Origin of the sequence: Paenibacillus sp. FSL W8-0439 (genome assembly GCF_038008995.1) — a bacterium.
GTDB lineage: Bacteria > Bacillota > Bacilli > Paenibacillales > Paenibacillaceae > Paenibacillus > Paenibacillus polymyxa.
In genome coordinates, this window is sequence record NZ_JBBPAK010000001.1 from 2,968,528 (window position 1) to 3,026,198 (window position 57,671).

Genomic DNA, 57,671 nt, shown 5'->3' on the forward strand with positions numbered 1-57,671 from the left:
CTTTTATGGATAAAAACAATGGAGTCCAGCTGGGGTCAGTAAAGGAGGTGACTAGTATGTCGCCATCTTCCAGATCAGCCCCTTCTATATTCAGGATCACACGAGCTCGCCCCTCTACAACGCCCGAAGAAACAGCCAGGCCTACAATAGCTTCAGCGGGGATATTTTCTCGTTTGTATTGACCTGTAATGATTTCGCCATCAGATGTGATAACACGTGGGGGAGTTAATTTTTCATATAATCTGTACTCATTTTTTCGTTTGTCGATGACCTGGTAATCCAGTTTATTGGTGCGTATAGTTTCCTGCAATTCTTCAAAAGAGAGATAGTAAATATCTTCTTTTTCATGAAGAATGTTGGCTTGTACGAGTCGTTCCGCTTCCTTTAGTAAAGCCTGTTTATAAATGAAGTAGCGACTAACAATGTCGTATTTCGGATATTCACGATAACCGATGAAATTCCGGATCTGGTCGATAATTTGTTTTGTCTCTTCGGCTTTTTGTTCACCACCTGGTAATTGTTTCAATCGGGCTAATAAGTCCTGTTCTTTTTTCAAAGCCTCCTGTTGCCCTTGCTCAAATTTTCGTTTACTGGCGCCAGGCTCAAGGTTTTTGATGTTACTGAGGATCATAGGCACCAGTATACTTGGTTTTTCACTCCAGCGTGTTCTTGTAATATCGATCTCCCCGGCACATCGCATGCCATATTTGTCGAGATAAGTAGCGATAGCATCACGCACCTGCTGCCCACCTTCAAATTGAACCAGTTCATCTAAAAAATTATCATCCTTTACCTGTTGTAAATACTCAACTATTTTCGGATAGGGACGAATCACATCTGCAACATCCAGTAGCTCCATGCCCATTTCAGAAGTGACGTTATTAGGTACAGATAGGGAAAGTGTGTCTGCTACATTTTTTTCACCTAACCATTCATTCATTTTTTCATTGATCCATGCTGAAGCATGGATGGCGGACATAATTACACTCAAATTTTTCAGATCTGATGCACGCTGCCTCCGTTGCTGCATATCTTCCAGAATACAATCAAATACATCCAATCCTGATTTCGTTTGGATGTTACGTTTTAACGCTGATAACGATGTCTCACTACTCTTAATCAAATCAGCAACAATTGCCGGGTCATTTCCTGCCTCTTCCAGAATATCCGCAGACGACATACCCTTATGGCTTTTAACAGGCCCCGGTTCGCTTTTGTCAGATGGGTCCAATTTTATAAAATCTCCCCGCTCTATGATGGTAATAAGCGCGTCTTTTATGAGCGGATCGGAGTGTCCTAAAACATCCAATAAATTCTGCCTCCCATCCAGTGAAGATAGGCCCATCGTGATATCCACAAACAGCCTTCCACCACCAGTTTTAAACATGGGTGTAGCACCTGTTAACATCCAAACAGATATCCCCAGTGGTTTAATAGGATCAGTCATCATTTGCTGATGGCCGACAGATACATACACGTGATTCTCCTGGTCATTTGCTTCAGGAATGGGATATAAAGTGGTGATCGGCCGACTCTGAACAATATAAAATGTATCATCAGCCAAACACCATTCAATGTCTTGTGGGCAGCCGAAATGTTCTTCGATCTGTCTTCCAATGCGTGCCAGTTGTAAAATTTGTTGATCCGTAAGGGTTTGCGTCTTTTGCTGATCAGGACTGAGCTGCTTGGTCTCTGTTCCGCCTTCTTTTCGTCCATAAATAGCCATTTTCTTGGTTTCCACCCTCTTGTTGACGATTACCCCATCCTGTACTTGATAATAATCGGCAGATACCAAGCCGGAGACCAGCGCTTCTCCAAGTCCGAAACTAGCATCGATAGAGAGCAGCTTTCGGTTGCAATTGATGGGATCAGCGGTAAATAAAATCCCTGAAGCCTGTGGAAACACCATCCTTTGAACGATAACAGATAAATAAACTTGTCTGTGATCAAATCCATTCTGCATTCGGTAAATTACCGCGCGTTCTGTAAATAAAGAAGCCCAACATTTGCGGATATGCTCCAAGATGGATTCTTTGCCGATAATATTTAAATAGGTGTCTTGTTGACCAGCAAAAGAAGCATGCGGCAAATCCTCAGCAGTCGCACTAGAACGCACGGCATAAGCATATTCATTTCCAAACTGGGAGAGATAGTGGGCAACTGCTTTCACAACATCGGAAGGAATGGCTACTTCCATAATGGCCTGTCGAATCTTTTTGCTGACTTCATCAATTTGTTCTCGATCTTCTACTTTAAGCGTAGTTAGCTGATCCAACAAAGCATGAACCATTTCGTTTTGTTCGAGGGCTTTTTGATATCCCACTGTTGTAACACAAAACCCTTCTGGCACTTGCATTCCTTCCATTTTGGCTAATGTCCCTAAGTGCAACCCTTTTCCACCAACAAGCAAAAGCTGAGTGTTATCCATTTCTTGAAAATCAAGAACCAGTGAATTCATTCAACATCTCTCCTAACCATTAATATAGAGAAAAAAGCGAACAATCATGATCATGCCTAGTCACCACTGAAGTAAGTCGTCGTGTACTTCTTCTCAAAACCGCTTGAGGATGTACCCAGCCTGATCGCACATTCCACCATCCTTTTCTATTTTTTTGGGGGCAAAAAAAGCATTGACAAATCAAAGTTCTAGATGTATTATGAAAATAGGGATAATAAAATTATTGGCATTTATATGATTTGTCAGTAGCGTTATCGATTATATCATAGCGTTTATTCGTGTTCAATTGTTTTATATAAAAAGAGATGATCCTTGAATTTATTAGGGTTATCTCTTTTTGTGTTCAGTTGAACCATCATGTTAGTTTAGTTAGTCATTCTTGATGATTTATCGTCCCGCTGCCTCTTAGATCTATTATTGGCTTGTTAGTGATGATGCTTCCTTCTTGGGAACTGTTTCATTTCCTCTATTGACATGGAAGTTATAAGTTCGTTCTCAATCTCTTGTGTCAATCCGCTTGTCTGTTGACCATCTCATTCTCTATATCTGTTAAATAAATTCCTTATTAGACTGAGCCTAGAAATTGAAACAGCGACAATCAAGGACGAGAAAATAAAGTCCTAGACTGTCGCTGTTCCATATCTGTAAACAACCGATTTCCACTCACCCGCCGCTTCCAAGCACCAAGATGTTTCTTCCGGGTTGCTCTTTTTTGATTCAAGGGATACCCAATCTATTCACGTATGGTTCTTACCTGTGACAAAAACGTCGGATGCTATTAGCTAGTTATAATGGGTGAATTCTTGCGAATATGCAAATCCCGTTAATGAAAGGGCAATCACCACTAGCCGCTTAAACATAAATGGATATGATAACGCAAACTCAGTCACCACTTGCCCACCGATGGAATGTCCGACAATATACTTTTGTGGGATATTCATTTTCATTTATTGAGTGTATCGATAAGGTACATTCTCGCTTCATAAGGGCGCATTTCTACATCAGACATGTTATTTGGATAATTGGATATTAGCAGCTGTTTAGTCTCTGCCAGCTCTTTCTGAAGTGGGAGATCGGTTGTGTATTTTTGAAAATTACATACTACAAGTAGTTTAGCTCCTTTCAGCATTCGAGTGTACGCGAACAAATCTTTATTCTCGGGATACATCAGCTCATAATCCCCATATATGATCACTTCATGATCTTTCCTTAATCGGATTAGTTTCCGATAATAATGGAATATGGACTCAGGGTTATTTAAACTTTCTTGTGCATGGATATCCTTATAATTCGGGTTTACTTTAATCCAAGGATTCCCTAATGTAAAACCAGCGTTGTCTGAAGCGTCCCACTGCATTGGTATTCGAGCGTTATCACGCCCCTTTGCAAAGATTGACTCCATAACTTTGTCTTCGGGGTATCCTTTCTCAATTCTATCTTTATAGAAATTTAGTAACTCAATATCCCGATAGTCTTCAATTGGATATTGAACATTCGTCATTCCTAATTCTTCCCCCTGATAAATGTATGGTGTGCCTCGCATGCCATGAAGAAGGGTTGCCAACATTTTAGCCGATTCTATCCTGTATTCTCCGTCATTTCCCCAACGAGAAACGATTCGGGGTAAGTCGTGATTATTCCAAAACAAACTGTTCCAGGCATCCCCCTTCAGCTCTGTCTGCCATTTGGACAACACTTTTTTTAATTCTAGAAAATCTAGAGGCTTAAGATCCCACTTCCCTTTTCCCTCTTGTTCATCCAAACTAATATGTTCAAATTGAAATACCATTGAAAACTCACTGCCGTCCGGGTTGCTATACAGTTTGGCGATCTCTGGCGTAGCGCCCCATGTTTCTCCAACCGTCAGCAGGTCTCCAGCTTTTTGAAACGTCTCCTTGCTGAGTTCCCTGATATACTTATGCAGATTTGGCCCGTTGCTGGTAATTTTCAAATCTGGTTCTTTTCCGATTAAGTCAATTACGTCAAGCCGAAAACCGCCTACACCCTTGCTTATCCACCAATTGATCATTTCGTAAATCTCTTGTCGGACTTTTGGGTTTTCCCAGTTGAGATCCGGCTGTTTTACAGAAAAAAGATGTAAATAATATTGTCCTATCTCGGGTACCCATTCCCAAGCTGAACCACCAAAGGTGGAACCCAAGTCGTTTGGTGGCATTCCTTCAACGCCATCTTTCCAGACATAATAGTCATGGTACGGATTTTCTTTACTTTTTTTTGCTTCTTGAAACCAGGGATGCTCATCGGAAGTATGGTTCAATACCAAATCCATTATGATCCGAATGTCACGTTTCCCAGCTTCATGAATTAACATCTCCATATCATCCAAAGACCCGAACATCGGATCAATATCCCGATAGTCCGAAATATCATAACCATAATCATCCTGAGGGGATTTACAAACTGGTGATAGCCAAATTGCACCGACACCGAGTTGCTGCAAATAGTCCAGACGGGAAACAATTCCTTTCAAATCGCCGATTCCATCACCATTACTATCTTGAAAGCTCCGTGGATATATCTGGTATACAACAATTTCTTTCCACCAATTTTTATTTTCCATTGTTCATTACAACCTTTCCAATAGACGAATAGTGTTTTTATCTTAATCAAGTCACATCATACAATTACTCTTTTACCGATCCTACAACAATTCCAGTCACAAAATATTTTTGAAGCAGCGGATAAATCAGCAGCAGCGGGATGACAGCGACTACGATTTTGGCCGCATTTAGATTTTTGTTTGAAATTTCAGTCAAGTTGCTGAGTTGTGCTGAGTTGGTCCCGGATTGAAGAAGTTCCGCAATATTCACGTTAAGGGACTGAATATAAGTCATTAGTGGATAATTGCTGACTTGAGTCATATAGATCAAACCGCTGAAGAAATCATTCCACGTTCCCACGATACTGAATAGTGCTACCGTCGCCAGCGCAGGGATGGACACGGGAACATACACTTTGAACAAGACCTGCAGCGGACTCGCCCCATCGATGAATGCTGCTTCTTCTAGGGCCTTAGGTACAGCAGAGAAGAAGTTCATGACAAGGATGACACTGAATATAGGGACAGCTCCTGGTAGAACAAGCGACCAAATTGTATTGAGCATATTGAGGTTTTTGATCAATAGATAACTTGGAATCATCCCACCGCTGAACAGCATGGCAAAAATCATGACGTTCATATAAATGTTTCTGCCCCTGAATTCTCTTTTCGACTTGGAGAGCGGGTATGCCATTAGAACAATAAGAATCATGTTGAGAAGAAGTGTGAGCACAACACGTAGAACAGATATGCCAAAGGAACGCCAGAACTGAGCATCATCGATAATTTTCGTATACGCTGCGGTTGTAAAATTGACCGGTACGAGACCTACAGCATTAGCTGACACGGCCTCACTGCTGCTAAATGAAATCGCAACGATATTCCATAATGGAAGAAGGCAAATCAATGCCAGCAAAATGACGATGGCATAGATGATTAACCCGCCAATTCGACCTTTTTGGTTTACAAAATAGGACACAGGCTTGACCTCCTTAAAATATTTTTCGGTCAGTGTATTTTTTGGCCAATTGGTTGGCGGACAATAACAAAACAATACCGATCACTGACTTGAACAGACCAACAGCCGTACCAAAGCTATACTGTCGCCCGACAAGTCCAATCCGATATACATAAGTATCCAGAATATCTCCCGACTCATAGACAACGGGGTTATACAGATTATAAATTTGATCGAAGCCGGCACTCAAAATATTGGTCAGACTCATCACTCCCATGAGCAGGATAATAGGCAGCATGCCTGGCAACGTAATATGCCATACTTTTCTCCACCAGCTGGCTCCATCCATTCCTGCCGCTTCATACAGGCCCGGATCAATCGAAGTAATTGCAGCCAAATAGACGATGGAACTGTAGCCGAACTCCTTCCACACGTCTGTCCCAATAATCAGCGGCTGGAACCAGGTGTTGCTGCCGAGAAAATTAATATTCTGCAGACCGAAAAAAGCCAAAATTTGATTCACAATTCCATCCAAACTGAACATGTTAACAACCACGGACGCTAGAACTACCCAGGATAGAAAGTGTGGCAGATAAACAATTGTCTGTACGGATTTTTTAACGAATTTGATGCGGATCTCATTTAACAAAATGGAAAAAATGATAGCCATGATTGTTCCCAATAGAATCTTGGCAATGGCAATCACCAACGTATTACTAAAAACCTGTGCGATGTCCGGCAGCTTAAACATATAAATAAAGTGCTTCAGCCCTACAAATTTGGAGCCTAACATTCCTTTGGCTGGTATATAATCCTGAAACGCCGTAATGACACCGACCATCGGAACATAGCTGAATACCAGCAAAAATAAAATACCCGGAAGCATCATCAGATGATATATGGCACCCGTACCGAACGGGCTCTTTGCTTTATCATTTCCCTGTTTCATGGATGGACCCCTTTCCTAAAAGCAGGGCTGCGTATCGCAGCCCTATAAACAGTTCAAGATTGTTTATTTTTTGGATGCAACCTCGTCTTTAATTTCCTGAATTACCTGATCACCGCCTTGCTTCTTCCAATTGCTAACGAATGTATCGAAGTAATTCAGAGGTTCAGCACCAGTCACAATTTTGATGAAAGATTCCTGCTCCATCTTGGTCAGATTAGCCCAGGTCTGTTTCATGCTTGGTGTAGTTCCAGAGTAAGCAGGTGTCATCCAAACGAATTTGTTTTCCTTTGTCAGTTTGTCAATAAGCCCCACTCCGTTGATACGCGAGTGATATTTCGACCAGGCTGTTACGTTATCTGTATCCATATCACTCAAGTAAGTTTGGATACTCTTAATATTGTTTTTTGATTCTGTTGTCCGGACCTGATCCAGACTAATCTCTCCTTTAATCCCGCGAACGATGTCAGAGTAGTCATCCAGTAACGAGGTCGCCGAGTTGACTTCAATATTAAACGGTCTGGTAGAACCGTCTACGCCGTTCTCTTGATACTTGGCAGCTTCTGGCATAGATGTTCCCACATTTTTATCATTTGCTAGTTTATCGTAGAATAGGTTTACTATTTTAACAGCGAGTTCCGGGTGTTCGTATCCTTTTCTTACAACGATAAACTGATTAGCTGGATTGGCGTGTGCCACGTTTACCTTTCCATCTGCATCCTCCAAAGTGTAAGCCGTGAATTTCGCATTCTTATCCTTCTGCTTCACGTTGCCCAGACCCCAGTCGGGAATATGCCATGGTCCAAAAGCAATGCCGCATTGGCCGTTGGTGTACAGTGCCGTGATGTCATCAAATGTGCGTGTTCCAAATTGCGGATCGATGATGCCTTTCTTGAACCAATCTGCCATGACGCCTAGCATCTGCTTGGTTTCCTTTGTTGTCGAGCCATAAACAATGCTACCGTCTTTACCCTTCATCCAGTACTGAGGGAATGAACCCTTTGTTGAGGCAACTCCGAGCATGGTATAGGCAGAACCATTATAGTCAGTTGTATTCAGGGTGTTCACAAAGGGTATGCCTACCGGTTTCCCGGTTTGACCCGGATCTCTTTTCAAGAATTCCTCGGCCGTTTTCTCCACATCGTCCAGCTTGATGGCACCATCTCCGTCTGCGTCAAGATGGATTCCCAGTAGATCCAGCCAATCCTGACGAACCCAGACCATGGTTGGTGCGGAATCTAGGGAAGTAGCCGGAAGCCCCATTAAACGTCCATCTATCGTCGCATTGTCTAATGCACGGCCTTCATAAGAGTCGTAAATATTCTTGATATTCTCCGTGGCATACTGTTTGTAAATTTCCGTCATATCTTCAATCAGATCATTATCAACCAGTTCTTTGAGTTCATCCTTGGAATCGACACGCATCATGTCAGGCAGTTCTCCAGAGGCGATGGCGAGAGAAACCTGACGGCTGTAATCTTCTCCGTTGGCTTCAAATTGGTCTTTAATCTGAGCGTTAAACGCTTTTTTGACCAGTCGAGTATACGCATTGTTCTCATACGAATCTCCAGCCGGCAGTTTTGGGTTGGCTGTAGTCACACGCCCCATCGTGACCGTTATTTCGTCTTTATAGGCACTGAATGGGTCTCCCGGTGTTACCTCATATTTCCCCGCTTCCTTCGCAGTGGGAGGGTTGGATGAACCCCCACAGGCTGCAAGGGTTGAAATCATCAGGGCAGATATCGACAGTACAGCCAGACGTCTCGTTAACAGTTTGCTTTTTATGGACCATTTAGTTCTCATCACATTTCGATTCCCCTTTGTTGTGAATATTTCTTAATCATTGTTGTTTACGCTTTCATTATAAAACTTGCTGAAGACAAATCGAGATAGGGATTTAACGTCTGTTTGGATAGAAAAATGTATGCGGTTTCATGTCAGACCATGAGGTCATAGTTAGCTTGTAATCATTTATCCTACCTATCGACATACATCTGTCTATCCAAACTTACTAATCAAAGTGAAGAACAAAAAACCGGCAGATCCTGAAACAGAAATCTGTCGGCTTGATTAATGGAATTATAAAAGTGTCTTATAGAATTTATCGTATCACATTCATGATGGTCTTCAGCGATGATTATGGGGTACAGTCACCTCCACAGTCATTTGGTCGCCCCCTTGTTCCTTCCATTCCTCGACAAATTGATCAAATGAATCTATCGGTTCAGCGCCTAAAATAATTTTTAAAAATGTATCATGTTCCAGTTTTGATAGTTTACTCCACGCCTTCTCCATCGCTGGAGTTCGTATATAGGTAAGGCTTCGAACTTTATGAATGTTTGGATCAAAAAAATTTCTTCCACCTACAAGAAGCGAGTAACCCCGCATAAAGCTGTCGCTGTGTTTATTCCAATAGGAAATACCATATTGATCATAAGGCTTCAATTTGGTTTGTTTTATTGTCGAAACCAAGTGTTCCAGCAATTTGTATTCAGACTTGTCCTTGAAATCGGCGGGTGTTTTGGTTCCCATCAGAATGTCCTGCGCGGCCTTCGATTCATATCGTGCTTCATCTGCCGGAGCAAAGAAATTGCGGCCCAGCATAAAACGCGTACCGTACTTGAACTCATCACGAAGGTACAGATTGTTAATTTTAATAATCGCTTCGGGATGAGCATATCCTTTTCGTACCACCAAGAATGAACTTGACGGATTATCCACCTTCACATGGTATGCTCCGTTTGCATCCAGCGGGAGTGCGTATGCTTGCCAGTTCGCCTCCGGCTCGTTCTGCCAAGCGCTCGGAAGGGGCCAGTACCCAGCATAGAAACCTTGAAAGAACATCCCCGCCTGACCGTTAATAACTGTTTCTTCCGCTTCTTTACGGATACCCAGTTCTGGATCGAGAAGGCCTTTGGCGTACATTTCACGCAGTTTGACCAAGGCGTCCTTCGTTTCCGGTAGTATCGAACCGTATACAGGTTTTCCATCTTTGCTCAGCCAATATCCCGGGAAAGATCCATATGCTGCGAAGATTGGCGTTAGATCAAAAGAAAAAGCACTGTTGTTGAAATCGTTATACAGTCCAGTGCTTGAAGCAAGGCCAATCGTATCCCGCTTACTGTTTCCATCTGGGTCATTCTCCACAAAGGCCTTGGCGATAGCTTCCAGATCATCTACCGTTTTCGGCGGCTTCAGTCCAAGACGGTCCAGCCAATCCTGTCGAATCCAGAGCATGCTGAAGTCTTCCGCTGTCACAGAAGGAACAGCCATTATCTTACCAGCGAAGGTCACTTGTTCCATAGCCAATCCGTTTGTGCTATCGATAATTTTTTTTATTTCTGGTGATGCGCTATTATTGTATGCCTCGGTTAGATCTTCAATTTCTCCAGCCTTGACCATCTCGTTCAGCTGCAGCTGATTTACAATCATGGCATCCGGCAGATCATTGCTGGCGATAGCCAGATCGATTTTCTGACTCAGATTTTCCTTCGATACCTGCCATAATACCTGGATATCAATGTTAAGGTTTTGTTTAATCATCGTTTTCCATATATTCTTCTCAAGCGTTTCTCCTTCGGAGAGATCCGCGCCTGTTGGGTCTACCACATATCCCAGTCGGATGGAAACGGGATGTTCATATTTCCCCAATGGATCAGCAGCGGCAGTGTCCGAGATTGTTTTCGTTGGTCCCATTGGCGATTCACGGAAGTATGGCCTGCTGAAATATACGGTCACTGCAATTAAGCTGACGACAAGAACACATGCAGCCATCTTCTTAATCATCGCTTTCCCTTCTTTCGCCTGGTTTATTGGTCATCTGGGAAAGTACGCTATTTATCCCCTCTGCCAAGCTGTCGATATTCACTTGGCAACAGACCTGTCAATTCGCGAAAAATTCGGCTGAAATATTTTTCATCCGTATAACCCACTCGCTCCGCAATCCAGAAAATCGTGTTGTTTGTATTCAATAAATACTCTTTAGACTTCTCTATTCGTATAAATCGGGAGTACTCATTAAAGGTTTTCCCCATCAGATCCTTGAAGCATTGACTGAAATAGCTTCGGCTGATGTTCAGTTGCTGGGACAGACCAGAGGCTGTAAAAGCTTGGCTCAAATCATTTTGCATGATTATAATCGCTTTTTTCACGGCGTCTACAATTTCCTGTGAATACGAAGTCTGTTCATCTGACTTACGAATGCCCCCAGAGGTCTGCTTGATCCAATCTTCTACCTCGTACCAGGATTGAAAAGAATGGATCATTGAGATTCTACCCAGCGTAGTCTGGGCAAAAAGGTGATTCCATTCCATAACTATCGAGTATAGCAATCCCATCAGCTGGCCTTTATTCAGTCTTAGTGATTTGAGCTGTTCAATCATTTGGTTGTAATAACTGTCGTTGTGGGTCCATGGTGATAGGAACCAACTTTGCTTAATACGATCCATGTCTTCATCCTTCGGTTCTATTGGAAATGAGTCCTCCACATTCATCGAAACGGTAATAACAGGATCATAAGGGTTGTATGCATAGAATAACGACGTTTCTGTATAATTCATAATCCAGTTTTGGATTTGCGACCATGTTCGGCCTTGTACATCGGACATAACCAGCAAGGCGCCTTGGGGAACTTGATCTAGGGATTCCTTCAGTTTATGGAACAGCTGATCCTCTACGTCCATGGGTGCCGCCCACATCCAGCAGTTCCGTTCAACCTCCCATCGGATCTCGTCTACATTGAATGTCAGTTCAATCGGCCAGCTCTGTCCTGACTTGCGATCCAGTGATACAAGTGCATACACATGGCGATAATGGACATTGGTCTCACTTAGCAGTGGCAGCTTTGGTCTTGTATTCGCCAGTTCGTCAATCCGGGTATGTATTCGATGCAGCACATGTTCGAATTGCTCCTTCTCGAGCTGAACTTTGGCTATATAGTCGATGGCCCCAAGCCTGAGCGCTTCCTGGATATAATCGAAATCTTGATGCAGTGTTAATACGACAATATGTAGTTCTGGATAGAGCAGCCTTGCAGCTCGCATCAGTTCAATACCTGACATCACCGGCATCGCGAGATCCGTCAACATCAGATCGACCGGTTGGGATTTTAGAAAATCCAGTGCTTTCAACCCGTTACTTGCTTCTCCTACAACCTCCATATTGAACTCGTTCCACGGCATCGCGGAGCTTATTCCTTTTCGTACTAATTTATCGTCATCCACTATCAATACCTTAATCATCCTCAGACATCTTCTCCTTTGATCGGAAGTATGAGCAGTATACTTGTCCCTGTACCCAATTCACTTTCGATCACCAGTTGTGCTTGATCTCCGTACTGTGCCCTCAACATGCGGTGGACATAATTGAGTCCGATGCCCATCCCTACTTTTTTATGTTCAGTTATACGATTGTTCAGAAGTCTTTGAATCGCTTCCTCGGTCATGCCTGCTCCATTATCCTGTATTAAAATATTCAGCGTTTTGGCAAGTGTAACTTCAATTTGAATAAAACCTTCGTCACTCAGTCCATGATAAAGTGAATTTTCAACCAACGGTTGCAAAATAAAACGAGGCACAGGTATTTTAAGCACTTGATCATCCGCTGAAATACGTACGTCAAATTCAAAGTCATATCGAATTTGCTGCAGGATTAGATACTGTCTTAGCGCATCAATTTCCTCTTCCATTGTGGATACTTGCCCTAATTTACCCAAGTTGTAATACAACAGCTTGTTCAAGGATTGCACCAACTTGTCAATCTCCCCTTGTCCGTTCATGACGGCCAGCCAGTGTACAGTATCCAGCGTATTCATCAGAAAGTGAGGATTGATCTGATATAACAATTTTTCCACTTCCAAATCTGCACGAATCTTCTCTTTCTGCTGCACTTCCTTGAACAGGTCGCCGATTTGATGCTGCATATTTGAGAATTCCCCCAACAGAAAGTCAAACTCAGGAATTTGAGTGCGGGTCTGGCTGCCTGCCTTTTGTGGATTCTGAGACATTCCGTTAATTTCCGAATGGAAAAGACCGAGTGGTTTGTAGACCATCTTCCACAGAAGCCAAGCAAGGAATACGGTAAAGCCGAGAAAAAATAAAGCGACCAGTAATATTTGAAGCAACCACTGGTTTTTCTCCTGTTGATACTTAGCCTGCGAAATTACCGATATGACGCTCCAATTCTGAGCGGAGTCCTCCTTAAACCAATGGTAATCACGGGCTATTCCATCTTTTGCAGCACTTTTTGATAAGCTGGAGAAATTCTCCCCGACTTTCATCACTTCTGGAATTTCACTGTACACAATTTTGCCCTCACCATTCAGGATCAAATGCGATAAAGCTCCTTGGTATTGATTGTAACCCAGTATATCCTGTGTAAGACGAAAGCCGGATTCGACGTAAATATATACATCGTCCCTTTGAGGCAGCTGTACCTTTCGCATAGCAGATAAAACAAGCTGATCATCAAATCGGTTCATACTCATATGGGGACCATAGTACGCAATGCCATATGATTTGGTAAGCACAGGCAAAGACTCAGGAGAAAAACGATCTTTGATGGGAAAGTTAGCGAACTGTGTAGTGCCTTCTTTCTGGAAATAGTACAAGGTTAGACCTATATTCGGATTAGTAAACGTTACGACATTTAACTCATTCTTTAATTCATCTCTAGCCTCAACCAATTCAAATATATTGGAGGAAGGCTTCAAAACTTCATCCAGTTTTTTTCCTAATGTACCACTATATGATAATTGCTGAGTAACATGATTCAGGTTGGTAATTGAATTTTCCAGTGATGAAGTTACCTGCTGTAGATTGCTCCTAATTCCATCATTGATTTTATTCGCAAAAATGGAATCAATGGTATAATAAGAAATTGTAAATATACTGATAAAGGGAATAAACGCGCTGAGAAAAAACAATAAAAAGATTCTTTTTTTTAGTGTCATTTCGACCATTCTCCTTAGGTAAATAAAACAGCAAGCCCCTGATTATGGAGCTTGCTGTTTATTGAACAACAGCTCTATCGATTATCGTATTCCTACCTATTTAAAAAAACAGGCAATATCTTCATCCGATTCAGACTGAGAAAAGTCAGGATTCTTCCCTCTCGGTGAGGTCCAAGTCTGTTCATAATTATAGATTGATATTCCAATATGTCAAACGCTTACATGGAATTTATTTTCCCTTCCTCTTTACATATATCGACTTGCCGTTTTTTAATTGCTGATTGTAGTCATTCCGTTCATCACGTACCCCAAAAAAGCGACATCGTTCAAAATTCTAACCAAGGTTTTTTCTTGTCTTTACGTGTTTTCTTCTGTTTCCGCTACCAAGCAAAGTCTTCAGCCAGTCCTAATGCCAACCACTTTTAACAGCACATCCACAAACCTCACCACTCTACCTGTTCACGTTTTGCGTCACAAACTCTTTGAATGGGTGAAACGCTGCGTCACTGTACATTTGTGTCCCATCCTCATATTATCCATTAGTTCAGAGGCCCTTGACTTCGTCTCTTCACATGTTAAAATTCTATTCATCAATTGATGTAGTGCCCTATTATGAGGAGAATGCTGGACTCAAAGGGTTTTTCAGTGTATAAATAAGTATTTTTGATTTGCCATATTGGTCAAAATATAAAGTGTAGAATCCTTAACATATGTCACCAAGTTGAAATGAGGTTATAAATGAATGGAAGATATGCTAAAGTGCGCAAAGCTTTTCAAAGAAGATCTATATAAGCAACTGGCTAGAATAGGTAAATGTCTATCAAGTGACAAACGTCTTGAAATCTTGAATGTACTATCACAAAGTCCCAGAACAGTGGAGAAATTAGCCGCATGTACGGATATGAATATAGCTAATGTTTCTCGTCATCTACAGGTGTTACTGGACGCTAAGCTTGTTAAGTTTACAAAGAAAGGAACTTACGCCATATACTCGCTAGCAGACCCGGAGATCATTGACTTTCTCTCTTCACTGTGGAAGATTAGTGAGAAACAAATTCCTGATATCGGGAAAATGAAAGATGACTTCTTAAACAACTTGAATGACATTCATACCCTATCCATGGATGAAGTAAAGAAAAAACTAGATGAAAACTCCATTATCTTAGTTGACTTGCGTCCCAAAGAAGAGTTTGAAACAGGACATATTCAAGGAGCCATTTCAATGCCTATGGAAGACCTAGACATATTAATGGGAGATTTACCAGAGGAAGCTGAAGTGGTCGCTTATTGTAGAGGGCCATTTTGCGTTTATTCGGCACTTGCTACGCAAAAATTGCAAGTTGAGGGATTTAAGGCGTATCGTATGGAAGACGGATTGAATGAGTGGCAGGAACATTTTCACTAACAGTAACAAATAAAAAAGACTTCGAAGCCCACATATTTGTGACTTTGAAGTCTTTTTGGTGATGCACATTAGGCCACTTCATTAGATTGAAAAATACTACTAAAAATTGGTGCTTAAACTTACCATTCCAATCCGTGTTCTGCAATATAGCTACTTGTAAGATCCTCTCCAGAATCAATGGTTACTTTTCCTTGAGTTCCTACGGAGACGCCGGCCTTTATTAGTAATTGACCAATATGGCAATTTTCTTCTGCTTTTTGTATAAAATCTTCTGTCATGCTTACGTCTTCATGGGTTGCTCCTGGATTCAGAACAACATGCGGGCGGTGGGTAATACTTAACTGATCACCTTGAGTTATGTTACCTTCTGTATCCATAAAGAATCCAGTCACAGGAAGTTTATTTTTATCTAACATATATGCTAAGGTCATCGTGTAACAAGCCACCGCAGAAGAGATAAGAAGTTGTTGTGGTTCAGCCCCTTTACCACTTCCCCCTTTGGGGATTGGAATTGCAATTTGAGTTTGGAGATTGTCACTTTTAATGCGTCCATCGCCCTTTGCATCTTTGTACCAAACCGTATTCATGTTAATTATCCTTTCTGCCATATTAACATCCCCTTTTAGGTATTGTAAGTCCAAAACTTATAGTTTGCTCTATTTAACGAAAGAAACCGACATTACAGCTGTGCTCTGTCGGTTTCTTTCCTGATTTTAAACCTAATTGAAATAGTCAGAGTGTGCTAAATCAATTTCTAGAATGTGCTATAAATCCGGATTTCTGGCTCAGCTTGAAGCAGGTCTTTGAGTCCAACAACAACATCATTATTAAATAGATCACTTTCGAGATAAGCCTTGGCATCGCTTTCACTGTTAAAGCCATGCAAAACTTGGACATCCTCATCACGTACAAGCAATTCTTTAGAAACCGCACCGGGAATACCAGAGAGGAAAGGCTCTTTATAAGTTGTATAAACCTTTGCAGCTGCCTCACGTTCTGGTGCATTAATTTTCAATGTAATTTGAAGATATGCTTTTGCATCGTTTGTTTTTCATCGAAAAATTAAACTTCATCGGACAATAACTGTAATTGTTTTTTTAATTGTTCAAATTGAACAAAACGCCCTTCGCGTAGATATTCTCTCCCATCAAGAAAAACCAAGATTGTCGGTACAGAAAAAATCAAAAATCTTCCTGTGATTTCCTCCACTTGACTAGCATTAACACGAGCAAGAGCCAATTTAGGATATAGTTTAAGCATTGTTTTGAGCTTGGGGTAAATGGCATGGCATACGTTACAATCTTCTTGGGTTACATATAACATACTCAAAGGATTAATTTCGATAAAGGAATCTATTTCTTCTATTGATGTCAGTTCCACTACACTCATAATAAAACTGCTCCTCTCTTAAAGATACTTATGATCCTCACACACATTCCAATCATGAACTCCTTCTTCAATTCGATAAGCCATATACCCTTGCTTCAGCATATAATCAACCGCTTGAGATGCCAGCGAACAGTATGGGCCTCTACAGTATGCGGCAAGTTCTATAGTACTTTTATTAACTGTCTTCAGGTAATTCTCAAGTTGGTCTAATGGTATTGAAATGGCATCTGGAATATGAGAAGCATCATATTCATCTGTGGGACGAATATCTAGAAGAATAACAGTCTTTTTTTTCATTTTTTCTAACAAATCATGTTTGGTGATGGTTTGAACCTCTGGATATTGTAATTCCAACTCAGTTTTAATCTGCTTTATATCAGATAGTCGATCTTCACATATTCTCCACAAAGAAGATAGAAATTCAATTACTAAAGGGTCACCGATACTGTATATGACGTATGTCCCTTTTTTGCAGCACTTGACCAATTTAGCATCCAGTAAGATTTGTAGATGACGAGAGACATTTGCAACGTTCATACCCGTTTGTGTTGCTAAACCTTCAACTGATTTTGGACCATTGGACAAAATGTCCATGATCTCTAAGCGCTTGTCACTCGATAAACATTTCCCGATTCGAGAAAATTGTTGATATAATCGATCTTTGATATCTGTTTCTTTCATTTTGAAGCCCCCAAACTTTATCTGAAACACTTCATATTCAATAGCATGTTAAGTTAGCGAAGCATGACCGTTTTTTTACAACTATCTGTACTATGCTTCATCATATCGTTCTAAAAATCTTGCTACGATTCGATCAGCTGATTGAATCGCCCCTTCCAAATGTCCTCCCTGTTGATCAGCCGTCTCAGTGCCCGTAAAAAATATGCCCTCTCCCCAAGGATCTCCGTAAACAGGGCCATAATTTGGATAGTCACGAAGTGGTTCGGCGTCTTCCTCAACAGCTGTATCGGTGTCGCTTGACCAATCTTTAAATAGTAGTGTATTTACATTCTCGGCAGCAGGCCCATAAAGTCTAGCCAATTGTTCCAACACAAGCTGCATGAGTTTATCTTCGCCCAAAATCTTCCGCTTTTTTGCCTGTAAACCAAAAAATCCAAATAGCGCACCTGTTCCTGTACCTGGTGAAGCATCATGAATTTCTTGTAAAGGGCCCACCCAACTTGATGCAAAACCGGAGAGTCCAGCTTCACGCCAAAATGGTCGGTCGTAAATGGCAATCACTTTAGCTTGACCAGCCATCCATGTTGGTTTATCAATTAAAAAAGACTTCAGTTCATAAGGAAGTTCTGGCTCGAATTTAATATTTTTTTCAACCAGCCGTGGTGGAATAGCGATAATCACTGCAGTTGTGTAAAATTGTTTTCCATTGGCTTCTAAGGAGATTGTACCGTCTTCTTCTTGATGAATCGAAGTTACACGTGTATTGAGCTGGATTGCTCCTGACGGCAAAGTAGCACTAAGCGCCTCAATCAGAGACTGTACTCCACCAACAAATCTTAGCGAGGGCTCCATTGCCCCCTCTGGCAAAAGATGCTGTTGTGGTGTTTCATGTTGGGAGCGTTCTAGGAGCATTCGTCCTTCGTTAAATTGATTAAAAGTCTCCAAACCCAGTTCTTTCGTGAGCTGAGTAATAATTTTCTCAGAGCGTGGCCAGAACCATGTGGGTCCAAGATCGAATTTTCCGAGTTCAGGATTGTCTAAAACCTCTAAAGTCAAAACTCTACCACCAATACGATCTCTCGATTCTAAAACAATGCATTCTATACCGTGAGCGGTGAGTAACGATGCTGCGCGAAGTCCACTCAAACCTGCACCAACGATGATTACCGGAGCATTTTTTTTAACTTGGTTTCTCATTGTTTCTCTCCTTCTCCATGTTTCAGCAGGGAGTCACATATGTTAAAAGATTATCTTCTTTATATGATGATATTGAGTCACTCTCAAATTGTATCCGCTACGTTGAAAGGGGCGCTCTAAGAGCAAAAAATCGACAACATTATTTCATTATAATGTTGTCGATTTTCATATCAATTAGCCAATTTAAGAATTTTGTCCTTAAGAACATTTTTTTGATTCACATCAACCATGGTATCAACGAGCTTACCATCTTTAAACAGCAACAAAGTTGGAATACTTCGAATGCCAAATTGTGAAGCTAATTCGGTTTCTTCGTCGACATTAACTTTTGCCAACGTCGCCTGTCCTTTCAGTTCATCAGCTAATTCTTCCACAATAGGAAGCTGAATTTTACAAGGCCCACACCATGGAGCCCAAAAGTCTACCAAGGTCACACCGGACTGGATTTGATTTGAAAACGTATTTTTTGTCAATGCAGTTGCTCCCATTAGAAATACCTCCAATAAATATAATTCAATCAATCATATATTATTCAATTGATTGATTGAATTATAAAACTGAAGTCTATATCTGTCAAGAATGAAGAGATTTGCGAAGGATTTATCATTTGGTCATGCTCAACACGGCACGGAATCGTGTCTTAGCCGACATCATTTTTTCATATGCTTCACTAGCTTGTTCCAACGGGAAAACTTCGATCATAGGTCGTACATCGGTCAGTACACTAAATCGAACTGCCGCATCAATTTCCTTCGATCGTCCTGTAAACGAACCCCGAACAGTATGGGGGCCCTTCAGAAAGTCCATGGCAGACAGTTCTAAACGTTCACCAGAACCGGCTACAATAATGAGCTCTCCATCTTTTCCTAACCCATCAATTAATGTGGAAATGACTTTTGCATTTGGTGCTGTAGCAAGAATAACTTTTGCTCCCCCTAGCGCTTGTAAAGCTTTAGCAGGATCTTCTTTTTCGGAATCAATATAATAATGTGCCCCAAGTTCCCGAGCAAGCTTCTCTTTATCACTACCACGAGATACTGCTATGGTCTGATACCCAGCTTTTTTTGCGTATTGTACAGCCAAGTGACCAAGTCCACCAATTCCGGAAATCGCAACGAGGTCCCCTGGTCGGGCTGAGCTATTTCGCAGTGCACTAAATGTAGTTTCTCCTGCGCACATCAAAGGAGCTGCTTCTTCAGAAGACACTTCATTAGGTATGTGGGTCAGACTATCTTCAAATGCTACCATGTATTCAGCATAGCCTCCATCCATAGTCAGGCCGGTAACATGATCATGTCCTCCATGCCATCCAATACCTACTCGTTGTCCGATTTCCCATCTGGTAGATCCAGATCCTAACTCCGTCACGATTCCGATCACTTCATGGCCTGGTATCCGCGGATATTCTGGGGAAGCACCACCAATGGCCATGGAATCACCATTACATACGCCGCACGCTTCTATACGGAGAAGTACTTGCCCTTCTTCAGGTACAGGAATAGGAATTTCAACTAATTTCATGGATTCGCCTTTAGCAGGAACTTGTATCGCTCTCATCATAGTCATAAGATTGACCTCCTTAGATTCTGTTATAGAACTTTCTTAGTATATGATAGAGTTTGATATTACTCAATTGTTTAATTGAATAATAAAATTATTTTGGTTGCATTCCGCTTATTTTTTGGGCAAAGCTGGTATAATATAAGGAACAAGATCCTGTCCTCAATATGGTTTAATAACTTTTTCCGTTGAAACAAAAAAGACGCTAAATAGCGCCTTTTCCTTGCAATAATATATGTGTAATTATTAATATATTATGAAAATAACAAAGTAAAAGGCTACAGTGCTGAAAAAATACGTACTGTTAGACCACCCGAATATCCCTCTAATGTTGCAGTCAAATCTGCATGATTAAGAAAAGCAAGTGCCTTACTATCTGTATTCACTGTTGGCTTCCATTCCCCCTTCACACTCTGGTTAACAATATGTATATGGCACTTCTCACCTCCTGATGATTTGTGGTGTGAACACGCCTATCAAACGAATAACTCTAAAATGATGACTCCATAAGGCGGCATACTAACCTCGCCTTCTATCCATGTACCAGTCAAAAGATCTTTACTCGACTTCTTCATCGTGATGATGACCGATTCACCCGAGTAATTCAGCAAAAAGAGATAAGAGGTTCCGTTTGAAGCTCGAATCCCCACTTCAACTTCACTCGGTACATCTAACCAGTCAGTAACCGGGGAAGTTAAGCCCAATTCATCTATAAGGGAATCAACTATCGGTTCGCTATAGGCAGCACCATAATACCATGCTTTTCCAAGACCGACTATGCGTCTTGTTAATGCAGGCTCACCTTTATAATATTCAGTTGAGTACGTTGCTACAATGTCCACTTCGGTTTTCTTTACGCTGAGAATTTCATTAAAACCAACGGCCTTTGTACCTAAAGGTAACCGGCTGCCCTCCCAATGCAACTCTGCTGGAAGAACGCTACTCTTGATTAAAGTGAAATCTTCAACATTTATTCCGCAAAGCTCAGCCACAGGTCCTGGGAACGGTCGCATATAGCATTGTCCGCTCGTGTTCTTATAGCCGGTACGCGCGCCAAAGAATATGGTCCCGCCTTGTTCAACATATTTTGTGAGAAGGTCAGCTGTTTCATCAGTCATGATTGCTGGATGCGGATACACAATTACCTTATACTTGGTCAAATGCTCCATGATGGTCTCCTTGCGGAGTGTAATAAGATCCGCTGGAATATGACGGTATTGAAGCTGTTTATACCAAGATCGCTGACTCTGCCACTGAAGAGGTCCATGCCATTTGTCAAACTCTCCATCCCAGATATTATCATAATCCTGCATGATGGCGATTTCGGCTTGGTATGTTGTACCCGCGATCAAGGAGCCGATCTTGGCAAATTCCTCACCGACTTGAGCTACTTCACGCACTCTGCGATTTGGTTGATTGTGATAGTCGTTAATACCATGCCAATAAATTTCGGTGCCCATTGTCGCTGTCCGCCAACGAAAGTAGACTAGTAAATCGGTTCCGTGCAATACCGACTGATACGACCACAGCCGAATTTGTCCCGGTCTAGGCGAACCCATCTCAATCCGATCAACCCATCCCCCCGGGCCAGCCTGCTGCTCCATGATGCAGAAATTCGGCGAAATAGATCGGACGTTAGATAAGTTCATACTCCATGCACGGTCTGCAAGCGGGTCTTCGTCACCCCCAGGAAATATCGTCGAAAATTGGGGATAGGAATCGTATGAAAAGAAATCTAGAAGCTTATCCGTTAACTCGTGACTATCCAGATGTCCAAAAGTTCCGTTAGTAGTGATCCAATGGTGTGGCGCAAGTTTCCGAATGATTTCCGCTTGAATCTTAGCAAAAGAAATCGCATTTGCAGATATAAAACGTTTTTCGTCCAACGCAAGATGTGGATTAGGTGAACTGTTGACCATCGTCCGTGTTAGATATATCTGTTCCCAATCGGTATAAGTCTGGCTCCAAAATATTGTCCCCCAAGCCTTATTCAAATTGTCGAGTGAGCCATACCGTCCCTTTAACCACTCCCTGAACGCAATATGGTCTGCTTTGGAATAAAACACATTCATCTCGCAGTTCAGTTCATTATCAATCTGCCAACCAATGACTGCGGGGTGATCTTTGTAAGCTTCAACCATATTCCTCACGATGATTGAGCAGAAATCTCTGTACTTCTCACTACTGTAGTTGTAGTGCCGCCGCATACCGTGCCTATATAACACGCCATCCATGTTTGCGTTCAATACCTCAGGATACTTGTGTGTTAACCAAGCTGGCGGCGTGGCAGTCGGTGTCCCTAAAATAACCTTTAATCCATATTTATGTGCCAAGTCCATTACCCTGTGAAAAAAACTGAAATCAAATCGGCCTTCTTCAGGCTCAAGCATCGCCCAGGAGAATTCTGCCATGCGAATAACCGATATGTTCATCTCCCGCATTCGACGGAAGTCATCTGCCCATAACTTCTCCGGCCAATGCTCTGGATAATAACAAACGCCTAGTGTCAATTCATCCATTTGGATTGATTTCCTCATTTAATCTACCTCCTCTTATTTCTTCATTTAACTAACAATTGTTTTTTTTGGATTGCTCTTGAATGCGCATATCTTTAGTCTGCACTGAAACTTGGTATTGGTCCTCCTTTTTTTCGATAGGCTATATTCTCTTCAAAAACTAGTTTAACAGCCTCTAATTTTAATTTCTCCAAATAGTTTTGATCGATTCCCAGTTTTCTCTACAAAAAAAACCTCTCCGGCAATAGACACAAATTTTGACCTCGATTTGATCAAGAGTTTGTACCGTTAAAACAAAAAAAGCCACAAAATAGCGACTTTTAATGTTCTCGTTCCTCGATAGTATTAGAGGTTAAATAGCTAAATGTGCCCTCAGTGTAGAACCTGCGTATTCGCTTCTGAACAAACCTCTTTCAACCAACTGCGGCATCAGTTTTTCAAAGAATATTTTCATAGATTCTTCTGAACCGCCCGGAAGAGCTATAAATCCGTCAATAGCCCCAGCCTCAAACCGCTGAATAATCTCGTTTAATACGTCATCAACCGTTCCAACGGAGACCCAATGTGCAGAACCAACGACCTCAGGTCTTGCCAATACCTCTTCCACTGTAGGCTCATACTTCGTAATATACCGGCGCAAAAGCTCAGCATGTGTCCGGCTGCGGACTGGCTGATTTGGATCGGGAAGCATATCGGCAGTTACGCAATGATCCAACTCAAAGCTGCTTAAATCAAGGCCAAGTACTGACTTGAGCGATGCATGTCTGCACTCCACACTCAAATGAGCATGTGCAGACTTATGCAATTCATGCGCTTCCTCGCGAGTTTCAGCCAAGAAAAAATACAATCCTGGCAAAACTTTGATGGCGTTCGGATCGCGTCCATATTCCTTGGCTCTTCTTCTCAGATCGGTTCGTAATTCCACGCCGGACTCAAGATCCGGCATCGCCGCAAAGATAGCATCCGCTATTGAAGAGGCAAAATTTCGCCCTGTATCTGACGCGCCTGCTTGAAATAAAGGAATGGACCCCGATGTATGGGCAGGCAAAGTAAGCGGCCCCCGGACACTGAAAAAATCACCTGAATGATGGATTGAAGTAACCTTATCCTTATCAGAAAAAATGCCTGACTCCCGATCAATCACAATTGCTTCGTTCGGGAAACTTTCCCAGAGCTTGCGTACGACGTCAGTAAATTCCATGGCTTTCGCATATCTTTCTTGCGGTGAAGGCATAGGCAAATCACCGAAATTTTCTGCCCCTTCAATCGAAGTCACGATATTCCAGCCAGCACGTCCGTTGCTGAGCCAGTGTAACGACTGAAGCTGCCTTGCGACAACATACGGCGGATTGAACGTAGTGGAAATTGTTGTCACTAATCCAATTCGCTCGGTTTCACGAGCAATCGCCGCAAACATCATTGTAGGGTCAGGACTACCAAAAATACTATCAACCTTTCTCTATAGAAAAATAATGTTGCGCCTAGGAAATGTTCCGATCAGTGTATGCTCAAGTAGGCAAAGCCAACCGAGTTAACATCCAGGACGAATGCCTCTCCATAGCAACAAGCGCTCGGTGATCATAAAGTGACCTTTCAATTAATCAATAATGATTCTCATTATCAATTATAGTGTATCAAGAACTACAAAAATTGCAAATACACAAATTATGAATGTTATATGTATAAAGACAAAAGCCCTCGAATCTAGAGGGCTTTTGGGATAAATCAGCTATTCATTTGAGTCTAGTTTTGTTTCACTCATCTGCACCGATATTCACGGCCTTCCCTTTCACGCGGGGCTCCCCGTCGATATCCTCGGTTCCGATGATGGTGTTATCCGTTGATCCTGAATCGATCGCTGGTGACGAGGGCTGCAAATGGAAGTCGCCATTCGTGGCATTCACGAATTTAGGATCGACAAACAGAGAATGCGCATCGTTACCCGTTCCCGATTTGTACGTGGCGAATCCCGTATATTCTTTATCTTTCCAGGTCCAGTTGGCTCCCGAACTGCCACCAGGTGCAAAATATAAATTATAATCAACAACATTGCCGGAATTTTGGGTATATCCATTGTAGATCAACACATCAGTCGAACTCGCTACGAAAATATTGTTCTTAATCACGTTGTTTCGTGTATCATACTGAACTAAAAGCTGGCCGCTTCCATCGTCCAATGTATCGTTCTTGTACAGCGTATTGTTCACGATCTTGCTGTTTACCGTTGAGCCACGTTCGTCATCATAGCCGCCCATAGCAATGCCGGTCAATCGGTTGTTATATATCACGTTACTGCGGACCGTAATATTGCTGGTGGCTTTGCCGGCATGCTCGGAGGCTATTTCGACACCGATGTCATTGTTATAGCTGTAGTTCTGCTCAATAATGTTGTCCTTGCCCCCATCTACATAAATGCCGCCGGCCGAGTTGTCATCGCTCTTGTAGGATGGGTTATTTCGAACCGAATTATTGTACACTCGGTTGCCCTTTACCAACCCGTTTCGCACTTGATCGTAAGCAGTATTCGGTGCGGTTCCTTCAAAGCCGATCAGATCGATTCCTATGTTGTCGTTATCGTGAATGAGGTTGCTGGTCACTGCAAAGCCGTTCACATTACCGTTTAAAACAAGCGATTCGCTGGAGCCGAGCACGAGATTGTATAGTTCATTGCCGCTGATTGTAAGGTTGTGAATCGATGCAGGAGCTTTCGTGCCATAAACAGCGATGCCGTGAGCGTCCCGTCCCAGCCGGTCCTTTCCGGTTGGGGTGGCCGTGTTTTTGATGTCGTGGATTTTGTTATCGGACAGATTGATGAAGCTCCCTGCACCGTGAACGTAAATGCCTGTAGGCACTGCGTTCTTGGAAGCTGTGGTAAAATTGCGGATTTCAAACCCCTGGATGGTAACGTAATCGACATCGGCCAATTCGATTAACCCCTCGTTCCCGCTGACCGATAGGCCTGTTCCGTCAACAATGGCGGTTTCGTTGCCATAGCTTGCGAACACGATGGGGCCTTGCGAGGCGGAGCCAGAGCGGGTGATTTTCAGTTTCTCCTTGTAAACACCGCCTCGGACATAGACCTTGCTGCCTGGAGAGACTGTGTCAGCCGCATGCTGGAGCGTTTTCCACGGCGCGTCGCTTGTTCCCGCGTTGGAATCGCTACCAATTGTCGACACATAATATTCGGTACCAGCGGCAGAGGCGGCAGGAGTCTGTAGATTACCGATTGCAAGGCCCAACCCCAAGCTTAAACCTACAAGCAAAAATTTACCGAGTTTCTTCAAGAATTTTCAACTCCCATCCTAATTTAGCTTTCGTCAAATTAACGTTATCATCAGTTTACGGCTTCTTGCAAGCGAAGAACGTCCTCTACCGTCCGTCGGTAAGCTTTCCGTAAAAGGGCCGACAGTACCCCACACGCATTGGTGAATTGCAGTGATTTTTCGCTTTGACAAAGAAAACCTAATAAAAACACCCCTGAAAATATTATGTATATTTTCAGGGGTGAATAGCTAACTTAATGCCTCCAATAACACTGACCACTGAAATAAAATATATTGGATGCCGCCTGTATGAAGGGCCTTTATGATCACACACCATGAGAAGACTGCCGATAAATTTCATCGACAGCCCTTCTTTTCCAAGTAGTATACTCCTCAATCCTGTTCGCTGGACAATTCCTTGAGCGATTTGATTTTACCATGGGGATGCTGTTCTTGCTTTCGTGACTTCCATGCAGCTTCTTTCCTTCTCTTCTGGTGAGCCATAACAGATATCCTCCTTTGGAAATTGTGAATGTATACTACTTCCTTAAGTTGTCATTTCTCGTCTCTATTCATTCATAAAATTAAATTCGTTGGGTTTTGTTTTTAGTTAGCGGGCATCTCGTTAAAGAATGTGATGTCGTCTATCGGCAGCCGAGTTGTCTGATGACCCGGTTGTGCCGCTTTACCGAGTGCAATCATCATGATTGGAATGTAGCGGTCTTTAATACCGAACGCTTGCTTAAGCTCGGCCGCATTATAGCCACCCATCGCGACCGTATCGTAGCCGTGAGCACGTGCAACCAGCATGAGCTGCTGGGATACAATACCACCATCGATATAAATGACTTTGTGAAGGCTTTCCTCTGGTAACGAAGCATACGTATGAATCGATCTTTCTACGAACGATTTAGCGGTATCTTCCGCTATATAGCCATGTTTTACTGCTTCGCCGAAGACTTCATCGAGCTTCTTATATCCTTCCGTATCACCAAGCACAACGATCATCGCTGCAGCCTCAGTAACCTGGGATTGATTATAGGCGATGGGCTGCAGTTTAGCTTTCAATTCCTCTGTTTCAATAACCAAGAAGCGCCAGGGCTGAACATTACTCGAAGAAGGTGCAAGCGACGCTTCTTTCAGAATATCCTTAATTTCCTCGTGAGATAGACGAACCGATTTGTCGTAATGACGCACAGAGCGGCGCTCGCGGATGACATCGGCGAACAAGGCGGAGCTCTGGCCAGTATGAGTTGAAGTTGACATTATGAATCCTCCTTTTAAATAAATACTGTTTTTTATTCAGCACAGTTAAATTCAGACTTTGCGGCTAGTCAGAGCTTGAATTCCTACTAAAACGAAGTACCTTGAAAAATCCAAAATATTTCCGCTTCTGCGCACAGACATAACTGTGTTCATTATCACACAGATAACCTTAAAAATTAACGCTGCGCGCGGCTTGCATTTAACTGTGGTTTATATTGCACAGTATAAAATCTAAGCAAGCCGCTGTCAACCGTCTTTTTCCAGGTCCATCTAAAGCTTGGCTTCCAGTTGGTTGGCGAGATCTGCAATTGTGTACTTGCTTAATACTCCGCGTATGCTGTCGTCCATTTCTTGAGTAATATCCTCAAGCGTAGATTTCATACATTTACCGAGCGGATGCGTGCCAGCTGTCTCGGTAATACCGAAGGAAAGCCTGCTGCCTGAACGAAATACATCATATACATCAACCAGTTGTATAGATTCTGCCGGTTTCCTAAGGTGGTACCCACCGTCACGGCCTTCCCGGGTCCCGATAAACCCTTCCTTTGCGAGAACGGAAAGTATGCGGCGCAGCAAAGAAGGCTCCGACTGAAGATATTTGGCGAGTTCAATACTTGGACAAGCTATGCTTTTGTCTTCCTGCGACAATATAACAAGCGCTTGAACAGCCAGTCCAAACCACTTTGGGTGCTGAGTCGGCGTACAATACTCCTGCTTCAACCTTTACTCTCTCCTTCCAGCTTACTCATAAGTAGTATGAGTAAATTCTACCGAATTCCCTAATATGCTGCAATAGACGAGCTTACATCCAATAGATATTTAAATATGATATTGACCTTTAAATGCAAAAATCTCATTAACAGCTTGGTGATATCCACCAGTTTTTTGAAAAGATTCTCTAATATGTGCAACAGCTTTTTTGAATGGGAGGCTTAACACATGATCTGCGGCTTCACGCAATTGATTTGCAGTCAAGCTTTCCATTTGTAACTTAATACCTGCTCCCATATTGGCGACTTGTCCTGCGATGATCGGTTGATCCGCGCTTTGCGGGATTATAATCAGCGGAAGCCCGTAATATAGACCTTCGTGGGTACTGTTCATTCCACCATGTGTAATAAATAATTTAGTGTGTTGCAAGATATCCGTTTGTGGTACATCATTTTTTACGATGAAGTTTTCAGGAACTTCCCCTAAATCGGAAACTTGGGTTCTATTCCCAATCGACATGACAATCGTATGATCCGTGTTCCCAAATGCCTCAATACAAAGCTTATAGAAGTCAATTGCTCGGTTAGACTGTACCCAATGAGATGTAAATTGGTTTTTTTCCTTGATTGCAGTAAAATCGAAGCTTTTTGCGTTAATCGTGAAGAGATGGATGGACCTACAAATTTATAAGTTTGGTCGAATGCTTCTCCATAAGGTTGAAACTCTCTTGTTGTATATACGATTGTAAGTGGTGCAGGATTACAAAACACTTCGTAAGGTGAATGGATCTCCACTCCATATTTCTCCTTTACCATTGCCGTCAGGTTTTGAAATTTATCATTTATAGGTTTAACTATATCTTTAGGAACATTAATGGAGCATTGTTCCATAATATGATTGAATGATTCTTTTGTCTGGGCGAAAGAAGTACAAGAATTGATTGCAGGAAGCTTAAGAATTTGAGCAAGTATACGTCCACAGCCAAACATGGAATCATGGATGATATAATCAAAATGCTCTCCTTTGATTTGTTCGAGAACGCTTGGAATGATGATATCTGCCGTAAGTAAAAGACCGTTAATTCTTTCCAGCAAATAATCTCTTCCACCTGAGATAAAAGCTTTTATAAATTTTTGATCGTCAAATGTTCGTACTGAAGCTCCCGTCCTCTCGATACGCTCCCGAAAGGCTTCTATAGAAAAGTACACTACCTCTTCTCCGCGCGAAATAAGCTCCTGTACAACTCCAATGGTTGGATTGATATGTCCCTCTGATCCACCATTAATAAATAAAACACGCGCCATTTCAACCGCTCCTTAGTTCATTTTCTTCAATAAAATTATCCGTTTCTGATTCTAACATGTTCTCTGAATTTCAGGGTGCTGCTTCTCCAATGAACATTGTAGCTGCTTTCTCAAGTTAATATACTTTCAATCGTCTCCGTCTCCATAACTTGTTTATTATTCTTTTAAGTTAGTAGGTTGTAAGACGACATTTGAATTGATTCGATGTATATTCTTACTCTGCAACAAAAAAAGCCGCCAAGTTGGCGGCTTTGCATACAGCAAAGACTTGTTTTCATGCTGGACACTGTTGGATAACGTTAAATACTCATGGTTTACTGGATGACTATTTGTTGGCTGAATCGCTATAAACCGTGCTTAATCTTGATGTCGCCCTAATACCATTAGGGCCTTCAATGATAATACGACCTTGTTCCGTAAGGCTGGATCCTTGCCAGTCAGTGGCCATATCCAGATAATCAAGACCCGGGCTGTTTCCTTTCCAAGACCATGCAAGATAACCTACGCCCTTTTGCTCAGCGTAACTCATAATGGTAGCCTCATCCACATCACCGCTTGTATGCTTAATACCAAATTCTCCAATCAGCAGAGCCAGGTTTTTATTCAGTACATTATCCATATTGCTCTTTACTGTGGCGGCATTTCCGCCGGCATATTCGTACATATGAATGGAGAACATCGTATTTTTAAGTGGATCTGCATTAAAGACTTCTGTTCCGTAGTCAAAAATAGATTGCGGGTACTGCCCCCATCCTGCACCGTCAACAATAATTGTATTTTTGATGCCAGCATTTCTGAGCTTAGGAATAACAGACTTATAACCTTGCGCCCAGCCTCCTCCATCCCAGGTTCCATACCATTCGTTCGCGATATTGAGGATGACGGTGCTTTCTTTCCCAATGAGTGCGCTTTTCATTTCAATCCAGTAATTAGCGATATTATCCAATACAGCAGCGCTGTCAGACCCTGTGCCATCATGGACTTCAAGAACAACGACTAATTTGTTTTGCTCTGATAATGTGATTAAATTTTGTATCGCTGACAGATCATCTTTCGTCCATTGCTGACCATCTGACAGTACGATTCTAATAGTATTCGCTCCCGTTTTCGCAATGGCAGGGATCGCTACAGACTCTTGTCCCTTATACCAGGTATAAGCGTGATTGATTCCCCTCATAACAAACGGATTTCCCTTGGCATCGTAGAGCGTTGTTCCGTTAATATAAAAACCCGTATTCTCAGTTGTAGAATTCGTCGTAACTTTTATGATATTACTTGCTGCTGAAATATTTCCTGCTGCATCCCTGGCTTTTACAGTGAAGCTGTATGCTGTATTAGCGGTAAGTCCCGTCACCGTATAACTTGTCGTGGTTGTTGAATCGACTAAAGTTGTTCCATTATACACATCGTAGCTGGTAACATCTACATCGTCTGTTGATGCGGTCCATACAAAACTTACCGAAGTATTTGTTTTGGAGTAGCTTTTCAGATTTGTTGGTGCTGTTGGTGCCGTCGTATCAGGGGTTGAGTCAACAAGCGTAAACTTCCACTTCTGCTGATCATTTCCGTTATCCGTCCATTGCTGCACATTTGCCCCGTCATTAGTATAACCCCCGATTACATCCAGCGCTTTACCGCTAGATTGTACAAGCAGCTTATAATATCCATCGCCGACGTCAATCATTTTCCATTTTTGATTAGTTAAATCGCTGTCTGTCCATTGCTGTACACTAGCACCATCTTCTGAGGAGCCTCCGGCTACTGTTAATGCTTTACCGCTGGATTGTACAAGCAATTTATAATATCCGTTGCCAACGTCAATGACTTTCCATCTCTGCCGAGCGCTGCCGCTGTCCGTCCACTGCTGCACCTTCGTTCCATCGGTAGTTGAGTCTCCTGCTTCCAGATTTTTGCCGCTATGCTGTGCCGTTAGTTTATATGTTTCACCTGAAACAATATTTGTGTTAGCTGTGGTGGTGGTAACATCAATCACATTGCTTGTATCTGACACGTTACCTGCGGCATCTCTAGCTTTCACGTAAAAGCTGTACGCCATGTTGGCTGTTAAGCCGGTAACGATGAAGGATGTCGACGCACTGGAACCTACGAGGTCTGATCCTTTGTAGATGTCGTAGCTTGAAACACCTACATTGTCTGTAGATTCCGTCCACTGCAAGCTTACTGTCGTATCCGATACAGAGGAACTGACCAGATTGGAGGGCGCTGTTGGAGGTGAGTTATCCTCCGGCTGGTCAGCTGAATGCACTTCAAATTCCCAAAGGGAATATCCATAGCTGGTAGCCCTTTCAATGCCGCTCATTTTTACATATCTAGCGTCTGTTGCTTCGAAAGATATCTTATCGACTCCTCCATCTCCAGTCGTGGTGGAATAGACGGTAGTCCAATGATCATCATCCGTCGATGTCTGAACTTGGTAAGACTTCGCGTAAGCGGCTTCCCAGTTAAGCGTAACGCCATTGATTTTGGTGGTGCTACCGAGATCTACACTTATCCACTGCGGATCTGAATATTGTGAGGACCATCTAGTTAGCGGGTCACCGTCAATCGCAAAAACAGCCGCTTTACTCGAATCTTCGACGGAGCTTGCGGTTGCCGATTGGGTAAGCCTAGCATTATCGGAAGCGCTCACATTTTTGATCGGCAACATACTCATAAGCAGTCCAAACAAAATCAAGCATGTTATGGTTTTTTTCATTCCCAAACCTCCTATTGAGCATAATATACAGCTAATTGGTTACCCCTGCTTCTCATAGATTTCAATTCCAATATCCATCCCTGAGGCATGGCAAAGTCTTCTCCTTTCCGTTCATAATTGGGACAAAAAAAAACAAACGTGGAACAACCCTTAAGTAACCGCTTTCTTTTACAACTAAAAATTTATTCGCTTTAATAGATTTTCTGTATCATTCCCAGCGATGAAATTTTATTAAAGCGACCTAAAGCATATATATTTTTGTTTTCCAGTACTATGCCTTGATGATCAAAAAGTTTTAAAATCTGTTTTCCTAACTCCATGGTATGGGTCCTAAAAGTGCAAAACAAGACAACTTTCTCTCAACAGTTGTCTTGTCTAGTTTTGTTATATTTATATAGTTGTCGATTAAACTCGATATTCTCAGGGTTGTAATCTTGTTTACCAGAAATATAAATCGCTCCCCTTGAGCTTGAACATAGCTTCTATGAAAAAATAATCGCCATAAATGATGGATTGATGATGAGTAGTGGCATGGTATGAGGCAGAGCCGTTCTTGAGGATGCAGTCACAGCCAGTCGTCCAGTCGACATGTAGCGCCTGCAGCAGTTTTATCGCTGCTCGCAAATACATATCCTTCTCATGCAACCCGACCACTTTGGCAATCTCGATCAGACCACAGGCGGCAATTGCTGCAGCCGTCGAATCCTCAAGCGCCGGTTCTTTGGGCTGTCTGAAATCGACTGGAGTAACCCCATTTTCAGGAATATTGGCGATAAAATAATGGGCAACCCTTTTGGCCGTATTCAAATACTCTTCCTTTTGCGTATGGTTATAGCTCATCATGAACCCATACAATGCCCAGCTTTGCCCCCGCGTCCATGAAGATCCTTCCTCGTACCCCTGTCCGCCATAGCTTTTTACCACTCCGCCTACAAATGGATCCAATTCGACAATATGGTTGACGGACCCATCTGCTCTCACAAAAGCATTCATGGTCATGTCTGCATGCTTCACAGCAATCTGCCGAAAACGAGGATCGCCGGTTTCTTCGGAAGCCCAGTACAAGAGCGGAATGTTCAACATGCAGTCAATGATGGCCCAGCCTCTGGTATCTTCGCCTTCTAGGTCGTTCCAGGCTCGGATGAATTCCCCTGCCAGATTGTAGCGACCTGCAAGTAGGTTTGCCGCGTGCATTGCCCGTTTGCGGGATACTGGATTCTGGGTGAGTTTAAAGTTAGCCACACTCGTGGGGAGCCACATGAAGCCTACATCATGATGCAGACCATAATAATTATGAAAGCAGGCATCCAGTTTCTGCTCAGAGATTTCAGCAACGTCCTTGTATTTCGGATTGCCCGTTGCATGATACATCTGCCACAGCATTCCCCCCCAGAATCCGTTGGTCCACCAATTTATTCCATCCGCTTCCGTACGGGTAGGATTACAGACCGATCGGTCATCATGTTCACCATCGATTGTTGTATACGGGATTTTGTTTCTTGATTTTTCGCTGAGCCAGTCCATCTTAGCGATGATTTGGTCTACGATCTCGTTAACCCAAACGGTTGTGCTATCTAAAGTAAGCATGAATTTCATCCCTTCTTTTTTCTCTAATATGAAGACAACCCCAGCCTGTCGCGAAAATAACCAAACATGGGCTTAACCATTAATGCAATTGGGCGTAACCCTCTATTTCTCTTTCTGCGGAGAAGTATGGTCTAAGAGACTTTCCAGAGGAAGATATTCAAAATAGTCAAACCAGGCCTCCTTGCTCTGCCTATCCAGATCTTGGACACAGATTCCGACAAAAGCTCCTGTAAATCCGAGTTTGCCTCCATATTCGTCTGACAGTGTGCCAAAGTCCTGTGGATTACATACGGCAGTCCACTCCTGCCCGTCAGGAGATGCATAGAATATCAAATCCCGTCCATGAATTACGGCTTTCAAATAGTATTGCTTCCAATCTACTACTGAAAGCTGCATTGTCGAAATCTCATCATATTTGCCTGCCTTAGATAGGATTACACCTAGCGTAACTCCACGGATTTCGTCGCCAGTCACTCGTAAATAGTAGTAATCTCCATCATCGTAGTAGCAAACCAAACCGGCCATTTCATAAAAGCTTTCCGGCTTAAATTCCATGCAGGTCTCCACCGAGCAATGGAAATGCTGGATTGGGCGGGCAACCATGCTTTGATCATGTAAAGACGCAAGCGATTCTCTTCCGCGTAAGCGCAAGAATCCGGGTCTGTCGGTCAGGCTAACCCATGAGGGATCGAATGGGACACGCAGACTTTGATACGCAAGGCCAATGTCCTCCCTGTCAAAGTGGTCTCTAGGTTCTTCTGCTGGAAAAGGATGGCTTGGCAGGTTCGGAGCTTCTGTCTCCAGAGCCGGTAATTTGCCGCCATGGCTCAGACGTAGCCAGCCATCTTCGGTCCATATACACTTCTGAATCGCTGTTTCCCTGCCGAGCGGATTCATTATAGAAGTGCCAGAAAAAGGCCTGGTACACAGATGGGCCATATACCATTCCCCGAGCTGCGTTTCGACCAGCGTCCCATGACCCGCCTGCTGCAATGGGTATGTTGGATCGTGCGCCGTGGTCATGAGCGGAAAATGGGGGTCAGTTTCATAAGGTCCGGTCAGATTGCGGCTGCGCGCAAGAGTTACCATGTGCTGGACCCCTGTTCCGCCCTCTGCGGTTAATAAATAGTAGAACTCTCCCCGTTTATACAGCTGGGGTCCTTCTGTAACGCCTACTGGCGTGCCCTTATAAATTTCGTGTATTGGTCCAATCAGGGATTGAGACTTTGCATCATATTCCTGCATGATAATACCTGAAAAGTTGTTGTGATTTTTTCTGAAGTCCCAACGCATATTGAGCAGCCACTTGCGTCCGTCATCGTCATGGAACAGAAATGGATCAAAACCGCTGCCATTCAGTCTTACCGGTTGGCTCCAAGGACCCTCAATGCTTTTCGAACAAATGATATAGTTATGCAGGTCCTTATACACTCTGCTGCGCGATTTTACATCCGTAAATAACAAATAAAATAAACCATCATCATAGGAAATTGCAGGCGCCCAGATTGATCCGGATGCGACATTGCCTCTTAAATTAACTTGAGAGGATTCTGTAAGAGCTCTGGCTGTCAGCCTCCAATGAATCAAGTCCCGAGAATGGTGGATTTCCACACCAGGAAACCACTCAAAAGTAGACGTAGCCATATAGTAGTCATCCCCGACTCGGATCAGAGAGGGGTCAGGATGAAAGCCAACCAGAACAGGGTTAACAATTTTGTTCATGTCTAAGGAAACCTCCTGTAGAGTAATTTGTTAAATGGAAGGAAGAAGGATTTTTCATCCTTTTGTGGCCCCTGACGAAATTCCTTTAATGAAGAACTTTTGCATAAAAACGAATGCAATAAGCACAGGAACAACGGACAAGGCGGTTCCGGCGAAAATCATATCCCATCTTGACGAAAACTCCCCGATATATCGATAAATTTCTACAACCATCGTTTTGGGTTCACCGGATGGAAGTACTAGCATTGGCAAGAGAAAATCGTTCCAGATGCCAAGCCCGTTCAATACGACCATACTAGCCGTAACCGGACCTAACAACGGAAATACAATTCTCCAGAAAATAGTGTACCTGCTACAGCCGTCAATCTCTGCTGCTTCTTCAATTTCCTTAGGAATCCCTTTTACAAAGCTTGTGTAGAGCAAACATCCGAAGCCCACAGCGCCTGCGATATAAATAAAAATGGGTCCTGCTAGACTTCCGTAAAGGCCAAGGATTTTAAGCTCTTTGAATAACGGAATCATGTAAGCCTGAAAAGGAATCATCATCCCGGCAAGAAAATAAAGGAACACGAAATGGGTCCATTTGGCGTTTCTTCTTTCAATCGCATACCCTGCCATCGGAATAATCAAGATTTGCATAACGATTGAAACAACGGTCAAGATGAAACTATTGACAATTGCTTTTGGGAACTCAGTCTCAGTCAACAAATATTTGAAATTGCCTAGATACAGTGAGGTCGGAAATGACAGAGCATCGCGCATAATTTCACCATTGCTTTTGAAGGCAGACATTAGGTTAAATAGAATCGGAAAAAAGAATACGACCGCTACTAGCAGAGTAACCACGAACAGGATCACTTCGCCTATTTTTTGGCGTGCTTGCATGCTCATATCAATACTGCACCTCCCTTTTTCGGAGAATTTTCACTTGAATAACGGTAATGATCAATATAATGACAAACAATACCATAGCAAGCGCAGTGCCGAAGCCCTGTCTCAATTCGCCAAAGCCTACCTTGTAAATAATGTAGGTCAACGTTTCAGTCGCAAAGCCGGGTCCCCCATCCGTCATAACAGCAATTTGATCGAATATTTTTAGTGCACTGATCATGGAAAGCACCATACATACGGTCATAGAACCAGCAAGCAGCGGAAAGGTAATATAACGGAACTGCTGCCAGCCATTCGCTCCATCAATGCTTGCGGCTTCAGACAAGTCTGCTGGGATTCCCTGTAGCCCTGCCAGATAGATGATCATGTAATAACCAGCACCTTTCCAGACCGTGGACAGAATGATGGACAGCATTGCGTATTGGGGGTCTCCCAACCAATCGACAGCCCAGCTTCCAAGTCCGACTGTGTCTAGGATTTTATTTACAACGCCAAAATTATAATTAAGGATCATCGCCCATACGAAGCCCATAACGATCCCGCTAAGCAAAGTGGGAAAATAAAAAATACTGCGAAATAAATTTTTGAACCACCTTATCCTATCAACCATCAGGGCCATGGCAATCGCCGCTATGTTTTCCAGAATGACTAGACTTATGGTCATGATGAGTGTGTTCTTAAGCGCATTATGAACCCGGGGACTATTCCATATCTCAACAAAATTTGCGAAGCCAATAAATCGGATATCCTCGCTTATTCCATTCCAAGAGGTAAAGCTGAGATAAACACTGCCAAGGGTAGGAACGATAACAAACAAGGTGTACAGTATCAATGATGGAAGTATAAATATTATGGCAAAGGGGTACTGCTTTTTCTTTTTTAGGTGAGCTGTCGCTGTAGCAATGCGCCCTCCTGTTGATGCTGTGGGTGCTCTCATACAATCCATTCCTTCCTATAAAGAGGAACCACTTAAGAGCTGATTCCTCCAAAGGTTTTATTTCACATCGAATTCGCCTTCACCTGATTGTCATATTCTGTGTCCACCTGCTGCATATAAGTCTTGACATCTCCGTCGTTCACGACCATCTCCTGCAGCTTTTTGTAGAACCAGTTGCGGAACTGAGGCTGTATCAAGTTTTCTCCCCACCAGTTATTAATAGCCAAAGACTTTGTAACATTCGGGTCGTTCATCAGATCAAGAGCCACCTGCATGGCTTCCCCGGTCTTATACTTGACTTTCTCTTTCGTAGACGGAATTCCGTTAATGCTCGCAAGATACTGCGAATATTGCTCCGGATCGAAGAAAAAACGAATGAATTTTTTGATCGCTTCCGTTTTCTCAGGGTCCTTGGTTACTTCAGCGGACAAGGACCATCCGGCAGGCGATGGAAGCCCTATAATATTCACTTTGCCCTTGCGATCAGGCACCGCATAGAAGCCGTATTCAAAGTTCGGGTCAGCTTCTTCGATTTGTGAAAACATCCAGGTCCCAGAGTATAGTTGAGCGGCTTTGCTTGTAATCAGAAAGGAAGCCGTTTGATTGTCAGGAGTACTAAGCCAACCTTTATCCACATAATTTTTGAACAGTTCTTTATAATCCGTCATCGCCTGTACGACATTTTCATCCGTAAAGCTGACTTTCTTGGCTGTTTTCTTGGAATTCCAGTTTGGATCTTTTGAATACACATCATCAATAAGAAACTTGTTTACCCAAAATCCCATATGAAAAATGTCTTTTCCACCAACCACAAGCGGAGTCATTCCGGAAGCCTTCAATTTTTCTTGGATGGCAATGAACTCGTCATACGTTTTAGGAAGCTCAGTGATCCCTGCATCCGCATATGCTTTTTTGCTGTAAATAATGCCTTGGGGTGCATTCATTGATAAAGGTGCATTCCACACTTTACCTTCTACTGCCGGAGGTGAATCTAGCAACTGCACTAAGTCTGAAGGCAGCTCAACGATTTTGCCCGCATCAGCAAAAACTTCTGTATCCCGCATCTCTACCAGATCAGGAAACTCGCCAACCGCATCCTTCGTTTTCAGCCAATCGAGGTAGGAGCTGCTGGAGTTTTCACTGTAATCCTTTACTTTAATATCAGGATTGGCCTTCATGAATCTTTGGATGGTATCGGCTATCGCTTTTTTGGCAGCCGGATCTCCTGAGGCATATCCAATGGTAAAGCTCACTTTCTCTCCCTCATGATCAGACCTCGTTCCATTCGTATCGCTGCTGCTTCCACCACAAGCCCCCAAGAACATGGTCGTTGTAAGCACTAGTGCACTTAACGTAAATTTTGCTTTTTTCAGCATAGCTACTGAAACCCCCTCTTTAATGTAATAAAAGCTGTTGAAAGCGGCTGTGCCACATAAGTAAGCGCTTTCGTTATTTAGAATAACATTGGCTGGTTTTTACTTGTATGAACTTTTTTAAGCCTCATATGGGGGGAATTTAAGAATGAAAAAAGAACGGACGAGTCATCCGCTCTTGATGCAGGCTTTACTTTTCAGGGATAGGAAAACAGAGCAGCACAGACGTTCCAATATTTTCATGACTGCTTACGGATAGCCCATATTGTTCTCCGTACATGGAACGTACTCGCTCGTGCACATTTTTTAAACCAACGGATCTGCTGAGAGCATCAGGCTTATTCAGGATTTCAGTTATACGCGCCAAAGTCGCTTTATCCATGCCTACACCATCATCGTAAATCGTTATCGCCAGATTTGTTTCCCTCTTTTCCACAGTGATCGCGACAGTACCTCTTTTCTTCATTCGTAGCCCGTGCTGGATTGCGTTTTCTACGATTGGCTGCAAGGATAATTTTAAGATCGGCCAATCCATTTGAACATCCTGAGAAATATCACAGCGGAGTGTATATCTGTTCTCATAACGGACCGAAATAATATAGAAATAATCATGCAGGTGTTCAAGCTCTCTGGATAGAATTACACGGTCTTCACCGTAATCAATGACGTATTTCAATTGATTGGCCAAGGAGTGAATCATATCAGCGACCTCATCAGCCTCCTTATCCACTGCATTCATCCGTATAACTTCTAAAGTATTGTAGAGATAATGAGGTCTGATTTGGCTTTTTAGTGCATTCAGCTCAGTCTGTTTCTGCTTGATTTGAGCCACATAGGCCTCATCAATGTGTGCTTGAAGACGTTCGACCATCCGGTTAAAGCCTTGGGTCAATCTGCCCATTTCATCGTTGCTGTTCACTGGGAGGTTCATGTCCAATTTTCCAGATTCCACGACAGCCATTTGCTGTATCAGATTTTGGATGGGCGAAGCGAGACGGCGGGAGAACCAGGTACCCATAATAATCAGCACTAACGAGCAGATCAGAATCGCAATATACACGGTAGCCCTCGCGGAAAAAAGCTGATCAAACAACCCCTCGCGATGAATGCCAGCAATCAGCCTACCGTTTAGAAAGGGGATTTCCTCCTGCAACACAAGCATTTCATTTTTATTAGAATTCAATAATAATTTTTCATTCAACCTGGCATCTAAATGACCGAAGTAAATATCATCCTTGCCATCGATCAGTACCAGTTCATCTTGGTCTCCAAGGTAAAGCTCACTTAAAAACCGATTAAACATAGACTTATCGATATCCAGAAACAGCGTACCCACCACTTTATGTTCATGCTTGAGAGAGCCTGAAGTATCGATCAAATTTCGCGCTATAGTGAAAACGTCACGCCTTGCACCGGGAAAATATTGGTCCTGATGAGTTGGGAAGATAGCCACCTTCGAAGGCTGGCTGCTCATTTTCTCTCTCCACTGACGGAAAGGGAGGAATTCGCTTCTAAGCCCCCTATTCTCCCTTTCTTGGTAATAGATTTTCTCGTCGGCTTCCCGCACAAAATAAGCGCCTGTAATATAAGGGTCGCTATATAGTACGGTTTTCAAAAATGAGTCGATAGGAGTTGAATTAATCTGCTCTAGTTCATTGACATTATAGGTTTGGTTCCGACGTATATTTTCTGATAACCCCTCATAACGAACGTTATACATAAGCTTCGAAATATCATTGTACTGCTGGAAGGCAGAATTAATATTGTAGCTCATGTACATCACCATTTGCTGTAAATTGCTGGTTGTATATCGCTCCACATAGCCTGAGAAAATCTGAACGGAAAAGAAACTAAGTGCGAATAAAGGAATAAGCCCAACCAAAATAAAAGAAGCAGAGAATTTAACGAATATACTTTTAGGTATCGGTATCCATGAACGCATGAAGGAGCACCTACTTCATTATGATTGTGGTTGGCGGAAGGATTGCCGATACTCTTGCGGCACCTTGCCGAACTTTTTTTTGAACATATCGCTGAAATGCCTCACATTGTTATATCCTACTTGCTCGGCAATTTCGTACACCATCAGATCACTCTCTATAAGCAGCTTGAGGGCATGTTTCATTCGCACCTCAGTGACGTGGTTTTTAAAATTTTGGCCGGTATGCTTCTTGAAAAAGCTGCTGAAATAGTAAGAGTTCATATAAAAAAGAGCAGCCATAGACTCCAGCGTTATATTGCTTGCATAATGCTCTTCGATATAGGTCTTAATCTTGATAAGTAATGCACTTTCTTTTCCTGTCAGCTTGCTTGCAAGCTGCTGCAGCATTTCCGATAAAATCTCCTCAACAACATGAGCAACATCGGCGTAGGAAGGACAAGGCGTCAATCTTTCCAGTAGGGCTCCTTGCTTGCTACTAATGTATTCCATTCCTCCCCCGATCTCTGTAAGTTCCTGATTGATGGTCAAGATAGAGTTGTAAACCCCCGAAATGGCCAAGTTCTTATTCTCCCCGGTTTGAATCCTGATCTGCTCAAGTAACTGCTCTATCAGTAGTTGAAGCTGTTCCTTCTGCTGGTTAATCAGCGCTTTGACCAAATCAGATTGAAGCTCTGTAATGGTTCTATTCTCTGGCTGGACCCTTGTGAGCTCGTCTCCATACCGAATGACTTGATTCATTCCTATAAAATAATTTATTTTAAGCGCTTTCAAAGCAGAGCGATAGGATTTCGCTGTTTCTTCAATGCTCGTTATACTGAGCCCTATGCCGCACGAAACGCTCAGTTTTAAATAGCTGTTAATTTTATGGTGAAGGTCAGTGGCCAGTTGTAGGGGGTATTCTCTCTGTTCATGTTGGATTAGAATTGCAAAGCCCCCTTCTTTCTGAACCAGCAATCCGTTGCCCGCGTTCAGTTCCTGATCTAATGTCTCTCTAATGATATTGGATAAGGCAAAGTTTACTAGATTGCGTTCCCGCTCCTCCCACTGTGAGCTGTTGGTATTCTCATCAATCTCCAGCACACACACGGTAGTCAATCGGCTTATCGCTATGGCTCCCATTTGCGTGAGTGCGCTGAGTGTCTTTTGTTCCCCATCCAACAACCCGTCAAGCAGCTGTTCTATTGTTGTCGAGCGATTCTTTTTTTCGTAATAAGTCAACATCTCTTTATTGCGCTCGCCGTTGGATTCTTCCCGGAGAATTGAGGCTGCCTTTGCTATTACCTTTTCGAGCTGATTTTTATTTATAGGTTTAACCAGATAATCCAGCGCTCCTAATTGAATAGCTTGACGGGCATAGACAAATTCTTGAAAAGCGCTGATAAAAATAACTTTGGCATGGAATCCTTGTTCATTCAATTCTGAAATAATATCAATGCCGCTTCCACCTGGCATGCTAATATCGCTGATAATGAGGTGAGGTTCATGTATACGTATTAGATCGCGGAGTTCTTTCCCATCATTAGCTTCACCAACAATGGTAATCCCAAGCTCTTTCCAGGAAATCAGTTTTTTTAAGCCGCGTAATATGACAGGTTCATCGTCTGCAAGCAATAATTTAATAGTTTTCATGAATAAGTCCTCCTTGCTTGAGCTTATTACTTGTTTGTATGTTCTTAAGCCCTATTTTTGTTTCATAAAATAACATGCGAATGGAAACATATAAATGAACTTATTGCATCTTTATGTGTGGTTTTTTTAACCAATTGTTTGAATATGCTGGCCTCTACTCCAGTTGTGGACTTCAGCCAATAGTTGCATGTGTTGTTGGAATTCACTAGTTTTTCTGCATATTTCTCTAAAAAAAACAGCATACCTCTCCTTCTCCATTCTGCTATTGTGTTTCTTGAATAAACAGCAAAGGAGGAGATTTTCTGAACAGAATGTATAAACTATACCAAATGAGTATGTGGAGACGAATGACAGCCCTTTTTTCTGCCCTAATTTTTGCCGCCATATGTATACCTTGGTCGCCAGCATCTGCTTCGTTGTCTACAATGGAACTGCCGAAGGCAACCGATGCTGTAGAAATTATGGAAACAACCAACAACGGATTTCTGCATCCCGGGATCGGAGTAACCAAGGACATTCTTGAAAACATGCGGGCACAAATTATGGCGAAGCAGGAACCCTGGTATTCGTATTATAAGGCCATGTTGGTATCGTCAACCACCTCAAAGTCGATTACATCAAGCAACCAAAATCCTATGGAACCAACGAAACCGGCCAGTGATGCTTTTAACAGCCAGAGTTTTAACTCGCGATTTATATCCGATGGTTTGAAAGCGTATACACAAGCGCTGCTATATTATATTTCAGGCGATGAAATCTACCGGGCTAATGCTATGCGCATTATTCGCATTTGGTCCCAAATGGACCCTGCGAAATACACCTATTTCACCGATGCTCACATTCATACTGGGATTCCGCTGAACCGGATGGTAACAGCCGCAGAGATATTGCGGTACTCCAGTTGCAAGACGGAATCCTTGAGGTGGACGGACCAGGATACGGCCAATTTCAGCAACAATCTCATTATTCCGGTTACGGAAACGTTTCTTCACGATAACAATCATTTCATGAACCAACACACTTATCCCCTGCTGGGAGCTATGGCAGGATATATTTTTACAGACAACACCGATAGATATGAAGAGGCTGTAGAATGGTTTACTGTGAACAAAACGGCAACAGATCAAGGAATTAACGGCTCAATTAAACAACTATTTCGTCTAGTTGACACCAATTCTGTAACGGGAGAGAAACTGGATAAACCGGTCATCCAGCACGTGGAAATGGGCAGGGACCAGGCTCACGGCGCGGGAGACATTACAAATGCAGCGATTATTTCCCGAATGCTTCTTGCCCAAGGTACAAAAATAGATCCGGTAAAAGGCACGGTCTCAAATGCTCCGAATGCGGTGGATATTTTTGATTTTCTGGATCACCGAATTCTGACGGCAGCCAATTATTTTTGGCAATACATGTTGGGATATGATACCCCTTGGACCCCAGTGGTTTATACCATGGATGCGAATGGTAACCCAATGGGCATCTATAGGACGATATCCGATTTTTATAGAGGTAGAATGAACACCGCCCAGTTTTGGGACATATACTACTATTATACTTACAGCAAAGGAGTCAATCTCTCAGAGAAGGCGCCATACTTTTATGAAGCGTTTAGAAAACGTATCCCACCAAATTATTATTACAAAGGTACACTATCCAAAGCATGGGAGAGTCCAGACGGAGGCGGTGATTTCTGGTTGTATATTCCTCCGGCAGCCGTTTTGGAGGGGTCAAATAATGTCCCGAAGGAAATGACAAGTGATGCTGTAGTAGAAATTGAAGACCGATACACGGCTCTTGACAGCCGTTCGACAACCAAGCAGGAAGGTACAATTTCCTATGTGGAAATTACAGCAACGGACGAGGGCAGCACTATTGTACCTTTGAATCTTTCCTTCGGTCAGCGAACCTCCACCAAACTCATCGGCTTGAAAATCAGGACCCAAGGAATCGCAACTCTTGAACTAAGTAAAGAAAAAAACTCTGTTCCTTTCCATACGATTTCGCTGCCGGATACAAAAGGACAATGGAGATATGTCACCTTTGATATGTCCATCGACAGAGTTTCATATGCTCAGATGGATGAAAACTATAGTCTTATGTATATGAAGGTAAAGGGAATCGGTGCCCAGGTAGACCTGGATCACTTCCATGTCCTGGCGGGTAGCCAGTTGTCCGTTCCAGCGTTTGCCTCCGGTTCATCCACACTGAACCTATTTACGTATACAGGCGGAACGATCAACGCAGATTTTTCGGCTACGGATTCGAGCGCTTCAGGTATCATTACCTATGAAATGGCAGATGGGCCTAAGGGCGCCATCTTGGATGCCCACACCGGCGCCTTCACTTGGACTCCTACGCAAATCGGAACAAGTTCTTTTACCGTCGTGGTCAGCGACGGAACCTCATTAGCTACGAAACATGTAAAAATTGAGGTGACAGCTGACCGACCATCTGCTGTTACTGCAGCTACCACCGGATATAATTCGGCTGAGAATTATGTGTCAGCCTCCCTTGCGACTTACACAAATGCATATACAGACGTTATCAATCATATTGCAACGGATACAGATGCAGCGTTTTATGCCAAATTGCAAACCGTTCGTGAGGCAGTAGAAGGATTAGAGCTTCTAAATATCAATTTGCAGGATGGAAGCCTCAACTTTGTGAAGATGCTATCTACGTCTTCCTTCGGCAATTATTTATCAAGTCTCACGGATCATAATGACAACAGTTATGTCGCTTACGGATTGGCTTCGAATCAGTACCATACCCTTGACTTTGGAAGTAAGTTTAAAATCAATGCGCATGTTTTCGAGGTCCAAGGCATAAGAAGCTTTCCCGAACGGATCTCCGGTCTTGCCGTGTTTGGCTCGAATGATGAGAAGAATTGGACCCGTTTGACGGATCAGCTCACTGTACGAACCGAAGAAAAGCAACGGCTTTACGTGAGGGATGAGTATAAAAACACCCCTTTCCGCTTTTTCAAGCTGGCGATAATCGAGCCGCAAAGTACGATGTTTGAGATCAGTGAATTGCGAATTTACGGTCAACGTCATGAATTTTAAGTAAAGTGCCCCACACCAAACAAACAATCCTCTACCTATTTGGTAGAGGATTGATGCTTTCTTACGCTTCCTATTATGTATCTGTGCGCACATCATCCCAATCCTGTCCCATGTAACCAGTGAGCCATTTTAGCACACGATGACGTTCATACACTACACCATCATCCAGATTTCCAGGGGCTGGCTGTTTATGAATGCGGCTATCCACACACATCCAGTCGTAACGACAGATTAAATCGGCTTCATCTAAAATTTCCTTGCTACTGCGCAGCCTTGAGCTTGACAGAAAAGCCTCAAATGAGTCAAATTGCTGTAACTTTGAAACAGACAATGGCACGTCGCAAATACCAGTTGGGTCACCTAGCTTCTCAAGATGGCCCAAAGCCCATAACAGAGTCCAAAAGCCTTCATAACGCCAGGAGAACTGGACACCCTCTGACTCATCGTCATACTCATTGGATAGGAACCTCTTCTCTTCTGGTGAAAAGAAACAGTCCGCGCCATACTGATCAGTCACTTGATTTATCATTCGATTCGTATCATCCATGCTTTCGCCCGCACCGATACACTCGCCTTTCAGGGCTACAATACACAAAGCAACGGCACGGCCAGCCACTTCCTTAAGGGAACGGATGCTGTCTGCGGCTTCATCTCCTAGCCTTCCTGGGATCGGCGGCATTTGCGTAAAGCCTTGATCGAGCAATATCTTTTCTGACTGCAGCTTTCGCTCCATCCCGGATTCGCTAATTTGATCCTCTCCGTACAAATAACTAACATGAGCAGTCACTGTATAATCTTCCACTTCCGAACGTCCATTCACATCTAGTAGCAGACTTCCGTCAGGTGCAAGCAAATCACCGCCACCCCGGAACATCAGTCCATCCAGCGAATTTATGATATCAAGTAATTCGGCAAAAAAGGCTTCAGATATATCCTCCTCAGTCTCCACACCAATCACCATATTCAGCGTACTCATTTTGATCAACAGCTTTTGCTGCAACTGTTCGTTTTCAGCAGGAATTTGACTAAAAAAGTTTATCATTCCGTTAAGCATGGAGGCAAACTCCTCCGGATTCGTTTTGCTGGTCATTATGTTAAATCCTTTGATCTTTCTACTAAACCAGCCCCGGCTTTTGACCTCAAACTTAGTTTTGCTTTCATTCACGTGTATCTTGTTGTTGGGATAAATCGACTTTAATAGTCTCTCAACCTGATCCAGATCGAAGGTTGAGCTGTAAAGCGCACAATTTCTCATGATGACCTCCTTATGAAAATACTACGAATAGCCGATGTTTGTTATGGGCACGATTCAACTAACTCTGCAAAATTCGATGCAGTAATGCCTCTCCCTCATTCTCAAACCTTCGGTGTTCCTTCAGAAATTCAGGAACATCTTGCAACCGGGAAGGTCTGTACCCAGGACCGCCACACCCACAGGAATGGTAAGAGTATCCGTTTCGATACAGAAGCTCTACCTTTTTCCACTGCTTGATATCCGTTTGCTTCGGGGCCTGAAAATCATGACCCATGTCATGCATGGGCGTCTGGCATTGCGGACAGACATGAACAAGCCGCTCATATTCATCCTTTGGCATCTCAAAGCGGGATGTTTGCTTATACACCTTCCTACAAGTAAAGCAGGCAAAGATATCTTTGTATGGACCGTACATTGCATATCTACACATATTTTCACCCTCTTCAAAAATTGAAATTGATCTGATATTTTTCTTGAATTATCAAGAATACATTTACAGCGCCACCGTATTAAGAATACATTGATGTCCAGCTGATGTTTCTTTTATATTAGAGCGAAATTACAGAACTAATCAAGCTAAAAGGTCCGTTCTAGCGCATTCCTCGCAGTATTGATGTTATTTTTTATAGCATAAAAATCTTGTTCAAGGCTCGAAATGATTGTAGCATGATGTCTTGAAAGTTAACTAAGAAGACTCCTAAGCCGCAGTCAAATCGGGGCTGGAGCCTTCTTTTTTAAGTAATAAATAGTCAAAGCAGAATGTGCAAATCCCAGACCGACTTTTGGGACAGCCCTCCAGTCTTATAATTCTTGTATGCTGCAGGTCAGCTTCAGACTGATACTCGTTTACACATCTAATGTATATAAGGGCAGGTTTTCCGGTAAAGCCGACGGGCGCTGACAGGTGCTCTGCATCGTATAAAAGGTCTCTTGATCGGAAGAGTCATGGAACGCCCACATCGCTTCCAGCACATGGTAGGCCAGTTCCCCGCTAGCGCGGTGAGGCCGTCCGCTACGGAGAGCATAGGCCATATCGGCAACACCGATACCCCGTGTATTCTCCTTGTATCCCGGCAGCAGCGGTGCCTCTGTCCATTCTTGTTCGCCTAACAGTCTATAGCGAACTGGTCCTCCGAACGTGTTCGGGTCAGGCACCTGTAGCGTGCCATGCGTACCATACACCTCGATCGGTGGCAGAGTGCTTCCACCAAAGATGTCAAAGCTGGTAATCAGCGTACCGACAGCTCCTTGCTTGAAGCGCAACAATCCGGCTACATGGGTCGGAATATCGACCGGGATGGTCTGGCCTTTCTTTTTCTCGCTCGTAATCGTTCGCTGATCCATCGCCTTGCTGGTCATGCCCGAAATAGCAGTAATCGGTCCCAGCAGTTGTACCAGAGCCGTCAAGTAATAAGGGCCCATATCAAACATCGGCCCGCCGCCGACTGCATAATAAAATTCAGGATCGGGATGCCAATGTTCATGCCCACGGCTCATCATGAAAGCTGTAGCAGCTACCGGATTCCCAATGACACCGTCCTCAATCAGCTTCAATGATGTCTGTATACCGGAACCGAAGAAAGTTTCCGGTGCGCAGCCAACAAGTAGTCCTTTTTGACGAGCAAGATCCAAGACAGCCTGGCCCTGCTCACGGGTGACGGCAAGTGGCTTCTCCACATAGACATGCTTGCCAGCCGCAAGAGCTCTGAGACACACCTCGGCGTGAACGGCCGGAATGGTCAAATTAATGATAAGTTCGATCTGCGGGTCAGCTAAAATCTCATCTACTGTATATACGTTCGGAACGTTGAATGCTATCGCCTGCTCCTCTGCTCGACCTTGGTCCAGATCCGCTACTGCGAACAGCTCCAGAATGTCGAAACGATGGCAATTTTCCATGTAAATTCCGCTAATTTTACCACATCCGATAATGCCTACTTTCATTTTGTTCATGCTGGACTCCCTTCTCCTTTAGAAAAAATGGATAATGGCGTTCTTTTATTACATCGGATACCATCCTGTTCGCGCTACTGCTGCTGGTTGTCTGCCATACCCGTGTATGCCTCTGCCAGCGAGCTACCGTAGCTGGTCGCTGCCTGTTTGCCTGCCGCGGTCCACAGGAACCCGCTGCGCATCATCTCGGTCACTTGAGGTATATCTATGATATCTGCGTGATGACCTAGCGAATTGTAGAATACGCGTCCGCTTCCCCACCGCTTTGTCCATACAACAGGCATATCCACCGGCCCATTAGCCGAATGAGGTCCTGGTACGACCGGGAAGCGTGTGGTTGCCAGCACCTCAACTGCAGGGTCTACATGGAGGTAGTACTGCTCGCTTTTGACCTGAAAATCCTCAATATGGTCCAGCAGCGGGCTGGAGCCACGCTTTATGTTCACCATATACTCCACCCCATCATTACCGGGATGAGCAACCCATTGCCCGCCTGTCATGAACTGCCAGTCCACGTTGTTCCGAAAGGCATCACACATGCCACCGTGACAGCCTGCCAGACCTACACCGCTTTGAACCGCTGCTGAGACATTATTGACTAGTTCCTGCTCGATCTGGCCCATAGTCCACATTGGAATGATCAGGTCCAGGCCAAGCAGTTTCTCCGCATCCTGGTAGGCATCAAGGGTATTAGACACCTCCACCTCGAACTGTTCTTCCTTTAAAATGCGTTCAAAAATAGCCGCCACCTGCTCGGGCTCATGTCCGTTCCATCCACCCCATACAATCAGTGCCTTGCGCATCTATAATCCACTCACCTTTCGGAATGTGTTGTTATACTACATTTCTTCAATGGATACCCAGCGACGTTCCTTTATAGATCGTTCTACTGCTTCAAGCACAGCCTGACAAGCGACCCCGTCGTGGAAATTCGGCGAAGGTTGCCGTCCTTCGGAGATGGCACTCAACATCTCAAGCATCTCGTGGGTGAAGGTATGCTCAAATCCGATTGTATGTCCTGCAGGCCACCAGGCTTCGGAATACTTGTGTGCTGGATCGGTGGCGAGCACGCGGCGGAAGCCCTGAACGTCTTCCTCATCCTGTGTGAAATACACTTCCAGTTCATTCATCCGCTCAAAGTCAAACCGTACACTGCCTAGACTACCGTTGATTTCGAATGAATTTGTGCTCCGATGTCCGGCAGCAAAGCGTGTGGCCTCGAAGCTGCCCAGCGCACCTCCAGCAAAGCGTGCTAGGAACAGCGTGGCATCATCGACCGTCACTTCTCCCATTGGTGCATTGGCCTCGGTACTCCTTTTGGAGCTCAATCCGCTCATCTCCATAGCCAGCGGACGCTGTTTGATGAACGTCTCGCTCATGCCGATAACTTCGTCGAACTCGCCGACCAGAAACCGAGCGAGATCAATCAGATGGGCGCCAAGGTCTCCATGAGAGCCAGAACCGGCCACTTCTTTTTGCAACCGCCATACCAGCGGAAAGGACGGGTCCATGATCCAGTCTTGAAGGAAAAACGCACGGAAATGATAGATTTTGCCTAGGCGACCGCTTTCGACGAGCTGCTTCGCCAGCTGGACAGCCGGAGAAAAGCGGTAGTTGAAGCCAATCATATGGTTGACTCCTGCTTTCTCTGCTGCCTGCAACATGTCACGGGAATCTGCCAGTGAAAGCGCAAGCGGCTTCTCACAAAACAGATGCTTGCCATGGAGGGCAGCCTCGATAACAATTTCCTTATGGGCATTACTCGGGGCGTTAATGTCAATGAGATCAATATCGTTACGCTTCACTAGATCACGCCAATCCGTAACACTCTCGGTCCAGCCGAACTGGCGGGCAGCCGCCTGAACCCCCTGCTCGTTACGTCCACAGATGACGGACATCTCTGGCTGCAGCGGGGCATCTGGGAAGAACATAGGTAGACTACGGTAAGCGTTGCTGTGAGCCTTGCCCATAAATTTGTAGCCAACCATTCCAATACGAAGACGATTAGACATGTCGTGATCCTCCTTATAGGTATGAGTTTCAACGAATTATTGATGAATGGTGTTATTGACGAATGGATGACGCCCTAATAATCAGCTCTGTGGACAGAAGTTCTCTTATTGAGTCGCACCCAGCCCCAGTCAGTTCCAGAGCCGGAATGTGGTCCTGAGAATCGGGTATAAGCTTCGAGGCTGCAAGCTCCCCCATCTCATAAAAAGGAACACGAACACTGCTTAGTGGGGGAACAGCCATCTCAGCCGCATCCGAATCGTCATATCCCACAAATGCTGGGAACTGGTCAATTGCCAGTCCGCGCTCACGGAGACCCTGCATTACGCCGAGGGCCATCCGGTCGTTCGCCGCAAATACGGCATCAATATCATCTAATTTGTCTGCGATGGTAGCCGACGCTTCCAGCCCGCTTCGACGACTGTAATTGCCTTGCAGAATCAGCTCATAGTCATATTCAATACCAGCCTCCTGAAGCGCGATGAGATAACCCTTCAAGCGCTCCGTACTGTTGGAATAGATATCCGGACCGTTGAGAAAGGCTATCCGCTTGCACCCCTGCTCAATGAGATGACTAACGGCCACCCGGCTTCCTTCTACATGGTCTGCATCCACTTCACAGAACGACTGCCCTTCGAAATGGTGATTCATGACACAGAACGGTCGCCCCTCTTGCTGAAGTCTCTTCAGAGCCTCCACCTCATCGTGGTCATCTCTTGCTCCAAGGATGATACAACTGTCGACCTTCTGCTGACGGAAAAGACTGCTGTAGTCCATCCGTTCCCCCGGTTTTCGGAATAATAGTAGTAGATCGAGCCCGCTGTCTCTGGCTTTATTGCCGATGCCGCTCAGCATCTCAGAGAAAAAATAAGCAGAGAACAGATGCGCCTTCGGGACATAAGGCATAACCACACCAAGATGGCCACTCTTGCTTCGGGCAAAGTTGCGGGCCAATGCACTGGGAACATATCCAAGTTGGTTGGCAACGTCCAGGACCCTTTTCCGCGTATCTTCCTTAATAGGACCGGTCGCGTTCAATACTCGAGACACCGTCGCTTCAGACACGCCAGCGAGTTCTGCTACTTCCTTGCGCGAAACGATATTTCCCACCTCCAATCATTTTATGTACGCGCGTACATTTTCTCATGCTGCTTTACCTCTGTCAATCCCGAAAAGCGTGCCCTATGGATATATAAGCTTTTTCCTCCACAAATTCTCTCTAGGGCTTAAGTAAGCTGATCATTCCCACTCCTATCATCAGCACCGTAATTCCCACAAGTATAGCTATCCATTCCTGAGAACTTTTCTTTTCCTTAAATATTAAAATGCTACCGACACAAGCAATCGCAATGCTCGCTTGAGAGATCGGAAAACTAGCCGCCATGCCGATCAAACCGTTGGAAATAAATAGTGCTAGATTAGCAATGCTCCAAACCAATCCTGTAGACAAATTGCGAAGTACTGGAGAGAATCGCAGCCGATGTTTGCCTTTCAGATTCATGACTATGGCCGAGCATAACATCCCGAGCGATTGCGGCAGAATGATGGACAGCCTAGATATATTAAAGTACTGATTGATAACTACATAACTGCTTAACGCTAACCCGGAGCAAAACAGCATCATGATAATTCGTAGCGGCAAAGGCTTAGACAGCTCAGTAGACTTGTCCTGATAGCTGGTCAATAGAACTCCCGCCAAAATACATATAAGAGAACCAACACCCATCCCATATTGGTAACCTGTTATCCATTCACCCAAGATAAGTGCGGCAAATAGCGTCGTCCCTATCAACTGTAGACCGCAAATTACAGGAATGGCAATGGATACGCTTACTTTTTGGAAAGTTCGAAACTGGAGCAATTGTCCAGCGGCCCAGAAAATACCGGATATAAAACTTATCCCAAAAGGAATCGGTGCTAATGAGGCTGGCTGAATGATATACAAGCACAGGGCAAACAACACAGCACCAATAACAGTACCTGTCAGCTGTTCTCGGGGACTGGCTTTAGTCATATACGCCAATATCGGCATGACTCCCCAGCCGACAGCTGGAATAAAAGCAGTTAAGAAATCCACGCACGGTTCTCCTCCCGCAAAAGTACTCTTCCTACAATCGCTAAAAATACCATGCAGGAAAAAACCAACAATTTTACGATAGCAAAAAAAACCGCTTTCAAATACTAATATTTTTATAGATTTATATAGTAAAACCAAAGAAGTTGTTCCCTATATGTGCTTCTCCCACAATTATATAGAATCAGATCCAATATATTTTAAGCTCTGAACTGGGATGTGTATTCAAATCCTGAAAATCATATTCTGGTCCATTCGCACCTTCCTCGTACTTTTCCCAACATAGAATCTATGTTTGTTAATTTATCACTATAGCATAAGTTAAGGATGACAAATAACAAGAAATAAGGTTGAACTTAACTATAAATTTCCTTTGGAAGATTCTTTGTTTTTCCCATAATACGCTTAAAAAAAGTAATGTATTTTCTATCCCTGGCTTTGTTATGCTGAGTTCAATAATAACGCTTTCAACAGGTCTGTTATATTTTGAAAGGAGCTATGTACATGGCTAGTATACAAGTTAACCCAAAGGAACGTACATTTCACTTAACGAACAAATACTGCAGTTATCTTTTCCGTGTCATGGAGAACGGGCAATTGGAGCATTTATATTATGGCAAAAAAATGGAGTACCTAGGTCAATATGACCGTTTTATTGAACGAAGCTACCGCTCTGTGTCTGTCGGTGAATTTGATGGCGACTTGGTAACATCATTGGAAAGCATTAAGCAGGAATTTCCTTCTTCGGGAAGCGGAGACTTTAGAGAACCAGCAGTTGAGATCATACAGGAGGACGGTTCTCATGTCATGGAGTTCATTTTTGACCGTTACGAGGTCATCACGGGGAAACCTAAAATCCCCCATCTCCCTGCTACGTTTTGTAAGGAAGCAGATGAAGCAGAGACACTCCTGATCACGCTGACCGATTCCCTTACAGGGGCGGTTGCCGTACTTGCTTACACCATCTTCAGTGAACTGCCTGTAATCACGAGATCCGTATCCATAACGAATTCCGGAAATAGTACTCTGAGAGTCAACCGTCTAATGAGCATGAGCCTTGATCTTCCTGACTCCGAATATGAATTTGTTCATTTGTCGGGGGCATGGGGTAGGGAACGACATGTGGAGCGTACACCACTCAGACCAGGTGTTCAGTCCATTGGGAGCACACGAGGAATTAGTAGTCATATTCACAATCCATTCATGGCGCTTGCCAAACCGGGGTCTCAGGAACACCAAGGAGAAGTATATGCAGTTAATCTCGTCTACAGTGGAAACTTTCTTGCCCAGGCGGAAGTGGACAGCTACTCAACTACCCGACTGAGCCTCGGTATTCATCCTGACAAATTCTGCTGGACTCTGAAGCCTGGAGAATGTTTTTATTCGCCCGAAGCAGTTATGGTCTACTCACAGAACGGTTTGAACGGAATGAGCCAGGCGTTCCATCGCCTATACAATAAACACTTAATTCGTAGTAGCTGGGCCGAACGGGAACGACCTGTATTAATCAATAACTGGGAGGGAACCTACTTTGATTTTACCGAGAAGAAAATAGTGGATATGGCTAAAAAAGCAAGTGAACTAGGGATTGAGCTCTTTGTCTTGGATGACGGTTGGTTCGGTCAAAGAAACAATGATACTTCCTCACTCGGTGACTGGTTTGAAAATCGTGAAAAGCTACCGAACGGAATCTCGAATTTGGCAAAGAAGATCAATGAGCTCGGTATGAAATTCGGTCTTTGGTTCGAGCCGGAAATGGTTAACTCCGACTCTCATATTATGAGGGAACATCCAGACTGGGTTGTGGGAACACCCGGGCGTAAACGCAAGCATGGACGGCATCAGTATGTTCTTGATTATTCCCAACCGCCTGTTGTGAATTACCTGTTTAAGTTAATGGATGACGTGCTCTCTTCTGCTCATATCGAATATGTAAAATGGGATATGAATCGCTGCATTTCAGAAGCCTATTCATTATCACTTGGCAAGGAAAGACAGGGCGAGTTTTTCCATCGTTACGTCCTAGGCGTGTATGCTTTATATGAGAAGCTGATTACCAAATACCCTGAGATTTTGTTTGAGTCCTGTGCTTCCGGTGGAGGACGGTTTGATCCAGGGATGCTTTATTATGCTCCGCAAACATGGACGAGCGACGATAGCGAAGCTATTGAACGTCTTAAGATTCAGTATGGCACTTCCATGGCTTATCCGCTTAGTAGCATGGGTGCTCATGTGTCAACCATTCCGAACCACCAGGTAGGCAGAACTGCACCATTACAAACCAGATCAAATGTCGCCTACTTCGGTGTATTCGGTTATGAACTTGATCCATTAGCTTTGACCGAGGAAGAGTGCAGTATAATCAAAAAACAAATACAATTGTATAAACGTCACCAACGATTAGTTACCCAGGGAACGTTTTATCGTCTGCTAAGTCCTTTTGACAAAAATGAGACAGCTTGGATGACTATTGATGCAGAACGTGAGCATGCTCTCGTCGGCTGGTACCAGGTGCTCTCGCGCCCCAATGCAGCTTATTCACGGCTAAAGCTCATCGGACTGGACGAAAAGGCAGTATATTTCGTGGAAGAACTGGACCGACGTTTTACTGGCAGCGAGTTAATGAACATCGGACTTATACTCACCCCACCTTATCAGGCTGACCAGGATTTTAATATTGCGGAGAAATGTGATTTTTCATCTCAATTATTCACTTTAACTAAAGAGACTTCCTCTTAAACATATCGTACCGGGTGAAATCATTTTTGTGTAAATCTGATGATTTTACCCGGTACAACTCTCTGAAAATAAGGGTTTCCTTCAATCCATTCTGCATAGCTACGAAAGACTTGAAGAATTAAATCACAGACCCGTTCTTCTCTCCAACTCCTCTGTATATCTCGCGCCCATCAATGTGATTTGTGAGGCTGCGTTGCTAATGTTCCGCACATCTTCAGACGTAAGCTGAAGGGTCACGGCACCTAGATTTTCTTCCAAACGACTCAATTTCCGCGTGCCCGGAATCGGAACGATCCACGGCTTTTGGGCAAGCAGTCAGGCGAGTGCAACTTGGGCTGGTGTTGCCTTTAACTGCTCAGCCATCTCTTTAAGCAGGTCCACCAGCACCTGATTGGTCTCTAGCGCTTCTGAAGTAAAACGCGGAAGAATATTGCGCAAATCACCATGACTGAATGTCGTGTCTGCGTTAAAACTCCCCGTTAGGTACCCCTTGCCCAAAGGACTGAACGGAATGAAGCCAATGCCGAGCTCTTCAAGCGCAGGAAGGAGTTCCTCTTCGGGACGTCTCCACCACAGAGAATATTCACTCTGAATTGCAGTGAGCGGCTGAACGGCGTGTGCTCGACGGATCGTCTGCACTCCTGCTTCAGATAATCCCCAGTGCTTCACCTTTCCTTCTCGGATCAGATCTTGCACGGCTCCCGCTACCTCTTCAATTGGCACATCTGGATCGACCCGGTGCTGATAATACAGATCGATGGCTTCAATCTTTAGACGTTTAAGCGATGCTTCGGCAACTTTCTTGATATGCTCAGGGCGACTGTTCAGACCGAACTGCTTGCCATCCTGAATATGGAAGCCGAATTTCGTGGCAATCACGACTTGGTCGCGAACAGGAAGAAGCGCTTCGCCTAAAAGTTCCTCATTCGTATAAGGTCCGTATACTTCGGCGGTATCAAAGAAAGTTACGCCGCGCTCGACTGCTTCCCGAATGACTGAGATCATTTTCTTTGGATCAGAAGCTGGGCCATAACCGTAGCTCATTCCCATGCATCCAAGCCCCATCGCAGAAACTTCCAGACCGCTATTTCCCAATTTACGCTTTTGCATCGTAATTCATCCTTCCTTAAGACGTTAATTATCTTTGTTTAGTTAATTGGCTTACGATTCTGTCAAGAGAACTATTATATAATTGTTTGAAACCTTCATGCTCTTCAAACTCTATTAATGTGATAAGCCTTTGAACCAATAAGTTCCTAAACCAACGATTCAAATGATTCATCTTCTCCCTCTGTTGAAAATTGTTCTTGTTAAATGCCGTTATCTTGAACCCACTTCCTATTCCGTTATCCACCTCCTTGCTTGATTCTGTGAGTTTAGTTTTATTATGCCAAACAGAAGAAGCAAAGCGGTATCTCATTTGTCTTAATTGATTGCCTGATCCTATCACCACTACTTTTGTTACAGGCAGTTGCGTTTTATAATGGAGCCAGACAAACTCGCAAGGAGGATTTGAATGTCGGAGAACATTCTTGAACGACAAAAAGAGCTCACCAGTTTGATCGAGCGTCACTCACTTCAAAATAGTTCGAGGGAAACAGCAATTCCTTCCCTTTTTTTCTATCAGCATTCCAGCAAAACCGAGCCTGTTTACCGGGTTTACAAACCTTCCTTTTGTTTTGTTGTTCAAGGTTTGAAAGAAATTTTGCTGGCACAGGAAAATTTCAAATATGGACCTTCCGATTATCTGATCGCGTCTATGAATCTGCCAGTGATCGGTCAAATTATAAAAGCTTCTCCAGGATCTCCTTACCTAAGTCTCAAGCTCGAATTTACCCATAATCAGATCCTTGAGGTACTGAACGATTCTAAAATCCAGGTCAAATTAAAAGAAAACGCCAAACGTGCCTTATTCGTCGGCCGAATGGAACCGTCTATTCAGGATGCTGTGCTTAGACTTGCCCGCCTGCTGGATACTCCAGAAGAAATCCCGTTTCTCGCCCCACTCTACACAAAAGAGATTCTGTACAGACTCCTTCAGGGCCCCTATGGAGCCGAATTGGCTCAGATTGCGGTCGAAGGAAGCAGCACCTATCGAATCCGGGAAGCTATCGACTATATTGTTCAACATTGGGATCAGTCTTTTCGGATCGAAGATCTTGCAGAGACCGCCAGTATGAGCATTTCCTCATTCCATCGGCATTTTAAAGAAGTAACCTCCATGAGCCCGATCTAGTTTCAGAAACAGCTGAGACTTCAGGAAGCCCGTCGTATCTTAATGGCTGAATCGGCGGATGCCGCGGATGTCGCTTACAGGATTGGTTACGAGAGTTCTTCCCAATTTAGCCGTGAATACTCTCGCATGTTCGGTGCTCCCCCAAGAGCGGACATCAAGCGATTGAGGGAAAAATACGACCAGGTCCTATGATTTGCTGGATAAGCTGATCGCCACACATTGATGAACTCCGAAGATTGTGCAATGAATCGGCCCATTTGAGCTTTACAGAAGCCGAAATGATCTGGTTTGAATATTTTGAGGCTAATTATTTATTTTTCTCCACAATGCTGGTGAGTAAGGGCGCTCCTTACTTCCGCACTCAATTCCTTGAATT

39 protein-coding genes and 4 pseudogenes (2 of these 43 only partly in view) are annotated in these 57,671 nt (G+C 43.6%); 5 read left to right on the forward strand and 38 right to left on the reverse strand.

Translation table 11 applies throughout. The features are described from left to right. From ppsA to MKX36_RS12625, 8 genes are all read right to left on the reverse strand, one after another. A protein-coding gene (gene ppsA / locus MKX36_RS12590) for a phosphoenolpyruvate synthase (RefSeq protein ID WP_340864816.1) crosses the window boundary here: on the reverse strand, positions 1–2,458 show its 5' portion. The gene continues 161 nt to the left of window position 1, outside the view; the window shows 2,458 of its 2,619 coding nt (coding positions 1–2,458); its start codon is at positions 2,456–2,458; the stop codon falls past the left edge of the window. Between the two features lie 943 nt (positions 2,459–3,401). Continuing rightward, complete coding sequence (locus MKX36_RS12595; RefSeq protein ID WP_340864817.1) at positions 3,402–5,039, reverse strand: glycoside hydrolase family 13 protein; 1,638 nt, start codon at positions 5,037–5,039, stop codon at positions 3,402–3,404. A 64-nt stretch (positions 5,040–5,103) separates the two neighbouring features. After that, entirely contained in the window at positions 5,104–5,997 is an 894-nt protein-coding gene (locus MKX36_RS12600) for a carbohydrate ABC transporter permease (RefSeq protein WP_016820867.1), read from the reverse strand. A gap of 13 nt (positions 5,998–6,010) precedes the next feature. After that, the gene (locus tag MKX36_RS12605; protein ID WP_016820866.1) at positions 6,011–6,925 is read right to left on the reverse strand and encodes an ABC transporter permease; all 915 of its coding nucleotides are present in this window, start codon (positions 6,923–6,925) and stop codon (positions 6,011–6,013) included. A gap of 63 nt (positions 6,926–6,988) precedes the next feature. Beyond that, positions 6,989–8,725: a sugar ABC transporter substrate-binding protein gene (locus MKX36_RS12610; protein ID WP_340866103.1), complete on the reverse strand. Its 1,737-nt coding sequence runs from the start codon at positions 8,723–8,725 to the stop codon at positions 6,989–6,991. A gap of 324 nt (positions 8,726–9,049) precedes the next feature. Next, complete coding sequence (locus MKX36_RS12615; protein ID WP_318300490.1) at positions 9,050–10,708, reverse strand: extracellular solute-binding protein; 1,659 nt, start codon at positions 10,706–10,708, stop codon at positions 9,050–9,052. Between the two features lie 47 nt (positions 10,709–10,755). After that, the gene (locus MKX36_RS12620; protein WP_318300491.1) at positions 10,756–12,162 is read right to left on the reverse strand and encodes a response regulator transcription factor; all 1,407 of its coding nucleotides are present in this window, start codon (positions 12,160–12,162) and stop codon (positions 10,756–10,758) included. Between the two features lie 2 nt (positions 12,163–12,164). Further along, positions 12,165–13,871: a sensor histidine kinase gene (locus tag MKX36_RS12625; RefSeq protein WP_045244559.1), complete on the reverse strand. Its 1,707-nt coding sequence runs from the start codon at positions 13,869–13,871 to the stop codon at positions 12,165–12,167. A 742-nt stretch (positions 13,872–14,613) separates the two neighbouring features. Here MKX36_RS12625 and MKX36_RS12630 point away from each other — a divergent pair. Next, complete coding sequence (locus MKX36_RS12630) at positions 14,614–15,276, forward strand: ArsR/SmtB family transcription factor (RefSeq protein WP_045244558.1); 663 nt, start codon at positions 14,614–14,616, stop codon at positions 15,274–15,276. 119 nt (positions 15,277–15,395) lie between these two features. Here the strand turns inward: MKX36_RS12630 and MKX36_RS12635 are convergent, their stop codons facing one another. The 22 genes and pseudogenes from MKX36_RS12635 to MKX36_RS12740 form a co-directional block, all read right to left on the reverse strand. After that, entirely contained in the window at positions 15,396–15,884 is a 489-nt protein-coding gene (locus MKX36_RS12635; RefSeq protein WP_045244557.1) for an OsmC family protein, read from the reverse strand. 146 nt (positions 15,885–16,030) lie between these two features. After that, on the reverse strand, positions 16,031–16,291 hold the full coding sequence (locus MKX36_RS12640; RefSeq protein WP_225164888.1) for a hypothetical protein: 261 nt from the start codon (positions 16,289–16,291) through the stop codon (positions 16,031–16,033). 47 nt (positions 16,292–16,338) lie between these two features. After that, entirely contained in the window at positions 16,339–16,665 is a 327-nt protein-coding gene (locus tag MKX36_RS12645; protein ID WP_045244555.1) for a thioredoxin family protein, read from the reverse strand. Positions 16,666–16,683: 18 nt separating this feature from the next. Then, positions 16,684–17,346 (reverse strand): metalloregulator ArsR/SmtB family transcription factor, encoded by a 663-nt coding sequence (locus tag MKX36_RS12650; RefSeq protein WP_193189928.1) that lies wholly within the window; start codon positions 17,344–17,346, stop codon positions 16,684–16,686. A gap of 90 nt (positions 17,347–17,436) precedes the next feature. Beyond that, positions 17,437–18,543, reverse strand: coding sequence for a flavin monoamine oxidase family protein (locus MKX36_RS12655; protein WP_031461494.1), 1,107 nt, complete (start codon positions 18,541–18,543; stop codon positions 17,437–17,439). Positions 18,544–18,713: 170 nt separating this feature from the next. Continuing rightward, positions 18,714–19,031, reverse strand: coding sequence for a thioredoxin (gene trxA, locus MKX36_RS12660; RefSeq protein ID WP_340864818.1), 318 nt, complete (start codon positions 19,029–19,031; stop codon positions 18,714–18,716). Positions 19,032–19,146: 115 nt separating this feature from the next. Continuing rightward, on the reverse strand, positions 19,147–20,109 hold the full coding sequence (locus MKX36_RS12665) for a zinc-binding dehydrogenase (RefSeq protein WP_016820854.1): 963 nt from the start codon (positions 20,107–20,109) through the stop codon (positions 19,147–19,149). 470 nt (positions 20,110–20,579) lie between these two features. Then, positions 20,580–22,640: a beta-galactosidase gene (locus MKX36_RS12670; RefSeq protein WP_340864819.1), complete on the reverse strand. Its 2,061-nt coding sequence runs from the start codon at positions 22,638–22,640 to the stop codon at positions 20,580–20,582. A gap of 331 nt (positions 22,641–22,971) precedes the next feature. Then, a pseudogene (locus MKX36_RS12675) lies at positions 22,972–24,060 on the reverse strand (NtaA/DmoA family FMN-dependent monooxygenase); the annotation flags it as partial. 313 nt (positions 24,061–24,373) lie between these two features. Further along, positions 24,374–25,903 carry a right-handed parallel beta-helix repeat-containing protein gene (locus MKX36_RS12680; RefSeq protein WP_340864820.1) on the reverse strand — a complete coding sequence of 510 codons (1,530 nt, stop codon included), beginning with the start codon at positions 25,901–25,903 and terminating at the stop codon, positions 24,374–24,376. 372 nt (positions 25,904–26,275) lie between these two features. Then, positions 26,276–26,386, reverse strand: a complete 111-nt coding sequence (locus tag MKX36_RS12685) for a DUF6254 family protein (RefSeq protein WP_014599788.1) — start codon at positions 26,384–26,386, stop codon at positions 26,276–26,278. 102 nt (positions 26,387–26,488) lie between these two features. After that, entirely contained in the window at positions 26,489–27,148 is a 660-nt protein-coding gene (locus MKX36_RS12690; protein WP_340864821.1) for a nitroreductase family protein, read from the reverse strand. A 270-nt stretch (positions 27,149–27,418) separates the two neighbouring features. After that, positions 27,419–27,868 (reverse strand): RrF2 family transcriptional regulator, encoded by a 450-nt coding sequence (locus tag MKX36_RS12695; protein ID WP_016820848.1) that lies wholly within the window; start codon positions 27,866–27,868, stop codon positions 27,419–27,421. 99 nt (positions 27,869–27,967) lie between these two features. Beyond that, positions 27,968–29,163: pseudogene (locus MKX36_RS12700) on the reverse strand (macrolide family glycosyltransferase). Positions 29,164–29,488: 325 nt separating this feature from the next. Beyond that, positions 29,489–31,879, reverse strand: coding sequence for a cellulase family glycosylhydrolase (locus tag MKX36_RS12705; protein WP_340864822.1), 2,391 nt, complete (start codon positions 31,877–31,879; stop codon positions 29,489–29,491). 438 nt (positions 31,880–32,317) lie between these two features. After that, entirely contained in the window at positions 32,318–33,466 is a 1,149-nt protein-coding gene (locus tag MKX36_RS12710) for a glycoside hydrolase family 88 protein (protein WP_039276036.1), read from the reverse strand. A 102-nt stretch (positions 33,467–33,568) separates the two neighbouring features. Continuing rightward, positions 33,569–35,188 (reverse strand): glycoside hydrolase family 43 protein, encoded by a 1,620-nt coding sequence (locus tag MKX36_RS12715; protein ID WP_340864823.1) that lies wholly within the window; start codon positions 35,186–35,188, stop codon positions 33,569–33,571. A 54-nt stretch (positions 35,189–35,242) separates the two neighbouring features. Beyond that, positions 35,243–36,079, reverse strand: a complete 837-nt coding sequence (locus MKX36_RS12720) for a carbohydrate ABC transporter permease (RefSeq protein WP_185094019.1) — start codon at positions 36,077–36,079, stop codon at positions 35,243–35,245. A gap of 1 nt (position 36,080) precedes the next feature. Beyond that, entirely contained in the window at positions 36,081–37,016 is a 936-nt protein-coding gene (locus MKX36_RS12725) for a carbohydrate ABC transporter permease (protein ID WP_340864824.1), read from the reverse strand. A gap of 62 nt (positions 37,017–37,078) precedes the next feature. Next, positions 37,079–38,392: an ABC transporter substrate-binding protein gene (locus MKX36_RS12730; protein ID WP_340864825.1), complete on the reverse strand. Its 1,314-nt coding sequence runs from the start codon at positions 38,390–38,392 to the stop codon at positions 37,079–37,081. 187 nt (positions 38,393–38,579) lie between these two features. Further along, the gene (locus MKX36_RS12735; RefSeq protein ID WP_090890628.1) at positions 38,580–40,331 is read right to left on the reverse strand and encodes a cache domain-containing sensor histidine kinase; all 1,752 of its coding nucleotides are present in this window, start codon (positions 40,329–40,331) and stop codon (positions 38,580–38,582) included. An 18-nt stretch (positions 40,332–40,349) separates the two neighbouring features. Further along, a complete protein-coding gene (locus MKX36_RS12740) occupies positions 40,350–41,960 on the reverse strand; it encodes a response regulator (RefSeq protein WP_340864826.1) in 1,611 nt (536 codons plus the stop codon). 311 nt (positions 41,961–42,271) lie between these two features. Between MKX36_RS12740 and MKX36_RS12745 the strand changes: the two genes are divergently transcribed. Next, a complete protein-coding gene (locus tag MKX36_RS12745) occupies positions 42,272–45,028 on the forward strand; it encodes an Ig domain-containing protein (RefSeq protein WP_340864827.1) in 2,757 nt (918 codons plus the stop codon). Positions 45,029–45,101: 73 nt separating this feature from the next. On the opposite strand, the gene MKX36_RS12750 is transcribed toward MKX36_RS12745, so the two are convergent. The 7 genes from MKX36_RS12750 to MKX36_RS12780 all read right to left on the reverse strand — a co-directional run bounded on the left by MKX36_RS12750 (position 45,102) and on the right by MKX36_RS12780 (position 52,323). Then, positions 45,102–46,283: a DUF4272 domain-containing protein gene (locus MKX36_RS12750; protein ID WP_031461506.1), complete on the reverse strand. Its 1,182-nt coding sequence runs from the start codon at positions 46,281–46,283 to the stop codon at positions 45,102–45,104. Positions 46,284–46,341: 58 nt separating this feature from the next. Then, positions 46,342–46,713 (reverse strand): hypothetical protein, encoded by a 372-nt coding sequence (locus MKX36_RS12755; protein ID WP_025364944.1) that lies wholly within the window; start codon positions 46,711–46,713, stop codon positions 46,342–46,344. Positions 46,714–47,129: 416 nt separating this feature from the next. Continuing rightward, a complete protein-coding gene (locus MKX36_RS12760) occupies positions 47,130–48,236 on the reverse strand; it encodes a Gfo/Idh/MocA family protein (RefSeq protein WP_031461507.1) in 1,107 nt (368 codons plus the stop codon). A gap of 74 nt (positions 48,237–48,310) precedes the next feature. Further along, positions 48,311–49,039 carry a ThuA domain-containing protein gene (locus MKX36_RS12765; protein ID WP_016820829.1) on the reverse strand — a complete coding sequence of 243 codons (729 nt, stop codon included), beginning with the start codon at positions 49,037–49,039 and terminating at the stop codon, positions 48,311–48,313. Between the two features lie 36 nt (positions 49,040–49,075). Then, the gene (locus MKX36_RS12770) at positions 49,076–50,248 is read right to left on the reverse strand and encodes a Gfo/Idh/MocA family protein (protein ID WP_016820828.1); all 1,173 of its coding nucleotides are present in this window, start codon (positions 50,246–50,248) and stop codon (positions 49,076–49,078) included. Positions 50,249–50,300: 52 nt separating this feature from the next. Beyond that, positions 50,301–51,362 carry a LacI family DNA-binding transcriptional regulator gene (locus tag MKX36_RS12775; RefSeq protein ID WP_290409948.1) on the reverse strand — a complete coding sequence of 354 codons (1,062 nt, stop codon included), beginning with the start codon at positions 51,360–51,362 and terminating at the stop codon, positions 50,301–50,303. Positions 51,363–51,465: 103 nt separating this feature from the next. Further along, positions 51,466–52,323 (reverse strand): GRP family sugar transporter, encoded by an 858-nt coding sequence (locus MKX36_RS12780; protein WP_340864828.1) that lies wholly within the window; start codon positions 52,321–52,323, stop codon positions 51,466–51,468. Between the two features lie 501 nt (positions 52,324–52,824). Here MKX36_RS12780 and MKX36_RS12785 point away from each other — a divergent pair. Then, positions 52,825–55,059, forward strand: coding sequence for an alpha-galactosidase (locus MKX36_RS12785; protein WP_340864829.1), 2,235 nt, complete (start codon positions 52,825–52,827; stop codon positions 55,057–55,059). A 123-nt stretch (positions 55,060–55,182) separates the two neighbouring features. Here the strand turns inward: MKX36_RS12785 and MKX36_RS12790 are convergent. Then, positions 55,183–56,169: pseudogene (locus tag MKX36_RS12790) on the reverse strand (aldo/keto reductase). A 406-nt stretch (positions 56,170–56,575) separates the two neighbouring features. Here MKX36_RS12790 and MKX36_RS12795 point away from each other — a divergent pair. Further along, a pseudogene (locus tag MKX36_RS12795) lies at positions 56,576–57,487 on the forward strand (AraC family transcriptional regulator N-terminal domain-containing protein). Between the two features lie 65 nt (positions 57,488–57,552). After that, a protein-coding gene (locus MKX36_RS12800) for a TetR-like C-terminal domain-containing protein (RefSeq protein ID WP_340864830.1) crosses the window boundary here: on the forward strand, positions 57,553–57,671 show its 5' portion. Its footprint extends 193 nt past the window's final position; only the first 119 of its 312 coding nucleotides appear in the window; it begins with the start codon at positions 57,553–57,555; the stop codon falls past the right edge of the window.

Coding starts and splice junctions, on each gene's coding strand:
- MKX36_RS12595 (WP_340864817.1), bottom strand. CDS start 5,039: ATGGAAAATAAAAATTGGTGGAAAGAAATTGTTGTATACCAGATATAT.
- MKX36_RS12605 (WP_016820866.1), bottom strand. CDS start 6,925: ATGAAACAGGGAAATGATAAAGCAAAGAGCCCGTTCGGTACGGGTGCC.
- MKX36_RS12610 (WP_340866103.1), bottom strand. CDS start 8,725: ATGAGAACTAAATGGTCCATAAAAAGCAAACTGTTAACGAGACGTCTG.
- MKX36_RS12615 (WP_318300490.1), bottom strand. CDS start 10,708: ATGATTAAGAAGATGGCTGCATGTGTTCTTGTCGTCAGCTTAATTGCA.
- MKX36_RS12620 (WP_318300491.1), bottom strand. CDS start 12,162: ATGATTAAGGTATTGATAGTGGATGACGATAAATTAGTACGAAAAGGA.
- MKX36_RS12625 (WP_045244559.1), bottom strand. CDS start 13,871: ATGACACTAAAAAAAAGAATCTTTTTATTGTTTTTTCTCAGCGCGTTT.
- MKX36_RS12630 (WP_045244558.1), top strand. CDS start 14,614: ATGGAAGATATGCTAAAGTGCGCAAAGCTTTTCAAAGAAGATCTATAT.
- MKX36_RS12635 (WP_045244557.1), bottom strand. CDS start 15,884: ATGGCAGAAAGGATAATTAACATGAATACGGTTTGGTACAAAGATGCA.
- MKX36_RS12645 (WP_045244555.1), bottom strand. CDS start 16,665: ATGAGTGTAGTGGAACTGACATCAATAGAAGAAATAGATTCCTTTATC.
- MKX36_RS12650 (WP_193189928.1), bottom strand. CDS start 17,346: ATGAAAGAAACAGATATCAAAGATCGATTATATCAACAATTTTCTCGA.
- MKX36_RS12655 (WP_031461494.1), bottom strand. CDS start 18,543: ATGAGAAACCAAGTTAAAAAAAATGCTCCGGTAATCATCGTTGGTGCA.
- trxA (WP_340864818.1), bottom strand. CDS start 19,031: ATGGGAGCAACTGCATTGACAAAAAATACGTTTTCAAATCAAATCCAG.
- MKX36_RS12665 (WP_016820854.1), bottom strand. CDS start 20,109: ATGACTATGATGAGAGCGATACAAGTTCCTGCTAAAGGCGAATCCATG.
- MKX36_RS12670 (WP_340864819.1), bottom strand. CDS start 22,640: ATGAGGAAATCAATCCAAATGGATGAATTGACACTAGGCGTTTGTTAT.
- MKX36_RS12685 (WP_014599788.1), bottom strand. CDS start 26,386: ATGGCTCACCAGAAGAGAAGGAAAGAAGCTGCATGGAAGTCACGAAAG.
- MKX36_RS12690 (WP_340864821.1), bottom strand. CDS start 27,148: ATGTCAACTTCAACTCATACTGGCCAGAGCTCCGCCTTGTTCGCCGAT.
- MKX36_RS12705 (WP_340864822.1), bottom strand. CDS start 31,879: ATGAAAAAAACCATAACATGCTTGATTTTGTTTGGACTGCTTATGAGT.
- MKX36_RS12710 (WP_039276036.1), bottom strand. CDS start 33,466: ATGCTTACTTTAGATAGCACAACCGTTTGGGTTAACGAGATCGTAGAC.
- MKX36_RS12715 (WP_340864823.1), bottom strand. CDS start 35,188: ATGAACAAAATTGTTAACCCTGTTCTGGTTGGCTTTCATCCTGACCCC.
- MKX36_RS12720 (WP_185094019.1), bottom strand. CDS start 36,079: ATGAGCATGCAAGCACGCCAAAAAATAGGCGAAGTGATCCTGTTCGTG.
- MKX36_RS12725 (WP_340864824.1), bottom strand. CDS start 37,016: ATGAGAGCACCCACAGCATCAACAGGAGGGCGCATTGCTACAGCGACA.
- MKX36_RS12730 (WP_340864825.1), bottom strand. CDS start 38,392: ATGCTGAAAAAAGCAAAATTTACGTTAAGTGCACTAGTGCTTACAACG.
- MKX36_RS12735 (WP_090890628.1), bottom strand. CDS start 40,331: ATGCGTTCATGGATACCGATACCTAAAAGTATATTCGTTAAATTCTCT.
- MKX36_RS12740 (WP_340864826.1), bottom strand. CDS start 41,960: ATGAAAACTATTAAATTATTGCTTGCAGACGATGAACCTGTCATATTA.
- MKX36_RS12745 (WP_340864827.1), top strand. CDS start 42,272: ATGTATAAACTATACCAAATGAGTATGTGGAGACGAATGACAGCCCTT.
- MKX36_RS12750 (WP_031461506.1), bottom strand. CDS start 46,283: ATGAGAAATTGTGCGCTTTACAGCTCAACCTTCGATCTGGATCAGGTT.
- MKX36_RS12755 (WP_025364944.1), bottom strand. CDS start 46,713: ATGTGTAGATATGCAATGTACGGTCCATACAAAGATATCTTTGCCTGC.
- MKX36_RS12760 (WP_031461507.1), bottom strand. CDS start 48,236: ATGAACAAAATGAAAGTAGGCATTATCGGATGTGGTAAAATTAGCGGA.
- MKX36_RS12765 (WP_016820829.1), bottom strand. CDS start 49,039: ATGCGCAAGGCACTGATTGTATGGGGTGGATGGAACGGACATGAGCCC.
- MKX36_RS12770 (WP_016820828.1), bottom strand. CDS start 50,248: ATGTCTAATCGTCTTCGTATTGGAATGGTTGGCTACAAATTTATGGGC.
- MKX36_RS12785 (WP_340864829.1), top strand. CDS start 52,825: ATGGCTAGTATACAAGTTAACCCAAAGGAACGTACATTTCACTTAACG.